The sequence below is a fragment of the Arthrobacter sp. AQ5-05 genome (assembly GCF_003287975.1).
GTDB lineage: Bacteria > Actinomycetota > Actinomycetes > Actinomycetales > Micrococcaceae > Paeniglutamicibacter.
Window position 1 is genome coordinate 345024 of record NZ_QMKQ01000002.1, and the last position, 57671, is coordinate 402694.

Sequence of the window (57671 nt, forward strand, 5' to 3'; positions counted from 1 at the left end):
GCATCCAGGACATGATCGCCGCGCAATCGGGCGCAGCTGCCTCCGAATCCCCGGCGAAGAAGAGCGCCGAGGCGACCAAGAAGTCGGATTCCGCGGAGTCCTCGGCCGACACGGGCACGGATTCGGGCACCAAGCGCAACTCCGAGCCCGGGAAGATCTCCGTGGTTCCCTCCGACGCGCCCACCGCGCAGCCCGATGGAACCGAGCTGACCGAGAAGTACCTGGTCACCCTGGAACAGATCGGCCGCACGGATTTGCTGGAGAAGATTGCCGCCAACAACAACGAGTGTTCGGTACCCTGACCCGCCCCCCTTTCCAGTCCAAAGGACCATGATGTATCGCCTGACAAACACCATCCGTGATTATGCCTGGGGATCCACCGGCGCCATTTCCGGTCTTTTGGGAACCGCTCCCAGTGGCAAGCCCGAGGCCGAGATGTGGCTCGGAGCCCACCCGTCGGCTCCTTCCCTGGCAGCCGACGGCTCAAACGGCGGCGAGGCCACCGGCCTGGACCGGTTGATTTCCGCGGACCCCCAGGGATTGCTTGGCCCGGAGGTCGCGCAGGCGTACGGCCAGCTGCCGTTCCTGATGAAGCTGCTGGCCGCGGGCAAGCCGCTGTCCATCCAGGTCCATCCCTCCGCACAACAGGCGGCCGCCGGCTTCGAGGCCGAGAACGCCGCGGGCCTTCCCGCCGACGCGCCGCACCGCAACTACCGGGACGGCTCGCACAAGCCGGAAATGATCTACGCACTTTCCGATTTCGCGGCCCTGAGCGGCTTCCGCTCCCCCGCCGAGGCAGCCGATCTCTTTGGTTCCCTGGGCGCGGTGCTGGAGGGGCAGAACGCTGCAACCTGCGCACGGATCGTGGAGCTGCTCTCCAACCCGATCGAGGCCGAGGCGCTGAGCTCGACCTGCGAGTACCTGCTGGGCGGGACCCCGGAGCCGGGTCTGCTGGTGCCCGCGGCCGTAGCCGCCGTGAACGCGAACCCCATGCTGGCCGAACACGTCTCGCTGGCGGAGCTGGGAAGAATCAATGAGCACTACCCGAACGACATCGGGGTGCTGGTCTCGCTGCTGCTGAACCTGGTGGTGCTGGCCCCCGGGCAAGCCATCTACCTGGATGCCGGGAATGTGCACGCGTACCTGCGCGGGCTGGGTGTGGAAGTCATGGCCAACTCGGACAACGTGCTGCGTGGCGGGCTGACGCCCAAGCACATCGACGTGCCCGAGCTGCTGCGCATCACGCGCTTCGAGGCCCTAGGCGTCCCGCTGCTCGAGCCCGAGACGACCATGTACGGCCAGCAGGTGTTCACCCCGCCCTTCGCCGAGTTCCAGCTCCAGCACATCGAACTGGACGCGGTCGCCGACTCCGCCGACATGGGCGGCGGGGACGTGCCGGTGGCGGCTAACGGCCCGGTCATCGTGCTGTGCGTCGAGGGCGAGGTGCTCGTCGACACCCCGCGCGGGGATGAGCTGCTGCGCCGCGGCGACTCGCTGTTCATCGGCGCCAACGAGGCCCCTGCCATGGCCCGGCGCAGCGCGAACTCCGCGGGCCGTGCGTTCGCCGTGACCCCGCAGCCGGTGCAATAGGCGCCCAAGGAACCAAACGCCGCGGGGCCCGACAGGAATGAACGTCCTGTCGGGCCCCGCGGCGTTAAGCGGGAAGGCCGCCGTGCATCTTAGCGGGTATAGGCTTCCCACTTGTCGGACTGGTGCTCGCCCTCGACGAAGCGGATGGTGCCCGACTTCGAGCGCATGACGATCGACTGGGTGTGGATGCGGCCGTTCTTGTAGCGCACCCCGCGCAGCAGGTCGCCGTCGGTGATGCCGGTGACAGCGAAGTAGCAGTTGTCGCTTGTGACCAGGTCGTTGGTGGTCAGCACGCGGTCCAGGTCGTGGCCGGCGTCGATGGCCTTCTGCTTCTCGTCGTCGTCGGTGGGCCACAGGCGGCCCTGGATGATCCCGCCCAGGGACTTGATGGCGCACGCGGTGACGATGCCCTCGGGGGTTCCGCCGATGCCCATCAGCGCGTCCACGCCGGTTCCCTCGCGGGTCGCGGCAATGGCTCCGGCGACGTCGCCGTCCATGATGAACTTGGTGCGTGCACCGGCGGCGCGGATCTCATCGACCAGCCCCGCGTGGCGCGGGCGATCCAGGATGCACACGGTGATCTGGGAGACCTTCTTGCCCTTGGCCTTGGCGATCAGGTGCAGGTTCTGCTTGACCGGCAGGCGCAGGTCGACCAGCTCGGCGGCCTCGGGGCCGGTGACGAGCTTTTCCATGTAGAAGACCGCGGAGGGGTCGAACATCGAGCCGCGGTCGGCCACGGCCAGCACCGAGAGGGCGTTGTTGATGCCCAGGGCGGCCAGGCGGGTGCCGTCGATCGGGTCAACCGCAACGTCGCATTCGGCGCCGGTTCCGTCGCCCACGCGTTCGCCGTTGAACAGCATGGGGGCTTCATCCTTCTCGCCTTCGCCGATGACGACGACGCCGTTGAAGGAGACGGTGGACAGCAGCGAGCGCATGGCGTCGACGGCAGCGCCGTCGGCGGCGTTCTTGTCGCCGAACCCAACCCAGGGGCTCGAGGCGATGGCAGCGGCCTCGGTCGCGCGCACCAGCTCAAGGGCAAGGTTGCGGTCCGGTTCGGCGTCGCCGACCGAAAGTCGTGGGGACAGGTGGGCAAAATTCGTGGCTTCAGTCACGGTCTTCCTCGTCTTTGAGATCTGTTCGTTTGCCGGGGGCCAACACCGTCCATCATATCTCCCGAGGTCAATTACGCCCTTTCGGCACCCGCTTGCGTTACGTGCCTCCTCGGGGCCGCGGCCGGTGCCGGGCCTGTTTAGATTCTGCCGGTGCAATGGGCGAGAATAGAGGGGTGAGTGAACACCCCGAAAGCCCCGCCGTGCCCGCAAACACCCCAGAGGCCTCAGAGATCCCGGCCGCGGTGGACACCGCCGTGCCGTTGGACGCTGCCGGCCAGGTGCCTGATTCGGGCCTGGAACCGGTCCAGAAGCCGCTGCTGACCCCCTCACAGGCCAAGCGCGCCAACCAGACGCTCAAGGGCATGATCATCTCCGTGGTGCTCACCGTGGCCGTGGCGATCCCCGTGATCCTGATCAACCCGCCGAACAAGGCCGACACCTACCGCGCCCCGGTGGACATCGCCGCGGTCGCCTCGCAGGCCGCTCCCGATGCCGATTTCACCCCGTGGGCCCCGAAGCTGCCCGAGGGCGACTACGTGAACTTTGCGCGCTGGATCACCAAGAACGTCGACGGGATCAAGTACTGGGAATTCGGTGTCGTCACCAGGGACGACAAGTTCGTGTGGGTCCGCCAGACCGCCAAGACCAACCCGTCCTGGCTGGCCGCGGTGACCCAGGGCGCCACCCCCGCGGGCACCCACGCCGTGGACGGGATCGAATGGGAGCTGCGCAAGCGGGACAAGACGCAGGTGTTGATCGCCACACGCGGCCAATCCACCATCGTGCTCTCCAGCGACAGCGGCACCGAACCCCTGGAGAAGCTCGCCCGCCTGGCCCAGCGCGAGATCCCGGCCAACTAGACGGTCCGTTGCCCCGCCTTTCCGGATGTGGTGTTCGGCGGCCACCAGGGCAAATATGAGACCTTCCCCACGGCCGGGATCCCCGGCGCGCCGCGGGGAAGCGTTTCCACGGCGCTTCACGAAACGCATGGATTTCATCCCGACACCGGTGTTGCGTCTATGCTGACAAACATGAACCGACCCGAAGCCGAGGCACCTGCCGACCACGTGCAATTGACCCCCGCCCAGGCATGGCGGAAATTGCGTGAAGGCAATTCCCGTTTCGTTGCCGGGCACACCGACCACCCGAACCAGGATGCGTTGCGCCGCCAGTTCCTGGTCGACAAGCAGCATCCCTTCGCCGTGATCTTCGGCTGCTCGGATTCGCGCCTCGCGGCGGAAATCATCTTCGACCTCGGCTTGGGCGACGTCTTCGTGGTGCGCACCGCCGGGCACGTGATCGACTCCGCTGCACTGGGCTCGCTGGAGTACTCGGTGGACCTGCTCAACGTGCCGCTCATCGTGGTGCTGGGGCACGACTCCTGCGGTGCCGTCACCGCCACCATCAATTCGGTCGAGAGCGGGGAAATGCCCCCGGGCTTCATCCGCGATCTGGTCGAGCACATCACCCCCTCCGTGATCACCGCCCGGCGCAACGGCATCCGCGACGTGAACACCACCGTGGTGGAGCACGTGCAGCAGACCACCCACCGCCTGGTGGAGCAGTCCCGCATCATTTCCTCCGCCATCGACGAGGGCCGCACCGCGGTCATCGGGGTGACCTACCGCCTGGCCGAGGGCAAGGCGGAAATGGTTTCCGGCTTCGGCGTGCTCTAGGCACCGCCATCCTGGAACCGGCCGGCCCCGCGGGGCCGGCCGGTTTTTTCGTGCGTGCGCGGTGCCCCAAGCGGACATTTATTTCCGTGTTCGCCGTTCGCACGAACTGTGCGCCCGGCCACTGCCGAAGCGGGGTCTTCGGGCGTACCGTGGGTGACATGGACACTTCTGCTGACTTCCGCATCGAACACGACACCATGGGCGAGGTCCGGGTCCCCGCCGCCGCCCTCTACCGGGCGCAGACCCAAAGGGCCGTGGAGAACTTCCCGATTTCCGGCAAGAAACTCGAGCCCGCGCACATCCGGGCCCTGGCCCAGGTGAAGAAGGCCGCCGCGGCCGCCAACCTGGAACTCGGAGTGCTGGATGCCGAGCGCGCACACGCCATCACGGCGGCGGCCGACGAGGTCGCCGCGAACAAGTACGACGCGCATTTCCCCATCGACGTGTTCCAGACCGGCTCGGGAACCTCGAGCAACATGAACATGAACGAGGTCCTCGCCGAGCTGGCGACCCGCGCTCTCACTGCGGCCGGCTCGAAGACGATCGTGCACCCCAACGACCACGTCAATGCGTCCCAGTCCTCCAACGACGTCTTCCCCACCTCGGTGCACGTCGCGGCAACCGCCGGGCTGCTGGGCGACGTCATCCCGGGCCTCGAGGTCCTTGCGGCCTCGCTGGAGGCCAAGGCCGTGGAATTCAGGGACGTGGTCAAGTCCGGGCGCACCCACCTGATGGATGCGACCCCGGTGACCCTGGGCCAGGAATTCGGCGGCTATGCGGCGCAGATGCGCTACGGCGTCGAGCGCATCCTGTCCTCGCTGCCGCGGGTGGCAGAGGTGCCGTTGGGCGGCACGGCCGTGGGCACCGGCATCAACACCCCCGAGGGGTTCCCCGAGCGTGTCATCGAATTGCTCGCCGCTGACACCGGGCTGCCGCTGACCGAGGCCCGGAACCACTTCGAGGCCCAGGCCAACCGCGACGGGCTCATCGAGGCCTCGGCCCAGCTGCGCAACATCGCGATCTCGCTGATGAAGATCAACAACGATTTGCGCTGGATGGGCTCGGGCCCCAACACCGGGCTGGGCGAGATCTCCATCCCCGACCTGCAGCCCGGTTCCTCGATCATGCCGGGCAAGGTCAACCCGGTGATCTCCGAGGCCGCGATCATGGTCGCGGCCCAGGTGATCGGCAACGACACCGCGATCGCCTGGTCCGGGACCAACGGCGCGTTCGAGCTGAACGTGGGCATCCCGGTGATGGCCTCGAACCTGCTCGAGTCCATCCGCCTGCTGGGCAACACCACCCGGGTCATGGCGGAGAAAATGGTCGACGGGATCACCGCGAACGTGGAGCGTGCCCGCTTCCTGGCCGAGGCCTCCCCCTCCATCGTGACCCCGTTGAACAAGCTCATCGGCTACGAGAACGCCGCGAAGATCGCCAAGAAGGCCATTGCCGATGCGCTGACCGTGCGCGAGGCCACCGTAGCGCTGGGCTTCGTGGAACGCGGCGAGGTGACCGAGGCACAGCTCGATGCGCTGCTGGATGTCACCACCATGACCGGCAAACACTGAGGCGCACGCCCCCACCGGGCGCGGCGGCCCGTCGGGGAAGGTTCCATTTCCCTTCCCCGGCGGGCCGCCGTTTGCATGTCCCGGTGCCACGGCCGAGGGACCGGGGAAGGCGGCCCGGTGGGCAATCCCACTCAAGTTGCACTCGACAACCAATAGTGTAAGACTGCACTCTATGGAGGATAGTGCAAATGAGGTTCCCGCCGAGCCGGCCACCCCGCCGACCCTCAGCGCCCGCATGCTCAAGACCCGCCTGTCCATCTCGCGGAACGCACGCGAGCTGACGGCCGAGCACGGCTTTGCCGGATTCACCGTCGAGGAACTCTGCGCCCGCGTCGGGATCTCCCGGCGCACCTTCTTCAACTACTACGCCACCAAGCTCGACGCCGTCTTCGGGCATGCAGAGGACGGGGTCTCCGCCGAGGCGCTCGAACGGTTCATGGGCTCGAGGCCCGCCGGAACCACGGGGATCTCCCCCACGCTGCTGGCCGACCTGGTGACACTGGTGCTCGAGCAACTGCGCCTCGACGACGCCGAGATCCGCGGAGTCCACGGCTTCTTTGCGATCCTGCACCGCGAACCGGAACTGCTGGCACGCATGATGAAGGTCGGCCCCGAACGCCAGGCCGAATTCACCGCACTGGTGGCCAAGCGCGAAGGCGTCGAGGCCGGCCACAGCGGCATCGGCATGCTGGTGCACGCCCTGCAATTCGCCACCCACCGGGCCATCGAGCGCTACCTGGCATCTCCCGAAGGACCATCCCTGGAGGAAGAATTCCTCTCGGTCATGCACCAGACCCGGGAGCTGTTCGGCCAGCACCTGTTGCACGAGGCCCCAATTCCCGCACCCTGACCCGGCGGTCCGTCCCCGCCACGCATCTTTTCCACCACACGCAAGGAATTCCCCCTTATGGCCACCACCACCGCGTCCCGGAAATCCCCGGACCCGGCGCCGTTGCTGCTGACGCAGCGGCGCATCTGGATCATCTTCTCCGCGCTGATCGCCGGCATGATGCTCTCCTCACTGGACCAGACCATCGTCTCCACCGCCATGCCCACCATCGTGGGACAGCTCGGCGGCGTCGAGCACCAGGCGTGGATCACCACCGCCTACCTGCTGGCCACCACCATCGTGATGCCGATCTACGGCAAGTTCGGCGACGTGCTGGGCCGGCGCAACCTGTTCCTGATCGCCATCGCGCTGTTCACCCTGGCCTCAGTGGGAGCGGCGTTCGCCGGGACCTTCTGGATGTTCGTCTTCTTCCGCGCCATGCAGGGGCTGGGCGGCGGCGGGCTGATGATCCTCTCGCAGGCCATCATCGCCGACATCGTCCCGGCCTCCGAGCGCGGGAAGTACATGGGCCCGCTGGGCGCCATCTTCGGCCTCTCCGCGGTCGCCGGTCCGCTGCTGGGCGGCTTCTTCGTCGACCACCTCACCTGGCAGTGGGCGTTCTACATCAACATCCCCATCGGCATCGGCGCCTTCCTGATCGCCTGGTTCGCACTGACCATCCCGAACAAGAAGTCCACCAAGAAGATCGACGTCCTCGGCGTGCTGCTGCTCTCGATCGCCACCACCTGCCTGATCTTCTTCACCGACTTCGGCGGCTCCAAGAACCACGGCTGGGCAGCGACCGAGACCTGGGCCTGGGGCGTGGGCATGCTCGCGGCCATCGTGCTCTTCGTGGTCACCGAGGCACGGGCCGAGGACCCGATCATCCCGCTGTCGCTGTTCAAGAACCGCGTCTTCGTCAACGCCACGGCCATCGGCTTCACCCTGGGCCTGGGCATGTTCGCGGCCATCGCGTTCGTCCCGACGTTCCTGCAGATGTCCTCGGGCACCTCCGCGGCGGTCTCCGGCCTGCTGATGCTGCCGATGATGCTGGGCCTGATGGGCACCAGCATCTACTCCGGCATCGCGATCACCAGGTCCGGCAAGTACCGGGGCTACCCGATCGCCGGCGCGCTGGTCACCGCCGTCGCCATGCTTGCCTTCACCACGCTGAGCGCAACCACCCCGCTGTGGCTGATCTGCGTGTACCTGTTCGTCTTCGGCGCCGGGCTCGGATTGATCATGCAGGTGATTGTGCTGGTGGTGCAGAACGCCGTGGATCCATCCATGGTCGGCACCGCGACCTCCACGAACAACTATTTCCGCGAGGTCGGCGCGTCCCTGGGCGTGGCGATCTTCGGGGCGATGTTCACCAACAGGCTCTCCGAGAAGCTCACCGACGTGTTCACCGGCGCCGGAGCGAGTGCCTCCGATGCCGGCAGCGCCACCGCGACGCTGGACCCGCAGACCATGGCGCAGCTGCCCGGGGCCGTGCGCGAGGGCATCGTGAACGCGTACGCGGACTCGCTGGCACCGGTGTTCTGGTACCTGATCCCGTTCATCCTCATCGCCTTCGTGCTGGCCCTGTTCCTCAAGCAGGTCAAGCTCTCGGACACCGCGGGCATGGTGGCCCGCGGCGAGGCCATCGGCGGGGAGGAAGCCAAGGAGCTCGAGGACGCCGCACGGTTCGGCGACAAGGTCGCCGCCGGCACCACCGGGGCCCCGGAAGCAGCAGGGCGCGAACCGGAGTCCAACCCTTAGGGAGCTTTCCCCCCACCAAACGTTGGTGCCCCGCAAGACCGTGTTCCCTTCCCCTGCCGGGGGTGGACGCCGGGTCCTGCGGGGCACCTGTGCGTTGAGCTGCCCGACGGATCAGGCCCGGCCGGTGATGAAGTGGCCTGATTCCTTCGGCTCGAGGGTCCAGTCAATGGCGCGTTGGTGCTTGGGCGGCACCCCGGGCAGCGCCTCGAGTCCGAACCAGCCGACCTCGAGGTTCTCGTCGTCGTTGACCTTCGCATCCCCGCCCAGGTATTCCCCGGCCAGGATGATGTCCAGGTATTGGGCGCGGTCCCCGTTGGGATAGAGGGCCTCGTCGGTGGTGGCCACCCCGACCAGGCGGGTGATGGCGCAGTGCACCGCGGTCTCCTCGAAGACCTCGCGCACCGCCGCGACGGCCGGCTCCTCCCCGGGCTCCAGGATTCCGGCCGGAAGCGTCCATTTCCCGTTGTCGGCCCGGCGGACCAGCAACACCCGACGCTCGTGGATCACCACGGCCTTGATCCCGGGCAGCCACAGCGGGTCGTTGCCGATCTTTTCACGCATCTTCAGGATGAATTCGGGGGTGGGCATGTAGGGCCTCGGGCACCTTTCGTGGATTCTTGTCTTGGCTGGGTCTTGGCTATCCGGCCACGGCCAGGGCAACGGCGGCGCCCACCAGCATGAACGGGCCAAAGGCCACCGAGGAACGCAACGTGACCTTGCGGGCCAGCAGCAACGCAATCGACCACAGGGCACCGACGATGAAGGCGAACGCCGTGGCCCACAACAGGTGGGTGTAGGAGAGGAAACCGAGGTAGAGCCCCAGCACCGCGGCGAGCTTCACGTCCCCCAGGCCCATCCCCGCCGGAGCAATCAGGTGCAGCACCAGGTAGCCGACAAAGAGGATCATCGCGCCCAGCACCATCCGCAGCAGGATCATCGGTTCCCCGGCCAACAGCGCGGCCGCACCCAGCAGCACCAGGGCTGCAATGAACCACGGGCCCAGGATCCGGTTGGGCAACAGGTGGGACCGGAAGTCGATGACGGTCAGGCGCACGGCGTTGTACAGGTACAACGCCAAGGCCAGGGCGGCCAGGATTCCGGCCACCGTGGCCAGCGCCGGCGGAGAGGCAAACCAGTGCAAAATGAGTTGCGGCATGGGCCAAACCTTACGCGGTGAGGTGCCCCGGTGTCAGCGGCGGCACGCTGGCCACCGGGCCGGAGCATCCGGTGACTGGCCTCGCTACACTGAAGTCATGGAACAGCTCAATGGTGCGGCCGTCTTCCCGGATCCGGACCGGGCACCCAGCAAGGAACTCATGGGGCATTTCCGCCGCCTGGCCCGTTCCTCCCCCTGGCTGTGGAACACCGTCCAGCTCACCATCGGCGTCACCGATGCCGGGCAGCATGCGCTCGCCTTTGCCGCCCCGAACCTGCCCAAGCACCTCACGGTGCTGGTCAGGCGCCCCGACGCCATCCGCGTCGAGGACGACTCCGGCGCGGTGCTCTTCCGCACCGAGCACATCAACGACTCCCGCGATGCCCGTTTCGTGGCGGCCACCCGCAAGAGCTGGTTGCTGCCCCCGCAGCTGCTGGCCCCGGTCTACGGGGACGACGGGTTGGTCTCCCGGCGCCCGGAGGCCGACTACGTCAACGAGTTGATGCCGGTGGGTCTGTGGAGCGCGTTCCTGGATCCGGTGGAGGTCGCCGGCTTTGCCCCGGGTCCGGCCGACATGGCCTTCCCGCATCCCAGCACCATCCATTCCTTGCGGTCCATCGGGGACGATTCGGGACGCGAATGCCTCGAGGCAGTGCTTTCCCGCGGCCACTCCTACGCACCTTTGATGCCCGAGGCTCCCCTGCTGGGCGAGGGATTGACCCGGATCCGGCTGGACCGGGCCACCGGCATCTGCGTGCTGCGCCAGGTGCTGGACGGGCCCGACGCCGGGGTCGAGCACCGGATCGCGATCACCGCCGTGGACGAATACATGATCGACGGGCTGTTCACCCAGCCGCTGTCCTCGCTCTCCGACGTGCGCCGGGCCCCGCTGTGGCCGATCCCCGGGTTGGCCGACTATCCCGGGCCCGAAGCGCCGGACCACGCACGGCACCGGGGCGGGCCCGCAGCCTGAACCGCGCGCCCGCACCCGGGGATTCCGGCCCCTAGTGGATCCGGTCCTCGAGCAACTCGGTGACCAATGCGGCGATCTCGGAGCGCTCGGAGCGGGTCAGGGTGACGTGCCCGAAGAGGTGGTGCCCCTTGAGCTGTTCGACCACCGCAGCGACGCCGTCATGCCGGCCCACCCGCAGGTTGTCGCGCTGGGCCACGTCGTGGGTGAGGATCACCTTGGAGTTCTGCCCGATCCGCGAGAGCACCGTGAGCAGCACGTTGCGCTCCAGTGACTGGGCCTCGTCCACGATCACGAAGGCGTCATGCAGGGACCGCCCGCGGATATGGGTCAGCGGCAGCACCTCGAGCATGCCCCGGCTCATGACCTCGTCGACGGCGTTCTTGGACACCACCGAGCCCAGGGTGTCGAACACCGCCTGGGCCCACGGGTTCATCTTCTCCGCCTCGGCGCCGGGCAGGTAGCCCAGCTCCTGTCCGCCGACCGGGTAGAGCGGCCTGAAGACCATGATCTTGCGGTGCTCGCGGCGTTCCATGACCGCTTCGAGCCCCGCGCACAGCGCGAGCGCCGACTTGCCGGTGCCGGCCCGCCCGCCGAGCGAGACGATGCCGATCTCCTTGTCCAGCAGCAGGTCAAGGGCAAGCCGCTGCTCGGCGGAGCGCCCGCGCAGCCCGAAGGCCTCGCGGTCCCCGCGCACCAGGCGCACCAGGTGGTTGCGGTCCACCCTGCCCAGGGCCGAGCCGCGGGGGGAATGCAGGATCAGCCCGGTGTTCACCGGTTGCTCGGCGGCCTCCTCGAGTTCCAGGGATGCCTCGGCGTAGAGCGCCGACATGTTTTCCTCGGACACGTTCATTTCATGGACGCCGGTCCAGCCCGAGTCCGCGATGAGTTCGTTGCGGTATTCCTCGGCGATCAGCCCCATGGCCGAGGCCTTGATGCGCATGGGCATGTCCTTGGAGACCAGGGTGACATCCAGCCCCTCGTCCAGCAGCGACTTGGCCACGGCCAGGATCCTGGTGTCGTTGTCCGAGTTCCGGAAGCCCACCGGCAGCACGTCCGGGGCAATGTGGTTCAGCTCGATGCGCAGGGTTCCGCCCTGTTTGCCCACCACCATGTCGTTGGCCAGCCCGCCGTGCCTGGACCCCAGGTCCTCCAGGGTCCGCAGCGCCTCGCGGGCGAAGAACCCCAGGGTCGGGTCGTTGCGCTTGTGCTCGAGCTCGCTGACCACCGTCAGCGGCAGGACCACGTGGTGCTCGGCAAAGCGCAGCATGGCGTGCGGGTCCGCGATCAGCACCGAGGTGTCCAGGACGAAGGTGCGTGCACCCTCCTGGGCGGCCGGTTCGACAATGCCCGCATCGGATGCGGCGGGTGAGGTGGTTGGGTATTCCTGGTTCGCTGCCAAGTCTCGCTCCTCGCGGGGAGATACTCCCCGAATCGGCGGGCGATGACGGCCTCATCACCCGTTATTCCCCAACATACGCCCACCTCAACGCGTACTTCTAGGGTGCGTGGCGAGTCGTGATGAAGACGAGATTAAGGTTCCGGGACTCCGGGGTGTCCGGGAGGTTGCCGCGCCGGGCGCGGCGGCCTCAGGAACCGAAGCGGCGCTGGCGGTCGGCGAAGTCGCGCAGGGCGCGCAGGAAGTCCACGCGCCGGAAGTCAGGCCACAGGGCCTCGCAGAAATAGAACTCCGAATAGGCGCTCTGCCAGGTCAGGAACCCGGAGAGGCGCTGTTCGCCCGAGGTGCGGATGACCAGGTCCGGATCCGGCTGTCCCTTGGTGTACAGGTGGGTGGCCAGCTGGTCCGGATCCAGGCCCTCGGCGATCTGCGCCGCATTCTGGCCGTTGGCGTGCCCCTGGAGCAGCAGCGCCTTGACCGCATCGACGATTTCCTGCCTGCCGCCGTAGCCGACGGCCACGTTGACGTGGATGCCGGTGACAGCGGCGGTGGAGGCCTCCAGCTCGCGCAGCTTGTTGGCCAGGTAGTCCGGCAGCAAGTCGAGGTTCCCAACGGGCTTGACGCGCACGGTCTTGGTTTCGCCCAGCCGGTCCAGGGTGTTGGCGATGATGCCCATGAGGTCATCGAGTTCCTGGCTGGAGCGGTTCATGTTGTCGGTGGAGAGCATGTAGAGCGTGACCAGGTTGATGTCCAGCTCCTGGCACCAGCCCAGGAATTCCAGGATCTTGTCCGCGCCGGCCTGGTGCCCGCTGGCGGTGGTCTGGCCCGAAAGCTTGGCCCAGCGGCGGTTCCCGTCCACGAGCACGCCAATATGCGCGGGCAGCTTTTCCGGGGTCAAGAGACCCCGCAGCTGCCGCTCATAGAGCCGGTAGGCGAATCCCGGTAGTTCCACGGCGATACTCCTGCTTTGGATAGGGGGGGTGCATGCGGGCGGCCCCCAAGGACCGCATCCGTTGGTTAACGCTACCGGGTTCCACCGCCGGCGGGGCATCATGACTCGGGCATTGTCCCGGGCAATACCCCACATCGACCTCGCCGGGGCGCAGGGAACCCGGGGTGTCTTGCAGCAGGAAAACAGTAAACCCACCACTTGCCAAGTTAGGCTGGGGGCATGACCCAACGCTCCGGAAACCGCTCCCGGCCACCGGTTCCGGCCCAGCCGGACAAACCATTGCTGCGCGGCTGGATCCACGCGGCCACCGCCCCGCTGGCCCTGGCCGCGGGCATCGTGTTGGTGGTCCTGGCCCCGGCCGGAGCGGGGAAGATCACCAGTGCCGTCTTCGCGTCCACCGGTGTGCTGCTCTTCGGGGTCTCGGCGTTTTACCACCGCGGGAACTGGTCGCCGCGAACCACCCGGTTGCTCAAGCGGATCGACCACACCAACATCATGTTGCTGATCGCCGGCTCCTACACGCCCCTTGCCTGGGCATTGCTGCCACCGAGGTCCGCCACGATCCTGTTGGTCTCGATCTGGATCGGCGCTCTGGCAGGGGTGGGTTTCCGGGTCTTCTACACCGATGCCCCGCGCTGGCTCTACACCCCGGTGTATGTGCTGCTGGGTCTGGCTTCACTGCTGTTCATCGGGGACTTCTTTGCCGCGAGCCCGGCCGCGGCAATCCTGATCTGCACCGGAGGGGTCTTCTACATCGTCGGGGCGGTGTTCTACGCGAGCAAGGCCCCGAACCCGATTCCGGGAATCCTGGGGTTCCACGAACTCTTCCATGCGTGCACGCTCGTCGGCTTTGCCTGCCATTTCACCGCGATCACCATGGCGGTGCTGGGCACCGCCTAACCACCCCGCATGCTGCGCGAAAGGCCGGGCACGAGCAGGGCTGCCAGCGAAGGCAGACCGCTGACCGGCGCATGGCAAATGCCGCCGCGACAGACATAGAGCCGCAGCTGCCCCTTCGGCCCGGCGGGGTATGCCGCACTCGGGGTCCCGGGCCCGCCGCCCTCACCCCGCTGGGACACCCCCGCGAGCACCCCAAGCCGCACGGCGGACCGGCGCTCGGCCTCCGTTCCGCCGGCCACGGCCAGCTCGGTGCTCGACCCGTGGAGGAACCGGGCAACCACGCCCAGGGCACTGCCGACCGCCTGCGGTGCCCGTTCGGCGAGCGCCGGGACGAACCCCAGCAGCATGCGCACCACAGCCAGGTCGGCCTCGCTGCGCACAAACCCGGGATCTTTTTCCGCGGCGTCCAGCTGCAGGCGGCCGGCCCTGTTCAACAGGGCCGCGGCCAGCAGCGAGGTGGCCGCCGGCACCGCATCATCCAGCGCCTCGGCACTGCTGGCGCCCCCACGCACGGCCCGCACCCGCGGGTCGTTGGCGGCGCTGTCGCGCGGTTGTCCATCCTGCAGGAAGATCTCCTGCGCGGATGCCAGCACCTCGTCGGCCCGCGCAAACCACTGATGCTCCCCCGTGGCAACGCCCAGGGACTGGAATCCCAGGGCTACCCCCACGTAGTCCTCGAGCACGGCGTCGATGGCCGTGTTCGCCCGGCCCTGGTGGCTGATGCGGTGGAGCACTCCCCCGGCGCTCGCGGTCGCTGGAGCCCAGTGCACCGCATGGAGGAAGCTGGCTGCCCCCGTGGCGAGCTCCAGCATGCGCGGTTCGCGCAGCAGCACCGCGGCCTCGGCCAGCGAGGCGATGACCAGGCCGTTCCACCCGGCAACGACCTTGTCGTCGCGGCCCGGCTGCACGCGCTTGGCACGCTCGGCCTCCAAGGCCGCAAAGGCCCTGGCCAGTTCCGGCCACTCGAACAGGCTCGGGGTTCGCGAAAGCGCAATGGTCATGGGCGCATCCTGCGGCGGGAGGCTTGCCGCCCGGGCATCCTCGGCGGGAAGCCTGGCTCCCTCCCACAGCTGCCAGAAGACGTTGCCCTTGCCCGGAAGCGCATCGGGACGCGGCCCCGCCCGGTTGCCGCTTGGCTCACCCAGGATCCCGGCGACCTCGGCCCGGGTGAAGACGTAGGTGGCGCCCTCGTGGTGGGTTCCGTCGGGCATTACGGTGTCGGCGTCGATCGAGGAGGCGAAGCCGCCACCGGGAAGCAACATCCGGGCCTCGAGCCACCTGGATATGCCCATGGCCGAGACCCGGCACAGCTTGGCCACCTCGGGATCGGGCAACTGCACGGCTGCGCGGGCATAGAGGCCCAGGAGCTGGGCATTGTCGTACAGCATCTTCTCGAAGTGCGGGATCTTCCACCCGGGGTCCACGCAGTAGCGGGCAAAGCCACCGCCAAGGTGGTCGGCCAGGGCGCTGCGGGCCATGGTTTCCAGGGTGTCCGAGGCCAGCGCCGTGGCCTGGCCGGCCGCCGATCCCAGGCCCAGCCCGGCGCGCAAGAGGAAATCCAGCACTGGGCTGGGCGGGAACTTGGGTGCCGGCGCAAACCCGCCGGTGGGATCCTGCAAGGCAGCCAGCTTGTTCACGGCCGCGGACACGACCGGCGCCAGCACGGAGCCGTTGTTGCCGGTGGGCAGCGGCAGGGCGCGGGAGAACATCTTGGCCTGTCCCCCGGCCGCGGATCCCAGGTGCTCGGCAAGGGTCGTCGCCTGCAGTTCGAGGGCGTCCCGCCGGTTCACCCAGGCATCGGTGACGGCCTCGAGGACCTGTCCGAAGGAGGGCATGCCGGGGCGCGGGGCGGGCGGGAAGTAGGTTCCGGCGTGGATGGCACGGCCGTCCGGGAGCGTGAACACGCTCATGGGCCAGCCGCCGGCCCCCGTGAGGGTTTGCGTGGCGGCCATGTAGGCCTCGTCGACGGCGGGGTGTTCCTCGCGGTCGACCTTGATCGGAACGAAGTGTTCGTTGAGGTAGGCGGCGACCCCGGGATCGTCAAAGGATTCGGCGGCCATCACGTGGCACCAGTGGCAGGCGGCGTAGCCGATGGACAAGAAGACTGGGATGTCGCGCGTCTTGGCCTCGGCAAAGGCCTCGTCGCCGTAGGGCCACCAGTCCACCGGCTGGTGGGCATGCTGGCGCAGGTAGGCGGAGGCACTGGAGGCGATTCGTTGTCCCATGCCTCCAGTCTCCCCCACGATCATTCGACACGTCGTGGGCCGCGAAACCATGCGCATGCCGGATAACTGGTTGCGCAACCCGGAGGTTCTGAATTGAGAGCATGTGGAGCGCCGACATTGAGCTGATCGCCGGTGGCTCGCTTCGCTGGACGTCGATTCCCGGGAGCAGGCCATTGCCGCCATCCAGCTCGAGGAGGACCGTGGCCCACAACCGGGCCGTCCCGTCGTGGACGGCGCGACCCATTCTCGACATGAGAACATGAAGGAATTGCGGCCGGGCTCATCAGGTGGATCTGGGCTACGCGTTCTTTTCGCCTTCGACCCCAAGCGACAAGCGATCATATCCATCGCAGGCGACAAGGCCGGAAACCGGGATCACCGGTACAAGAAAAACATCCCCGTGGCTGACGACTTGTTCGACGGCCACCTACGCTCATTGAAAGGAAAATGACCGTCATGCCAATGTCACTAAGGGATTTCCTCGCAGAGCACCCCGTGGACTTGGAACGGGTCGAAGCACACAAGGAACGGATGCTTGCCGCGGTCCGCACCCACCGGCTCCGTGAACCGCGTGAAGCTGCAGGACTGGCGCAGGAGCAAGTCGCCACCCGGATCGGCGTCCCACAGCGCCAGGTATCCAAGATCCGGCACGGAAATCAGGAGGACTCCAAAGTCGGGACCATTCGCGGCTACATGGAAGCCGTCGGGGGAAACCTCACGATGGGGTTCGTGGCCGGCGACGCCCGCATCCAGCTCGCCTGACGCCACCTCCAGAAGCCACTTCATGGACAGGGCATTCGGGACCTGCATGGCAACGACGCCAGGCATGTTCGTCGCCCCCGCTGGTGCCACTGCCGTATTCGCCGTGCCTTCATGTTGCACCCGAACGCCACACGTGCGGCAGTTCCATATCGCACCCTCCGATGACGGAGGCCGCAAGGCGGCACGCGCTGCCGGGTGGCCCCGATCCCCATGGACCGGGCAAGCACGCGCCCCGCGGACAGTCGGCGCCCGCTGCCGGGTGGCTGGCCGGTTCCCTAGCCTCTCAGCCTCAGCGCATAAGCCGCGTCGATCCCTTTGGCATCGAAATCCGACTCGTCGAATACCTCGCCCTCGGATAGCCCCAACATGTCTCGCACGTGCTCAAAGTCTTCGTGGCTTGGATCGTTGCTGACGTCAATGGCGTGGTACCAGCCCGGGATTCCGCCGATGTCATCGACCGGGGCCTGCAAGCGCCCGCCGGTGCAACGCACCGCCTGCCCCGTGGGCGAGTCGAAGATCTTCTCCACGACGATCTTGTGCCGCCAACTGTCGCCAAAATCGTAGTTGTAGAAGAACTTGTCCCTTGGCGCGCCCACCAGCTGGCCCACGGTGTAGTCCCATTCATCGAGTGTTTCTTCAAGTTCCATGCGGGGATCGGAGAACCTCTGGCTGTCGCCATACAAACCGGCTGCTGGGAGTTCGAAATCGTGCAGATGGCTGTTCAGCCAACCGAAGGCGACTTGCAGCGCCACGTGCAGATCGGCCAGGGAAATCGTGGACGGCACCACCAATCGGCGCCATACGGGAGGTTGCGTGTATTCCAGATCCACACGCAACTGAAGGCTTTTGCCTGCCGGCACCCGGGCAGGCAATTCGAATGGGTCGATTTCCGCCGCATCGACCAATTCCGGCATGTTCGCTGCCGCTTCCGGGGCAAAGGACGCCTTGATCATCTCCAACATCTTGGCGGGGTCGACGTCGGACACCTGCTCGTCCATGACATACATCGAGAACATGTCGTAGCTCTCGGCTAAGGCGGGGTCCGCGCGGTAGTGCGTATCGATCCGGACCACGCCTAGCTCCGCAAGTTCCTCGAGCATGTAGCCCACAGCCGCGAAGGAAGAATCCGCGGCCGCATCGCTCGCAGTGAAGACCGTGGGACGGGAGGAATACAGCGCGGCATCCAGGGTCTGCATCAGGCTCCCGCGCAGCGCAACGCCGTTCATTCGATCGTGCTCCACGATCCAGTCGCCATAGGACATCATGAAGGTCCCAATGAAGTCGGAGACAATTTCGCGGCTTTCCTTCGTAACCTGGCCACCCAGGAAATCTTGGGCATCCGGGCCCTGCCTGGCCCGGGTCTCGTCCCCCTCGATCAGCTCGAGTTCAAGCAGGGAATCCCAGATCAGGCTGAGCCGCTTGACGGCCTTCAGGGAACCGGCATACGGTTTTATGGCGTCTCGCTCATCCGCGCCAAGGCCCGGAAGTGTGGCTTCGGTTGACTGCTTCGAGGTGCGGATCGCCACTCCGACAACGGCCGCCGCTTCAACGAGGTCCTTCTTGCGCAGGCCGCCCGAGGCCGTCAGATCGCGCCCCGCAGCAACCCATTCCAGGAGCTTTCGGGCATACCGGAGAAGCGGCATTGCATTGAAGACCTCGAAGGCCTCGGCATCGTTGACAGCAGGTAGCTCCTCGTGGTCGTTCTCGCCCGCGGACCCGCTTTCAACAACGGCATGCACCTTCGCATAGGCCTGTTCGGAACCGGTCCAGCGTTCCTGCTCCCGGAGGAAATGCAGATACGCGTCAAATGTGCCCACGTAGATTTCTTCGCTCATCAGTCCGCCGTCCGCCTGGATTTCCTCGGCCAGCACCACGGCAATCTTTTCCGGGGCAAACTCCGTGACAGTTGCCTCGCCCGTCAATTCCGCGTACCTGTCAACCAGGTGGTGCACGCGTTCGAACACCGCGAAGGCATTGTCGCGATCGACCCGGGAGGAATTGATGAGCCAGTCCATGAAGGGCCCGGCCAAGGCATCGATCCCTGCCCGTGCCCGAACCCGTGGAATCGAAATGATCTCCCGCTTGACGGCCCGCTTGGGCTTGGCCTGCTTCTTGCTGGTTTTGCTCTTCGCCATTCCGGCTCCACCGTTGATTCGTTTGCTCCCGCGACACCCTTGTTCGCGCACGCAATCAGCTGATAATGAATACGAAAAAGATTACACGGCATCCAGCGTCGAGCCCCGAGGTCGTCTCCGGGTGCGAGTCGTGCTGATCGGGGACACGGAAGAACGCCACACTGGAACCAAGGCCCATGGCGAAGTTGACGTGAACAAACACAGGCACGGCCCCGGTGGAAAAGTCCTCCGGGGCCGCGCCTTGAAGGATCGGGCGCGACTTAGCGCGCGGGGGTATCGCCCGGTTCGTCGGGCTGGATTTCCTTGCCCTTGTCCACCAGCTCCTGCTGGCGGGCTTCGGCTTCGCCGCGGTACCGGACCTTGCGGATTCGGCGGGTCATGTCACGGATCAGGAAGATGGTGACGATGACGACCGCTGCGGTGGCCACAAAGCCAACGAAGCCCGGGCCGATGTTCTGGGCGGCGTCCCCCACGGGCGCGCCGGGTACCGGGGACGGACTAACGGAGGCTGCATACAGCAGGAACGAATACACGCGTGGGGCTCTTTCTGAAAAAGTTGGCGGCCGGATTCACCGGTACACCACCTATCTTAGACCGGCAAACAGGTCGGTCTCTGGGAGTGTGGTGGGAACCGATGATTTGATCAGGGTGAAATCCTCCCAAGGCCAAGCCTTGGCATAGATCGCCTCGGGCACGGCAAAGAAGAATCCGGTCGGATCGATCTGGGTCCGGTGCGCCAGCAGCGCCTGGTCCCGCTGCTTGAAGAAGCCGGCGCAGTTCACCTGAGTGGTGGTCTTGTGCGGCGAGACCCACCCGAAGAACTGCTCTTCGGGGTGTTCCTCCCAGGCGGCAACGCGCTCGGCATAGGGCGATTCGATGCCGGCGTCGACCATCGCGTAGTGCAGGGTCCGGAAACGCTCAGGGGCAAAGGCGCGGTCGTAGTAAAGCTTCGAGGTTTCCCAGGGCTCGCCCAGCTCCGGGGAGCTGTCGGCCTTGGCGGCTTCCGCGAAGGCATGCACCGCGACCTTGTGCGCCTGGATGTGGTCGGGGTGGGGGTATCCGCCGTTTTCGTCGTACGCAATGATCACGTGCGGCTTGAACTCGCGGATCAGCTTGATCAGCGGGGCGGACGCGCGGTCCAGCGGCTGCAGCGCGAAGGAGCCGAAGTCGAGTTCCGGCAGCGGATCGCCCTCGGGCAGTCCCGAGTCGGTGAATCCGATCCAACGGTGTTCGATGCCCAGCACCGCGGCGGCCTCTGCCATCTCGCTGCGCCGCACGCCGGTCAGGTCGCGGTGCGCGTGGGCGAGCTCGCCCACGGCGGCATTGAGGATGTCCCCGCGTTCCCCGCCGGTGCAGGTTGCCACCATTACCCTTGCCCCGGCGGCAACGTATGCCGCCATGGTGGCCGAGCCCTTGGACGCCTCGTCGTCGGGGTGTGCATGGACCGCCAACAAACGCAGGCCCGATGAATCAGCGATATGCTCCACGTTTCGTTCTTCCACCTAAGTGACTCCAACTTCCTCATGCTCGGTGAAGGGTTCCCCTTGCCAAGGCTTAGACTGGTAGGGATGATTTCCCGGCCGCGACGCCCACGAATCGAAAGAGGCGCCATTGTCCAGCTTAACGAATAGGTACGGTTCGCCCAAGCGCGGCCTGGCCAAGAGAACCCGCAAGGCGCTGATCATCCTCGGTCTGGCCGTTGGCATCCTGGCTGCGTTCTACCTGGCCACCGCCACCAATTCGAAGGTGGACTTCAAGGACAACTCCTTCATGGTCCACTTCCCCACCAGCGCCACCGCAATCGTGGACATCTCCAAGGATGCCGGCGACACGGTCCAGTGCGAGATCCGGGCAATGAACGAGTCCTACGCCATTGTTGGCTGGAAGACGCTGGTCGTGGGCCCCACCGAGGGCAAGGGCATGACGACCACCAGGTTCGATGTGAAGCTCCGTACCGAGTCGCTGGCCACCACCGCAGGGGTCGAGGAATGCAGGCTGGTCAAGGCCTCCTGACCACCGCGGGAACACCGCATCCGGGGCGTCGCTGATTGTTTGGCCTGCACGACGCGCCACTACGCCAAAAGCTCAAACTCTTGGGTAAATAGCTGTTTGGCGGCTAATATCTTTCTAATACGTTATTGCCCCGCTACAGACCGTGACGGACAAAGTTCTTCACCTGCTGTGCGGGGTCTTTGCTTGCAAGATGTTCGTCGCATCATCGGGCGGGACCGTCTCGGCATGTTGTTCCCCCAGGGAGTAGCGGCCCTGATTACACAAGGAGTACCACGTGACCACGACCAATCACGAACCAGTTGTTTGGCTGACCCAAGAGGCCTATGACCGCCTTGCCGCCGAGCTCGAGCGCCTCTCGGGCCCGGGCCGCGCAGAGATCGTTGACCGCATTGAGCAGGCACGTTCCGAGGGCGACCTCAAGGAAAACGGTGGCTACCACGCGGCCAAGGAAGAACAGGGCAAGGCCGAGGCACGCATCACGTACCTCAAGGACCTGCTGCGTCGTGCCCACGTGGGCGAAGCTCCCGCCGATGACGGAATCGTCGAGCCGGGCATGCTGGTCGAGGCAATCATCGCCGGCGACAAGACCACCTTCCTCTTCGGCAGCCGCGAGGTAGCCGGGGATTCGGATCTGGAAGTCTACTCGGAGAAGTCCCCGATCGGCTCGGCCGTCCACGGCGCCAAGTCCGGTGACACCCTCACCTACTCCGCACCGAACGGCAAGGAAATCACCGTCGAGATCGTTTCCTGCAAGCCTTACAGCGCTTAGTGCATTTCCCCGCGCGATGGCGCGGGACCCGGCCTGGTGGCCGCCGATCCCTCACCCGGATCCCGCCCTTGCCCCGTTGGGGGCGAAGGCCGGGGGTGGAGGCATCGGCGGCCATCTGTCTTTAACGCAGGCTCCTGGCCCCGCGAAAAATGCCCTCCTTGTTCCTGCCCATGGGCAGGAACAAGGAGGGCGTTGTCGTAAGTTTTCGGGGATCAGCCCATGATCATGGGCTGGAAGCCCTCGGCACGCAGGTTGTTCAACACCATCTCCGAGTGCACATGTCCCTTGGTCTCCATGTCGATGGTGATCGCCACGTCCCCCATGGACAGCGAGCCGCCCACGCGGGTGTGGTCCAGGCGGGTGACGTTGGCATCGGACTCGGCGATGACCCGGGAGATGGTTGCCAGCTCGCCGGGACGGTCATCGAGCATCATGCGCACGGTCAGGTAGCGCCCGGCCGCCGAGAGGCCGCGCTGGATGACCTTGAGCATCAGCAGCGGGTCGATGTTGCCGCCGGAAAGCACCACCGCGGTCTTGGCGGGGGTGATCCCGAGTTCCTCCAGCTTGCCCTCGAGCAGCGCTGCCACGCCCACGGCACCGGCCGGCTCGACCACCAGCTTCGAGCGTTCCAGGAGGAACACCAAGGCGCGGGCCAGCCCGTCCTCGGAGACCGTGACCACGTCGTCGACGAGTTCGCGAATGATCTGGAAGGGCAGCTGGCCCGGGCGTCCCACGGCGATACCGTCGGCGATGGTGCGCACGGTGTCCAGCGGGACCAGCGCGTCGGCGGCCAGCGAGGGAGGGTAGGCCGCTGCGTTCTCGGCCTGCACCCCGATGATCTTGATTTCCCGGCCCAGTTCCTTGGCACGAGTCTTGATGGCCACCGCGACCCCGGCCAGCAGTCCGCCGCCGCCCACACCCATTAGCACGGTGTCGACGTCCGGGAGCTGCTCGAGGATTTCCAGGCCGATGGTTCCCTGCCCGGCGATGATGTCGGGGTTGTCGAAGGGGTGCACGAAGACCGCACCGGTCGCTGTCGCGTAGCGCTCGGCCTCGGCCAGCGCCTCGTCCACGTTGTGCCCGTGCAGAATGACCTCGGCCCCGTGGTCGCGGGTGGCGGTGAGCTTGGGCAGTGCCACGCCCAGCGGCATGTAGATGCGGGCCTTGATCCCCAGTCGGCGGGCGGCCTGCGCCACGCCCTGGGCGTGGTTGCCCGCCGAGGCCGCCACGACGCCGCGGGCGCGTTCCTCGGCGGTGAGCTTGGCCATGCGCACGTAGGCGCCGCGGACCTTGAAGGAACCGGCACGCTGCAGGTTCTCGCACTTCAGGTAGACCTCGGAACCGATGTCCAGGGACAGCGCGCGCGAGTGCTCCATCGGGGTGCGGACGGCCACGCCTTCAAGAAGGTCGCGGGCCTCTTCGATGTCGGACAGGCTCACCGGGAGTTGGGTCTTCTGGATCATGGGAGCGGCTTTCTTCTGGGCGTGTTCACACGCTGTGCAATCGGGATTGGAAGTCTTTCGGGGCCAGGACCTTGGACCGGGGGTAGGCGGTGCGGGTGCGGATCAGGAACCGGGGTGTGGTTCTTCTCCGTCAAGGTCGGCGGGAGCCGGTTCCGCGGAGCGGACCGGCTTGGTAATTCGTGAACCGTTCACGGCCGCCATGGCCGCGGTCTCGGGGCCAAAGAGCGGATCGTGCTCCCAGCCCCGGTCGGAAATGTACTTCACCACGGTGTTGGCCACGGCCAGCACCGGGACGGCGAAAAGGGCGCCGGCAATGCCGGCGACGATGGAGCCGCCGGCCACGGCCATGACGACGGCCAGCGGGTGCAGGCTCACGGCCTTGCCCATGACCAATGGCTGCAGGATGTGGGATTCGGCCTGTTGGATGAAGAGCACCACCAGCAACATGATCAGCGCGTTGACCCAGCCGTTGGCCACCAGGGCCAGCAGCACGGCCACGGCCCCGGTGACCAGTGCACCGATGACGGGGATGAACGAGCCGATGAAGACGAGCACACCCAGCGGAAGTGCCAGCGGCACCCCGAGGATCAGGGCACCCACGCCGATGCCCACGGCGTCGATGAAGGCGACAAAGAGCTGGACGCGGACGTAGCTGACCATCGAGCCCCAGCCGCGGTGGCCGGCACCATGGGCTGCGGCCCGGGCACGGCGCGGCAGCAGGTTGATGAAGAAGCGGCCGATGCGCGGTCCGTCCAGCAGCAGGAAGATCAGCGAGAAGAGCACCAGCAGCATGCCCGTCACCAGGTGCCCAAGGGTGGTGCCCCAGGACAACGCACCGGAGAGGATGGACGAGGAGTTGTTCTTGAGCGTGTTCAGTGCGTCTTGGAAAAGCGTGTCGAGGTCCTGGTTGCTCAACCCCAGCGGGCCGGTGGAGAGCCAGTGCTGGATCTGGCTGATGCCGGTCAGGGCCTGGGCCCACAGGGAAGCGAAGCCGTTGGCCAGCCGCTGCCCAACGACGGAAAGACCTCCGACGATCACTGCCAGGAAACCGACCATGGTCACCCCGACGGAAAGCCCCTTGGGGAAACGCAGGGTGCGGGTCAGGAACTTCACCACGGGGCTGAGCAGCCCGGCCAGCAGGGCCGCGATCATCAGTGGGATCACCAGCAGGGACACGTGGGAGAGCAGCCAGACGGCGATGCCCACGGCCAGCACGATGACGATCAACCGCCAGGACCAGGACGCGGCGATCCGCACACCGTAGGGCAGGTCCTCGGCCTCGGCATGGGCGGCGTAGATGCTCGCCGGGTTCTCGTCGGCCTCGGGCGCGGCGGCCATCCGTTGCCTGGTGATCTGGGTGCTGTGCTGCACCGCTTCGGTGGCCGCGGCCAGGCGCCGCAGGGGGCGCGGCAGCTTCATGCCTTGGCTCCCAGGAAAAGGGGCCCGAGGGTCGCGAACCTGCGCGCCGTCTTCCCGGTCGAACCCTTGCTGCCTGTCAATGCCATGAACATACGTTATCCCTTGAAAGTTGCCGGTGCGGCATAGATGACGCACATATTGCAGAAAAACCGCGGGGCAGTACCCAAATCATGGGTACTGCCCCGCGGTCACACAGCAGATTGACTAGTCGTCGCCACGCAGGATGGCCAGAATGCGCAGAATCTCGACGTACAGCCAGACCAGCGTCACGGTCAGGCCGAATGCGGCGGTCCAGGCGGCCTTGGCCGGTGCACCCTGGCGCACGCCCTCGGAGATGTTGGTGAAGTCGAGCACAAGTGCGTAGGTGGCCAGCAGCACGGCGAGCACGCCGATGCCGACGCCAAGCATGCCGCTGCGCATGCCGAACATGCCATCAACGGCGCCGAACATCATCAGGCCGAAGTTCAGCAGCGAGAACACGCCGTAGCCGATCATCGCGATCATGAACATGCGGGTCATCTTCGGGGTCGCGCGGTACTTGCCCGAACGGTAGAGCACCAGGGTCACGGCGAAGACCGAGAACGTGGCAAGCACGGCCTGCATGGCGATGCCCGGGTACATGTTCTCGAAGACGCCCGACAGGCCACCGAGGAACAGGCCTTCGAAGCCCGCGTACAGCAGGATCAGCACCGGCGAGGGCTGGCGCTTGAAGGAGTTGGCCAGGCCCAGGCCCAGACCGACGAGTGCGCCGACGAGCATCAGGGCCGGCAGCTGCCAACCGATGGCCGCACCGATGAGGACCATGCCCAGGCTCAACATCGTCTTGTTGATGACGTCGGCGTAGGTCATGCGGCCGGTTTCCTGCGGTGACGCGGAAGGCTGCGAGTACATTTCCTGCAGGGCCTGTGCGCTCATCGGCTGAGCATAGGTGGTGGACGCGGCACCCGTGGCGCCGGCCGCACGGGTCTGCTCGCGGTAGTTCTTGGACTTGAAGACCGGGTTTCCGCCCAGGGCCATGGTTTTTCTCCTCGGTAGGGTTGTTGGTAAATAGCCTACGTTGGTTCAACGCTCGGCACAGACCAATAAATCCCCAAATCAAGACCTTTTTGGGTTTAAGCTGGCGGTTCATGGTTTTAGGAGCCGGGGCGAGGCAGGAATCCATCGTTCCCCGGCCCCCAGTCCGGTGACGCGTTGTTCAAGTTCGGCCAGCCTCTGGGGCCGCCGGGTCCCGGACAGGGGCAGGCTAGACGCGATTGGACCCAACGAGATAGGAGCTCCTTTGAAGCAGCTTGCCCTGATCATCGTGTTGCTGCTTGCCGCACTCGGGCTTGCCGGATGCAGCAGTGGATCGGAAATTGCGGGAGTCCCGCCCGAGGTGGCTCGACAGGCTTGGGCCGACGAGAAGATCGACCAATGGATCGGGGAAAGCGGCGCCAACGGCATTGACGAACTTCCCGAACCTTTCAGCCACGTCGAATCGTGGGAATCCCCGGAGACGGGTGTGCTGGTTGTTCGGGCCGGAACGCAGGACGTGCACCAGATCGCCCAGGAGTTGCTGCGAAGCGTTCGGGCCACCGGCGGCGGGATTGTCTCGGTCAAGGTCGTGAATGATGCGGGCGACAGCGCGCAGTATCCCGAGATCATCTAGCCGGACCGAGCGGCAGAGACTACCTGCGGGCAAGAAGGCTCAACCACCAAAGGACGTATGCATCTTTTGCCATGGTCAAGTGCATCAGATAGTGCTGCACAAGTATGCGGCGTGTCTTTGAAGCATGGAAGCACTTACAACGTCCCGACTTTCCTTGCCACTAAGCGCTGAAGATGCCCGTGATTTGGAAGCCATGCGCCGCTCGCCAGAATTCCTGAGGGAGGAATCCCTTTCCGAAAACCCAAGCAAGGCTGCTACTGCGCAGGCCATATTCCAACAGGGGATGCGGGTGGTTAAACAGCGTGAATATGCAAAGCTCTACGCCGAAATGGCAGCCGAGGAAACCCAGCTTGCCGAGTCATCCGCAAATCGCCAAAGGCTTTTACGCCGCGGCCGTGACACTGTGCCCGACTAGAGCCCATGGAGCTCAAACGCGGAAGCGTCTATTTAGCTAATCTCGGAGCAGAGACCGCGGATCCGAAGTTCTGGATCGTGGTTTCTTCGAACTTGAGAAACAACGCGTTCAAGGACGCCTTGGCAATCAGGGTCACCATGACTGACAAGTACACGGATTTGCCGTCCGTGGAGAAACTTCCGGACGGAGAGTGCATTCACGGCTACGTTCGTGCCGATACATTGACGACCATTTACGAAGACGAGCCAATTAAGTCCGTGGGCGGTCTGGGTGTGACCGCGATGAAGCGTGTGGAATCGGCGCTTCGTGGCGCATTAGACCTCTGAGGTGTCTCCACTCGCGACTCGTGCACCGGACGGCGCGGTGATCAGAAATACCTTGCAAGGACGCTTAGGCGGAGCTCGGCGGCAATGACCCTGAACGTGTATGCAGAATTGCTCGGCAACTACGTGGGGCGCCGCATGGCAGCCGAGAATCGCGGAGATTCATTTCCAGCCGTGGACAAAACAGTAGTTTTGGGCAAACGAAAGGCCCCTGCTTCCTTGTAAACACAGGGAAGCAGGGGCCTTTTCGTTGGTACCCCCAGTGGGACTCGAACCCACAATCCTTTCGGCAGCTGATTTTAAGTCAGCCGTGTATACCAATTCCACCATGGGGGCCTACCCGACCAAGCGTACAAGAACGTTCCCGCTCCGGGGAAACGAGGCATGTGCCTGGCATGGGAAGAGGCGGTGGCACCGTCGTACGCGAATCCCGGGCCGCGGGCCTATCACTGTGGGCCCGGGATCCGCGGCACGGTGCCACCGCCCCCGCTCGTTGCCGCTAGGCGCGCGGCTTCGGGGTTGCTGCCTCAACGAAAGTGGAGCGCGGGTTTTCGAGGTTGTTCAGCTGCAGGGTGTCGCGGGTGAAGAAGATCGCCACCATCCAGTCGCCCAGGACGCGGAACTTGCGCTCGAAGGTCGGCATGGCCATGCCGTGGTAGCCACGGTGTGCCATCCACGCCGGCCAGCCCTTGAGCTTGATGCCCATGACCTTGGCGACGCCCTTGTTCGCACCGAAGCCGGCAACCGCGCCGAGGTTCTTGTGCTTGTAGTTCTTGACCTGGCCCACGCCGTAGCGGGTGGAGTAGAGGTTGTGTGCCAGCAACTTGGCCTGGCGAACTGCGTGCTGTGCGTTCGGCACGCAGGTGCCATCCGGCAGGCCGCCGGTCACGTCGGGCACTGCCGACACGTCGCCGGCTGCCCAGGCACCCTCGATGGCAACGCCGTCTTCGCCGGTGATGCGCAGGTCGGTGCCGGTCATGACGCGGCCTCGGGGCTCGATCGGGAAGTCGGTGGAGCGAACCATCGGGTTGGCCATGACGCCGGCGGTCCAGATCAGCGTGTCGGACTCGAAGGTCTCGGCAGCGGACTTGTCCGGCATGTTGATCAGTGCCAGCTTGCCCTCGGTGGCGTCGGCCAGCGAGGTGTTCAGCAGGACCTCGATGCCGCGGCTGCGCAGGTGGTCGACAACCCACAGCGCCTGGTCCTCGGTGACCTCGGGCATGATGCGGCCCATGGCCTCGACGAGCACGAAGCGCAGCTCGTCCTTGCCGATGCGGCCGTTCAGGGCTGCTGCGTGGCGGGCCATGTCCTCGATCTCGGCGATGGTCTCGATGCCGGCGAAGCCGCCACCGACCACGACGAAGCTCAGGGCGCGCTTGCGCTCGGAGGCATCGGTCATCAACGAGGCCGACTCGATGCGCTCAAGGACCTTGTTGCGCAGGGCAACGGCTTCCTCGATGGACTTCAGGCCGATGCCCTCATCCGCAAGTCCCGGGATCGGGAAGGTGCGGGTGACCGCGCCGGCGGCCAGGACCACGTCGCGGTACTCGAGCTCAAACGGCTCGCCGACAACCGGCACGATGACGGCCTTGTTGTTCTTGTGGTCGATGGCCGACACGCGGCCATTGATCAGTTCGGCGTGCTTGAGGTGCTGGCGGTGCGACACCACGACGTGGCGCGGCTCGATCTGGCCACCTGCAACCTCGGGGAGGAACGGCTGGTAGGTCATGTACGGCAGCGGGTCCACGACGGTGACGATGCCGCCGTGGTCCTTGACCTTCTTCTGCAGCTTCATTGCGACGTAAAGTCCAACGTAGCCGCCGCCAACTACAAGAATGCGCGGGCGATCGGAAAATTGTTGAGTGATAGGCATGTACACATCATATCCCCAAAAACACCCTTTGTGAAAGTCTTCACTAATACCCCGAGGGGTGGCAAAGACCACTCTTCGGACCGCCTCGTCAGGAGCCTTCGCCGGATTCCGGAAGCTCGTCGAAGATGTCCTTGCGACCGGTGCGGTCACCCAGTTTCAACGCCGAAACCGGTGCGCTCTTGGTCGATTCGGCGATGGCAACCCGGCGCTTGGTGCGCGTGTAGTGCAGGGTCCCGCCCAGCATGGTCAGCAGCAGCAACCCGCCGAAGCCCAGCACCAGCAACGGCGGCAGGAATCCGGAGCCGCCGCTCGGCGGCAACGGGGCGGGAGCGGCGATGGGCTTGATGTCGGACTTCTCCGTGGAGATGCCCGGGTCCTCGGTGGGACCTGCATTGACCTGCGCGCCGCGGCGATGCACCCGGATCCATTCGGTGATGGTGTTCATCGGGTTGGCCTCGACCTGGGGGACCTCGGCGGTGAGCGCCGCATGGGCATCGAGGATGCCGTGGCCGTAGAGGTTGTCGACGCCGGGCTTGCCCGCGTCGCGCGCGGTCGCCAGGATCCGGTTGATGACCTGCGGGGCCTTCATGTCCGGGTACTTGGAACGGATCATCGCCGCCACCCCGGCAACCAGGGGGGCTGCGCCGGAGGTCCCTGACCAATCCGCGTACCCACCGCCGGGCAGCCCGCCGACCAGCGGGTCTGCCGGGGCGGCCACGCCGATGCTGATGCCCTCTGTGGAGGAATCGACGCTGGCCTTGCCCTTGCGGTCGATGCCGGCCACGGTGAGCACCCCGGGGATCGTGGCCGGGGCCCCGACCTGCGCCATGCCGCCGGCACGGTTCCCGGCCGCCGCGACAATGACCACGTCCTTGTCCTCGGCGTACTTGAACGCGGTGTCCCAGCTTGGCGGCCAATCCGGCTGGGTGGAGCCCAGCGAGATGTTGATGACCTTCGCCCCGTGGTCCACGGCCCACTTCACGGCCGCTGGCACCTGGTCCTCGACGGAAATCCCGGCGGGATTCTCCGTGCCCATCCACAGCGAAAGCGAGAGCAGATTGGCCTCCGGGGCCACGCCCAGCATGCCGTCGGGCCCGGCTGCGGGCTTCGGGATCTCGATCGGCTCGGGTTTCGGGGGCGGATCCTCTTTGGCTTCCTTGGCGGAGGCGACGGCCCGTTCATAGGCGATCTTCTGTGCTTCGGCATCCGCCTTGGCTGCGGCGATCGCCGCGCCGTTGTTTCCGCGCCCGGCCAGCAGCGTGGCCACCAGGGTCCCGTGCTCCGGCAGCGTGCCCAGCGGCTTGGAGCCGTCCGGGATGCCGGCGCCGGAGATGTCCTTGCCCCCGGTGACCACCCCGAGCAGGTCCGGGTGCGAGGTGTCGATGCCCGTGTCAATGACCGCGACGGTGACCCCGGCACCCTTGGAGACTTCCCAGGCCTTGGTGATGCCGGAGGACTTGAGCCACCATTCCCCGTCGCGGGCCGGATCGGCGTGTGCCGCGGGGGCCACGGCCAGTGCGGCCGTGAGGCCAAGCACCAGGGTCAGTGCCGTGGCGGCGATGCGGCGCAGTCGTTGGCTCAAGTGTTCTCCTAGCGTGGGGCGTGGGGGACGTATTGGGGTATCGGGCTGCGGTGTTTAGTTCCCCGAGCCAAGTCCCAGGGCGATTCCGTCCAGAATATCGTGCTCCGAGGCCGTCGCGGTGGTGATCCTGCCCGCGCTTGCACCGGCGACCCGTTCCAGGATGCACCCGTAGATCAGCGCACCGGCCGCAATCACATCCACCCTCCCGGGGTGCATGTAGCCAAGTGAGGCGCGGGTTTCGCGGTCCGATCCAAGCATGAACGCAATGGCGGATTCGAGCTTGTCGATGCCCGGTTCGGCCCCGTGGATGAGGCTCGAGTCATAGTGATCCAGTCCCAGCGCGGCGGCGGTGAGCGTGGTGATGGTTCCGGCCACCCCCACGATGCGGTCCACCGTGGAAAAGTCGACGGTTTCCTGGACCTCGTCGAGCACCGCGTTGACCTGTGCGCGTGCAGCGGCAATGGTCTCAGCTGTAGGCATGTCGTGGCGCCAGAAGCGCTCGGTGAGCCTGACGCAGCCCATGTCCATGGACCGCGAGGCCACCGGCCCGTTCGCATCCCCCAGCACGAACTCGGTCGATCCCCCGCCCAGGTCGATCACCAGGATGCGGGTTCCCGGTGCGGCCGGTGCAACGGAGGTCGCCCCGGCAAAGGACAGCGCCGCCTCGGTGTCCCCGGGCACGACCTCCGGGTCCACGCCCAGGCGCGTGCGGACCCCGGCGACGAACTCGTCGCGGTTGGACGCATCGCGGGTGGCCGAGGTGGCCACGAAGCGGATGCGGGTGGCCCCGTGCTCGCGGATCATCGCGGCGTACTCGTCGATCGCGGCGAAGGTGCGTTCCAGTGCCTCGTGCGCGAATTCGCCGGTGGCGTCCACGTCCTGGCCCAGGCGCACCACGCGCATCTGGCGCAGCACATCCTCCAATGCCGGGCCCGCCGGGGTCTGGCGGGTGTCGGCGATGAGCAGGCGGATGGAGTTGGTGCCGCAGTCGATCGCGGCGACGCGACTCACGCGGTGGGCGCTTCGGTCGAACCGGCGGCCGGGTCGTTGGCCGCGGCCTCGCGGGCGGCGCGCGCAGCTGCCCGCTGGGCCTGCTTGATGGCCGGGTCCACGGACTGGGTCTTCACGTGGCGCGAGCGGTCCTGGCTGGGGGCTTGGCCTTCGGTGTCCCAGGCCCCTGCGCAATAGCACTTGTCCTTGGTCCACCACTCGGCAATGGCCTCCAGCGCGCGGTCGCCCAGCGGGTTCACGCCCGTGCCGGCGGCCAGCGAGTGGCCCACCAGCACGTGCAGGCACTTCACGCGGGTGGGCATGCCACCGGCGGAGACCCCCGCGATTTCCGGGACGGCCCCGGTGCCCGAGCGCTCGCCAATGGCGTCGCGCACGGCCAGGTATTGATCGTGGGCGCGCGTATAGGCGGCGGCCAGCCCGGCATCCTGGCCCAGCTCGGCGTTCATCTCATTCATCAACCCGGCGGCCTCGAGGCGCGAGACCGCGGCGGTGATCACCGGGTGCGTCAGGTAGTAGGTGGTCGGGAACGGGATCCCGGAGGAGAGCCTCGGTGCGGTGGTGGCCACCAGCGGGTTCCCGCAGACGCAGCGGGCGCCGATCTCCACCACGTCGCGCACCGGGCGGTTCAGTTGGCGGGACAGGGTCTCCAGGTCCGCGGCGCTGGGCACCCGGGCGGCAGCATCGAGTGCTTCGTGGTTTTGGTTCGCGGCGTCCACGGTTGGGAGCATCTCCTCGCGTTGGTGTGTCATGAAAAAGGTGTGTGTGCGGCCGTGCGGCTCAGTCGGTGGCGGCGCGCTGCGCCGAGTCGAAGAGCGCATCGACCCAGGGCAGGTCGGTGCGGACTTCCTTGGGGCTCTGGTTGGGCTCGCCGGGTGCTGTTTCCTCGGGCCGGGTGCCGAGGACCATGTAGTTGCGCTCCCCCGGCATGACCAAGTTTATCCGGTCGCGGGCCTGCTGCTTGATGTACAGCGGATCGTCCCAGCGGGCGATCTGGTCCTTGAGCGCCTCCTGCTCGGCCTGCTTGGCGGCAATCGAGGTGCGCAGCGCGGCAATCTCGTCGCGCTGGCGCGCATAGGTGCCGATGCTGGGCACCAGCAGCACCGCGAAGACCGACAGCGCAATGCTCAACGCCAGCAGGCGGCCGGAAAAGCTGCGCGCCGGAATGGGCTTCTTGGGCCCCGCGGGACCCTTGCGGGGTTCGGGCGGGGCGGCCTGGCCGTCCTTGCGCACGGCACCGGAGAGCAGGTTCCTGTCCTCGATGCGCCGCTGCGAGGCGCTGGCCTTGGCCTTGGGTTTTGCGGCGGGCTTGGAAGCGGGCTTGGGGCCGGTCCGCGGCTTCGGGGCCGTCTTGGATGCGGCGGGCTTCGGGGGAGCCGGAGCGGGCTTGCCCGCGGCGGTCACCCGGCCCAGCGGGACGACCTTGGGACGCGGGGCGGCAGCCGCCGGCTTGGGCGCCGTCCCTGCCTGGCGGGGTTCTTCGCGGTACGGGCGCGGGCGCTTTGGCGGTGCCTCGGAGGCATCGGCCTCGGGGCCCGGGGCCTGCCGCGGGTCGCTGTCGGCCCCGCGTGCCGGGCCCTTGGCCGAGGTCCCGGAGCGCGGCATGGGAGGACGTCGCGTGGCCATCGTGCTCCTTTGCCCTCTCGGTCCGGAGCCCTTTTCACATGGCCCCGGGTTCTTCGTCGTCTCAAGCTTTCGGGGGTTAACACAAAAACTCGTGGGGGAACCAAGAATAGTTCCCCCACGAGCCTACGTGTAATTACGGCTGGTTATGCACCGAAACGCGGGAAGGCTCCGGCACCGGCGTAAACCGCCGCGTCGCCGAGTTCTTCCTCGATGCGCAGCAGCTGGTTGTACTTCGCAACGCGCTCCGAGCGGGCCGGGGCACCGGTCTTGATCTGCCCTGCATTGGTGGCAACGCAGATGTCGGCGATGGTGGTGTCCTCGGTCTCGCCCGAGCGGTGCGAGGTGATCGTGGAGTAGCCGGCGCGCTGGGCCATCGAGATGGCATCCAGGGTCTCGGTCAGGGTGCCGATCTGGTTGACCTTCACCAGCAGCGAGTTGGCGGTGCCGGTCTCGATGCCGCGGGCCAGGCGCTCCGGGTTGGTGACGAACAAATCGTCGCCCACCAGCTGGACCTTGTCGCCGATGGCGTCGGTGAGGGTCTTCCAGCCTTCCCAGTCGTCCTCGTCCAGCGGGTCCTCGATGGACACCAGCGGGAAGTCGGCGACCAGCTGTGCGTAGTAGTCGCTCATTTCCTGGGCGGTGATCGACTTGCCTTCGAACTGGTAGGTGCCGTTCTCGAAGAACTCGGAGGAGGCAACGTCCAGGGCCAGGGCAATGTCGGTACCCGGGGTGTAACCGGAGCGGGTGATGGCCTCGGTGATCAGCTCGAGGGCCGCACGGTTCGAGGGCAGGTTCGGGGCGAAGCCGCCCTCGTCGCCCAGGCCGGTGGACAGGCCCTTTTCCTTGAGCACGGACTTGAGGTTGTGGTAGACCTCGACGCCCCAGCGCAGGCCCTCGGAGAAGGTCGATGCGCCGATCGGTGCGATCATGAACTCCTGGATGTCCACATCGGAGTCGGCGTGCGAGCCGCCGTTGAGGATGTTCATCAGCGGAACCGGCAGCACGTGGGCGTTCGGGCCGCCCAGGTACTTGTACAGCGGCAGGTTCGAGGACTCGGCCGCGGCGTTGGCCACGGCGAGCGAGACACCCAGGATGGCGTTGGCGCCCAGCTTGGACTTGTTGGACGTGCCGTCCAGGTCGATCATCGCGGCATCGAGTGCGCGCTGGTCGGTGGCGTCCATTCCCTCGACGGCGGCACCGATGTCATCGATGACGGCGTTGACGGCGCCAAGGACACCCTTGCCCTGGTAACGCTTGGGATCTTCGTCGCGGCGCTCTGCTGCTTCGAAGGCACCGGTGGAGGCGCCGGATGGAACCGCTGCGCGGCCCATCGAGCCGTCGGAGAGCAGGACCTCGACCTCAACGGTTGGGTTGCCGCGCGAATCGAGGATCTCGCGGGCGTGGATGGCTTCAATCAATGCCATGGGAAGGTACTCCTTCAAGGTGTGGATGTTGGTCGAACGTGTTCTGCATGATGCAGGCGCCGTTGCCTGCCCCTAGCCTAGCTTGGGCGAGAGCCAGTTCACGAAGTTGTGTCTGGCGTTTCGCCCTCCGCCAATGCAATGCGTTGCTGCACGACATTGCGCAGGGCTCGTTCGGCGTCGAGACCCCGGGATCGGGCCGCGTCGCACAGGGCGAGCAGCTGCTCGCCCAGTTCCTGTTCGTTCCCCGGAACGCCGAGGTGCAGCGAATCGGGTGGAGCGACGGAATCCTGGATTGTCTCTGCGCCCGCGCCAGGCGCGGCACCGGCATCGGTGATCGCCGCGTGCCTCTCGGTGCGGGAGAGGAAGGTTTGGGCATAGAGCAGGGCCGGCAGGTTTTTGGGCATGCCCGCGGTCGCCGACTCGTTCAGCGGCTTCTCGGCGCGCTTGGCACGGTCCCAGGACTCGATGATCTCGGCGATCGAGTCGGGGAAGCTGTCCTTGAGGCTGCCGTCGGGGTGGAAGATGTGGGTGTTGCGGCGCACCATCTTCGCGCCCAGGACCGCGGCGATGGAATCGAAGTCGAAGGACCGGCGCTCGGCGCCGATCGAGGCGTGCAGCACCACCTGCAGCAGGATGTCGCCGAGCTCGGCTTCCAGCTCGGCATCCGGTGCGTGGGTCTCGATGGCCTCGGTGAGCTCGTAGGACTCCTCGAGCAGGTACCGGACCAGGGATTCGTGGGTCAGCGCAGCGGTCCAGGCGCAATGGGCGCGCAGCCGGGAAATGATCTCGACGAGGCGGTCGACCTGCTCACTCACTGGTGGTTCTCTCCCCGTTGGTGCGAAGGGGTTGTGCGCGCGCCGTTGCCAAGAGCAGCTGGCTGGATGCATAACCCGTGGGCGTCGTTGCCCGCGTCCAACACTATCGGACACCGGTCGCGCCGGGCCGGCGGGCCGGATCCGATCTCGGTCACATCCCGCGGTGGATGCCCGGGCTTTTGCCTCTCGATGTGCAATCCCCATCATCGACTTCCTGCCGCGCCGGCCCTTCGGCGGCCGGGTCGATTCGGTGCTTTCCCGGACGGGCAGGGGGCCTTAAACACCGGGGCCGGTGCACCGGTGCCCCAAGACGGGCACAGATGCACCGGCGGCCGGTGCCGGGGAGGCGGAAGATCCGCTCCGCCGGGGAGGCGGACGGCTGGTTAGTCGTCGTCCTCGTCGTCGAAGTCCTCGAACTCGTCGTCGCCGTTCTGCGCATCGGACATCTGCTCGTAGGCCTCGTTGATGAAGTCCACCAGTGCCTCGCGTTCCTCCAGCGGGAGGAAGGCTGCCTCGGCTGCGTTCAGCGTGAGGTCCAGCAGGTCCTCGAGGTCGTAGTCGAAGGCCTCGACCAGCAGCTCGAACTCGTCCGAGATGGTGGTGCCGCTCATCAGCCGGTTGTCCGGGGAGATGGTGACGTTGAAGCCGGTCTGCACCAAAAGGTCCACCGGGTGCGACTCGATGCCGTCGCCGAATGCGGCGGTGGCTCCGGTCTGCAGGTTGGAGGACGGGCAGATCTCCAGGGCGATGCCGCGGTCGCGAACCCAGTTGGCGACCGGACCCAAGTTGACCAGGCCGGTGTCCTCGCCGACCTCCTCGCCGTCGTCGTCGAGCCCGCCGAACTGGATCTCGATGTCCTCGGCGATGCGCACGCCGTGGCCCAGGCGCTGGGCCCGGCCGGTGATCAGCGCGTCGCGGATGGAGTCAAGGCCCGCGGCCTCCCCTGCGTGCACGGTGGTGGGGAAGAAGTTCTCGGCCAGCAGGTCGAAGGCCTCCTTCATGCGCGAGGGCGGGAAACCGTCCTCGGCGCCGGCGATGTCGAAGCCCACGACACCGCGGGAGCGGTGGCGCAGGGCCAGCTCGGCGATCTCCACGCCGCGGTCGGCCTGGCGCATGGCGGTGACCAGCTGGCCGACCTGGATCGGGGTGCCGGCCTCGGTCAGCCGCTCGCTGGCTTCCTCGAGTCCTGCCTGCACGGCCTCGACGGCGTCGTCCAGGGACAGGCCTTCGCGCTGGTGCTGCTCGGGCGCCCAGCGCACCTCGGCGTAGACCACGCCGTCGGCGACCAGGTCCTCGACGAATTCGCCGGCGACTCGCTTGAGCGCGTCCTTGGTCTGCATCACGGCGATGGTGTGTTCAAAGGTTTCCAGGTAGCGCTCGAGCGAACCGGAGTCGGCCGAGGCCCGGAACCAGGCGCCCAGTTCCTCGGCGTTGGTGCTGGGGAGCTCGTGGCCCGCGGCGGCGGCCAGCTCGACGATGGTTTGCGGGCGCAATCCCCCGTCGAGGTGGTCATGCAGCGAGACCTTGGGAAGGGCCTTGAAGTCGAAGGAAGGGTCATAGGCAATGTGGATCATCTCGTCAGTCACCCGCCCAGCCTAGCGGGGCCCGGCGGCTTCCAACAGTGGATCGAGGTGGTGTTGGGTCAAATGTTCACGCAACGCCCACCGGGTGTTCAGTTGCCGTCCGAGGCCATTGCTTCGGGCTCGGGGTCCTGCCCGGGAACCCGCACCGGGCGCTGTGCCTCCACGCCGCGGCGGTCCCCGGCGGCGTCCGGGTTTTCGTGTTGTGTGCCGCGGCGGCCCAGCCGGACCAGGACGGCGTGCGAAAGCTTGTCGATCAGGTAGCCCATGACGATGGCCAGGCCCACGGAAAGCCCGATGCCCAGCAGCTGGTTGTCGTGGAACCAGGCCCCGGCCACCACGCCGATGGCCACCGAATAGCTGGCCCAGGTCAGGCAGCCGGCAACGTCCAGCAGGGTGAAGCGCCGGTGCGAAAAGCCCGTGGCCCCGGAGCTCAGGTTCACCACGACCCGGCCGATGGGAACGTAGCGGGCCGTGAAGATCAGCATGGCCCCGCGCACGTTCAGCTCGCGCCGGGCAAAGGCAAAGAGCTTTTGGGTGCGCGGACGGCGCATCCAGCCAAAGCGTTCGGTGCCGATGCGCCGTCCCAGCAGGTAGGCCATCTGGTCCCCGGCGATCGCACCGGCCGCGCCGGCGAGGATCAGCAGGTAGACGTTGGGGATCCCGGTGCTGGCCGCCACGACACCCAGTGCCACCAGCAGCGTCTCGGACGGAAGGACGGGCAGGAAGCCGTCGATGAAGCAAAAGAGGCAAACGACCGGCAGAATCCACCACGCGTTTGCAGCGTGCACGATGGCTTCGTTGATCAGATCCACTAGGAAACCGTCTTTCGATTATTTGGTGCGGACCTCGTCAAGTACCCCAAGGAAGAACGTGTCTTGAATCCAGGCTCCGCGTGGTTCCCATTCTCCCGCATGTTGCACGACGCGCGCATCATTCCGCAGGCTGAATCGCGCCGCGTTGCACCTGGTCCTTTCGGACCAGGTGCGACGCGGGACCCGGGCGGGGCCGCGGCGGAGTGCCGGTGGGCCCCACGGGGCGTCAGGAAGCGGTGATGCGCTCGTGGATCAGCACCATGTCCGGACGGCTTCCGGCCGGGGCAATGGTGGCGGCCTGCTCGAGGATTTCCCGGGCCCGGTCGAAGCGTTCGGGGGTGTCGGTGAGCATGGTGGCCAGCGGGGCCCCGCGGCGCACCAGGTCCCCGGGCTTGGCGTGCAGGCGCACGCCGGCACCGGCCTGCACCGGGTCCTGCCGGCGGGCGCGTCCGGCGCCCAGGCGCCAGGCGGCAACACCCACGTCCATGGCATCCAGGGAGGTCAGCACCCCGTCGGCCTGCGCGTAGATGGTCTCGGATTCCTTGGCCACCGGCAAGGCCGCGTCGTTGTCCCCGCCCTGGGCGGCGATCATCGCCCGCCATTTGTCCATGGCCCGCCCGTCCTTCAGGGCGGCGGCAACATCCACGTCCGTGACGCCGGCACCGGCGAGCATCTCGGTGGCCAGCGCGATCGTCAGTTCCACGACGTCGGCCGGTCCCCCGCCGGCAAGCACCTCGATGGATTCCTCCACCTCGATGGCGTTGCCGGCGGTGAGCCCCAGCGGGGTGTCCATGTTGGTCAGCAGCGCCACGGTGTGCACCCCGGCGTCGGTTCCCAGGTTCACCATGGTGCTCGCCAGTTCCCGGGCGTCTTCCAGGGTCTTCATGAATGCCCCGGAGCCGACCTTCACATCGAGGACCAGCGCGCCGGTGCCCTCGGCGATCTTCTTGCTCATGATCGAGGAGGCGATCAGCGGGATGGCCTCGACGGTGCCCGTGACATCGCGCAGCGCGTAGAGCTTCTTGTCCGCCGGGGCCAGGGAGGCTCCGGCGGCACAGATGACGGCGCCGACCTCGGAGAGCTGGCGCATCATTTCGGCGTTGGTCAAATCCGCACGCCAGCCGGCGATGGCCTCGAGCTTGTCCAGGGTGCCGCCGGTGTGCCCCAGTCCGCGGCCCGAGAGCTGCGGGACGGCCACGCCGAAGACCGCGACCAGCGGGGCCAGCGGCAGGGTGATCTTGTCCCCCACCCCGCCGGTGGAATGCTTGTCGGTGGTGGCCAGGGCCAGCCCGGCCGGAGTGCGCAGCGTGGAGAAGTCCATGCGGTCGCCCGAGTTGATCATGGCGGTGGTCCAGCGGGAGATTTCCGCCCGGTCCATGCCGTTGAGCAGGATCGCCATGTTCAGCGCCGCCATCTGTTCCTCGGCGATCACCCCGCGGGTGTAGGCGTCGATGGTCCAGTCGATCTGCTCGCCCGACAGCGTGCCGCGGTCGCGTTTGATGCGGATGATGTCAACGGCGTCAAAGTTCTCGGTGCTCATGAATGCTCCCTTGTCTGAAAACCTTGCCCCGCCCACCGTCAAGGGGCGGGCGGGGCAAGTGGTTTAGAGGTTGTGCGGCCCGAATGCGTCGGGCAGCACCTGGTCCATGGTTTGGATGCCGTGCGGTGTCATCAGCACCATGGCGGAGCCGCGGTGCTCGGAAAGCAGCTGCCGGCAGCGCCCGCAGGGCATCAGCGCCCTCCCGGAGGAATCCACGCAATAGAAGGCGTGCAGCTTCCCGCCGCCGGTGGCGAAGAGCTCGCCGACCATGTTGCATTCGGCGCACAGCGTCACCCCGTAGGCGGCGTTTTCCACGTTGCAGCCCGAGACGATCCGTCCGTCCTCGGTCAGCGCCGCGGCGCCGACCTTGAACTTCGAGTACGGCGCATAGGCCCGTTCCATGGCCGCGACCGCCGTGCGCCGCAGCGTTTCCCACTCGGGCTCGCCAACCTGCGGAAGGGCTAGGTGCGAATCATTCATGGCCGTTTCCTTCCCTAGCCCTTGACGTACGGTTCGCCGTCGGCGGCAGGTGCCCGGGACTTGCCGACCAACCCGGCCACGGCAAAGACCGTGACGACGTAGGGCAGCATCGCCATGAACTGGCTGGGCACCGGGGTTCCGATGATGGTGAGGATCGACTGCAGGTTGTCGGCGAAGCCGAAGAGCAGTGCGGCGAAGAAGGCGCCGATCGGGTTCCAGCGACCGAAGATCACCGCGGCCAGGGCGATGAAGCCGCGGCCGCCGGAGATTTCCTTGGTGAACGAGTCGATGGCGACCAGGGTGAAGAACGAACCGCCGATGCCGGCGATGGCCCCGCCGAGGACGACGTTGACGAAGCGGGTGGTGTTGACCTTGATGCCCAGGGTGTCGGCGGCCTTGGGGTGCTCGCCCACGGCGCGCACGCGCAGCCCCCAGCGGGTCTTGAACAGCCCGATCCACACCGCGGCAACCGCGATGTACATCAGGTAGCCCACGATGGACTGGCGGAAGAGGATCGGGCCGATGATCGGGATGGCCGAGAGCCCCGGGATGTCGATGACCGGCAGGCGGCCCGGGGAGTTGTAGAGCTCCGGGTCTTCCTGCATCACGGTGGTGAACAGGAATCCGGTGATGCCCGAGACCAGCACGTTGAGCACCACGCCGACGATGATCTGGTTGACCACGTACTTGATGGAGAAGATCGCCAGCACCACGGAGACCAGGGCACCTGCCACGGCTGCGGCAAGCAGGCCCAGCATCGGGCTTCCGGTGACCGAGGCGATGATCGCGGCGCTGAACGCGCCGCCCAGCAGCTGGCCCTCGATGGCGATGTTGACCACGCCGGCACGCTCGCACAGCACCCCGGAGAGGGAGCCGAAGACCAGCGGGACCGCCAGGGTGACCGAGCCGGCAATCAGGCCGGCCAGGGAGATCTGCGGGGTGCGGGCCCCGGAGACGACCCAGACCAGGAACGCGAAGATGAACAACGCGGCAAAGACCATGGGCACCCAGCCCGGGGTCGGGCGGTGCTCGCGGGCCAGGAAGATCGAGTAGCCGGCCAGCACGCACATCCCCAGGCCCAGCACGATTCCGGTGGCGATGCCCGGGACCACCAGGTCGGGCAGGGTGAAGACGTCGCCGCCGGTGGAGATCCCGAAGGTCGCACTCTGCTCGGATCCGGCGAAGCCGAAGAACACCAGTGAGAGCAGCCCGATCACCGAGAGCATGATCGGGGTCTTCCAGCTCACCGGGGCGAGCGGCCGGAGCTTGGCGGGCAGGGTTGGGGCCGGCGCGCTCATGCGCCACCTCCTTGGCTGGCAGGTGCAGCGGGCGCGGGTGCCGCGTGCTTGGGGGTCTTCGGGGGCTTGTTCTTGGACTTGCGGTTCAGCCCGAACATGGCACGCACCAAGGGAGGCGCGGCAATGAAGAGCACGATCAGCGACTGGACGACCAGCACGATGTCGATGGGGGTTCCGGTGGAGATCTGCATGGTCACCGCACCGGCGCGGAAGGCGCCAAAGAGCAGGCCGGCAAAGAAGGTGCCCCACGGGGTGGAGCGGCCCAGCAGGGCCACGGTGATCGCGTCGAAGCCCAGCGATGCGGCGATGCCGGCGGTGAGCACCTGTTCGGTGCCCGCCACCTGGGCCACGCCCGCGGCCCCGGCCAGCGCACCGGCGATGGCCATGACCAGGATGGTGGAGCGGGCCACGTTGACGCCCGCGGTGCGTGCGGCTGCCGGGTTGGCGCCCACGGCGCGGAACTCGAAGCCGATGGTGGAGCGGTTCAGGATCCAGGCCACCAGGATGGTCAAGCCGATTGCCATCACGAAGCCCAGGTGCAGGCGGGAGCCCGGCAACGCCGGGAAGACCGCGCTGGGATCCAGGATCGGGGAGATCGGGTTGGTCTCCCCCGGGCGCTGGAACGCCTTGGTGTTCAAGAGGAAGTCAAGGAAGTACAGGGCCACGTAGTTGAACATGATCGTGAGGATGACCTCGTGGGCGCCGGTGCGGGCCTTGAGCAGGCCCACCAGTCCGCCCCAGACGGCGCCGCCGATCACGCCCATGAAGATGACCACCAGCAGGTGGAGGCCGAAGGGCAGGTGCCAGGCGAACCCGGCGTAGGCGGCCATGATGGAGCCGATGATGATCTGCCCCTGGGCACCGATGTTGAACAGCCCGGCGCGGAAGGCCAGGGCGACGCCCAGGCCGGCGCAGATCAGCGGGGTGGAGACCGTCAGGGTTTCCAGGAACGGCGCGAAGCCCTGCCTGGAGTTGTAGATCGAGCCCTGGAAGAGCGAAACGTAGGAGTCGGTCCCGGCCGCCCACAGCGCGGAGAAGAAATCCGAGGGGCGGGAGAAGAGGTAGCCGGCGGTCGTGGCGACCTTGGCGTCGGTGGCGGCGATCAGCAGCCCGCCGAGCACCAGGGCGACGAACACGGCCAGCACCGAGACGAGCCCGGGGCCCTGGGTGATCTTCACCCAGATGCCGTGCTGCTGCTCGTTGATGGTGTTGGCGTGGGTCGGCGGCGGTGCGCCGGGGGAAAGTTCGCTCGGGCTCACGCGAAGTCTCCTTCCATATCGTCGGGGTTGTCCTGCTGGGAGACTTCGGCCTCGCTCGGCGAGACGCCGGCCATCATCAGGCCCAGCACGTCGCGCGGGGTGTCGGCGCCCACGATGCCGATCAGCCGGCCCTTGTAGAGCACCGCGATGCGGTCCGCCAGCTGCAGGACCTCGTCGAGTTCGGTGGACACGATCATCACCGGGGTGCCGCCGTCGCGTTCCTCGACGATGCGCCGGTGCAGGAACTCGATGGAGCCCACGTCCACGCCGCGGGTGGGCTGGGAAGCGATGAACAGGCGCAGCGGGCGGGAAAGCTCGCGGGCCATCACGACCTTTTGCTGGTTGCCGCCCGAGAGCGAGGAGGCGAGGTTCTCGGCCGAGGGGGTGCGCACGTCGAATTCGGCGACCCGGGACTCGGCGTTCTTCTTGACCTCGGCCGGGCGCATGGAGATGCCCTTGGCGAAAGGTGCCTTGTCGTAGAGGTCAAGGACGAGGTTCTCGGCAATGGTGAATTCCGGGACGAGTCCGTCGACGGTGCGGTCCTCGGGCACGAACCCGATCCCGGAGCCGAGCACCTGCTTGACGCTGCGGCCCAGCAGTTCCTTGCCCTCGAGGGTGATGGAGCCGGTGACCCGGTCCTGGATGCCCAGGATCGCCTCGGTGAGCTCGGTCTGCCCGTTGCCCTGGACCCCCGCGATGGCCAGGATCTCTCCGCGGTGGATCTCGAAGCTCAAGTCGTCCACCACGCGTTGGCCGGTGGAGGAGATGACCGAAAGGTTCTTGACCTTGAAGGTCGCCTCGCCGGGGTTCGCCGGTTCCTTGTCCATGGTGAGCTTGACCTCGCGGCCGACCATCATGGAGGCAAGTTCGGTGGTTTCGGCCTCGGGCGGGGCGTCCCCCACGACGCGGCCGCGGCGGATCACGGTGATGACGTCGGAGACGGCCTTGACCTCGCGCAGCTTGTGGGAGATGAAGACGATGGAGGTGCCGTTGGACTTGAGCTGGCGCATGATGTCCAGCAGTTCGTCGGTTTCCTGCGGGGTGAGCACGGCGGTGGGCTCGTCGAGGATCAGCACCTCGGCGTTGCGCACCAGTGCCTTGATGATTTCCACGCGCTGCTGCACGCCCACCGGAAGGTCCTCGACAACGGCGTCGGGATCGACGTCGAACCCGTACTTGTCGGAAATTTCGCGGATCTTCTTCCGGGTGACCTCGAGGTCGAGGATGCCGCCGGCCTTGGTGGCCTCGGCGCCCAGGGCGACGTTTTCGGCCACGGTGAAGACCGGGACCAGCATGAAGTGCTGGTGCACCATGCCGATGCCTGCGGCCATGGCGTCGCCGGGACCGCGGAAGACCACCGGCTTGCCGTCGACGAGGATGCGTCCGGCCGTGGGTTCGTAGAGGCCATAGAGCACGTTCATCAGCGTTGACTTGCCGGCTCCGTTTTCGCCGAGCAGGCAGTGGATCTGCCCTGCTTCGACGACGAGGTCGATGTCCTCATTGGCGTAGAACGATCCAAACGCCTTTGAGATTCCTTGGAGTTCGAGTTTCACGACACCACCATTCTTGGTTGTCAGATACCGGTTCGCCGCCCTGGCGGGCGTTGAACCGTTGTGCCCGAGCCGGCTGGTTCCCAGACTATGCAGGCCAAAGGCGCACCGCCAGCCCCGCGCCCCGGTTCCGTGGAAGGAATCGGGGCGCCGGGCCGGCAGCGCGCCGGTTGGTGCCTGGTCCGCGGACCCGCCGAAGCGGCTGCTAGGACTTGGGGCTGGACTGGGATTCGACCTTGATCGAACCGTCGATGATCCCTGCCTTCAGGGCGTCGAGCTCGGCCTTGGTCTCGGCGGAGACCTTCGAGTCGAAGTCGTGGAACGGTGCCAGGGCGACACCGGTGTTTTCCAGCGTGCCGACGTAGGCGGTGGCGTCGAACTTGCCGCCCTTGTCCTCGGTGACAACCTTGTCCACGGCGGTGTCCATGGTCTTGATGACCGAGGTCAGCATGATGTCCTTGTAGTCCGGGGCGGTGAGGAATCCGTCGGAGTCGACCCACACCAGAGAGGCGGACTTGCCTGCGGCGTTGGCAGCCTTGACGGCTGCCCCGGCACCCTTGCCGACCGGTCCGGCCACGGGCATGATGACGTCGGCGCCCTGGTCCAGGAAGTTCTTGGTGACCTGCTTGCCCTTGTCCTGCTTCTCGAAGTCGCCGGTGAAGGTGCCGTCCTGCTTGGTCTTGTCCCAGCCCAGCAGCTTCACGTTCTTGGACTTGTCGGCGTTGTACTTGTCCACGCCGTCGGCGAAGCCGTCCATGAAGATGGTCACGGTCGGGATCTTGATGCCGCCGAAGGTGGCGACGGTGCCGGTCTTCGACTGGGCTGCCGCGGCGTAGCCGGCCAGGTATGCGGCCTGGGCCGTGTCATAGATGATCGGCTTGATGTTCTTGATCGGCTCCGCGTACTCGAAGTCGACGATCGCGAAGTGCTTGTCCGGGTTGGCGGCAGCGGCGGCCTTGGTGGCGTCGCCGAGCAGGAAGCCCACGGTGACGGTGAGGTTGCAGTCCGCTGCCATCATGCCGTTGAGGTTGGTGGCGAAGTCGGAGTTGGCCTTGGACTCGGCGCTCTTGGGGGTGAAGCCCAGTTCCTTGCCGGCGTTGGTCAGGCCGCGGAAGGAGGATTCGTTGAAGGACTGGTCATCGAATCCGCCGGAGTCGGAAACGATGCACGCCAGGTAGTCCGAGGCGCCGGCCGAGCCGCTCGGGCCGGCCTCGGGGGCCGCGCCGCAGCCGGAAAGAACGAGTGCAGAAATGCCGAGCATGGCTGCGGCCATGCCGGTCTTGCGCGAGATGGTGCGCATGAGGGTTTCCTCCATTGAGTTACGAGCTACAAGTACCGTGGCCTCGAAACCCCCAGGAAACCCTGTCGATTCCGCGCCCGCGATTAAGGGGTGCACTGCCGCTAGCCACCTGTGGTGCCAGCGTGAAACCGGGGGCCCAAGCACCCGCTGCGCATCGCTTGCGCGGCGCCGGGGCGTTCGGAAGGGTCGGCTTCACATCCACATAGCCTAACTTGTAAAACGCTTGACGCGGGAAGGAAAATGTTACAACCAGATAACTCTGCGCGTGTTGGCTAGTCGTCCTCGCCGGCCCTGAGTTGGGCAATGGCCCGGATGGCAGCGGCGGCCATGACCGTCACGCCGACCTCGATGGCCGATTCGTCGGGGATGTAGTCCCCGCGATGCAGGTCGTAGTCCTCCCCGCCGGGGGTGCGGGTGCCCAGGCGCATCATGGCCCCGGGGACCTTGTTGGTCATCCAGGCGAAGTCCTCCCCGCCCATGGACTGCGGGGTCAGCACGATCGCAGCCGAACCGATCTCGGAACGGGCCGAGTCCTCGATGAGATCGGTTTCCTCTTCGGTGTTGATCACCGGGGGCACCCCGCGGATGTGCTCGAGCTTGACCTCGACCCCGTAGGGGCTGGCGACCTGGCGGACGACCTCGTCGAGCAGGTCCCCGGCGCCTTCCCAGGCCTCGCCGTCCAGGCAGCGCATGGTGCCGGCCAGGTAGCCGGTGGCCGGGATCGCGTTCGGCGCGCTGCCGGCGTGGATCTGGCCCCAGACCACCGAGACCGCCGAGCGCACGTCGATGCGCCGTCCCAGCACGGCCGGGACGTTGGTGGCGATCTGGCTCATCGCGAAGACCAGGTCCTCGGTCAGGTGCGGGCGGGAGGTGTGCCCGCCGCGGCCCAGCAGCTCGATCTTGATGGTGTCGGAGGCCGAGGTGATCGCCCCGATGCGGGTGCCGATCTTCCCGGCGTCGATGCGCGGTTCGCAGTGCAGGGCCAGGATGCGCGGGACCTCGTCCAGGACGCCCGCGGCAATCACGGCCAGCGCTCCCCCGGGCATCTTTTCCTCGGCGGGCTGGAAAATCACCCGGATGCGTGCGCCCAGCGGGGATTCGTCGTCGATGTCCTTGAGCACCTTGGCGACCCCGAGCATCACGGTGGTGTGGATGTCGTGGCCGCAGGAGTGCGCAACCCCGTCCACGACCGAGGCGTAGTCCAGGCCGGTTTCCTCCAGGATCGGCAGCGCGTCGATGTCGGCGCGCAGGCCCAGGGCGATCGGGCCGGCGCCGATGTCGACGTAGGCTCCGGTCTCTTCCAGCGCGACCGGGTCCAGGCCGGCGTCGCGCAGCCGCGCGAGGATGCGTTCGGTGGTCTGGTATTCCACGAACGAGAGCTCCGGGTTGGCATGGACCTCGCGGCGGAATTCCACCAGCTCGCCAACCAGGGGCTTGACCCATGGCTTGACGGAGGGCAATTTCAGGTCTTGATTCATACTCGTGCGCACCTGACCGACAATACGCGTTGGGACCTGCCCTTGTGCAGTCCGCTTCCAATTGTTGCCCTGTGCACCTTGGCGACCCTCCACTTCTTGACAAAGACCAAGGGGCCCGGTGCCCGCGGCGCGCCTTCAAAGCACGCCGCCGGCACCGGGCCCCTGTCCAAAGGATCCGGCTAGGCGTCTTCCTTGATCAGCTCGGCGCAACGCTCGCCGATCATCATCACCGTGATATTCGGGTTCACCGACACCAGCGCCGGCATCACCGACGCGTCGGCCACGCGCAGCCCCGAGACGCCCTTGACCCGCAGCTGCGGATCCAGCGGCGACATCTCATCGTGTGCCGCCCCCATGCGCACCGACCCGGCCGGGTGGTACACGGTGTTGTGGGTGCGGCTGATGTAGTCCGCGATCTGCTCGTCGGACTGCACGTCCTCGCCCGGGTAGAGCTCCACCCCGGCCCACGGCGCCATGGCCGGCTGCGAGACGATCTCGCGGGCCTTGCGGATCCCGGCGATCATGACGGCCATGTCGTGGCCCTGCGCATCGGTGAAGTAGCGCGGATCGACCCTGGGCTTGTCGCGGAAGTCGCGGCTGCGCAACCGCACCGTGCCGCGGGACTTGGCCCGGGTCACGTTGGGGGTCAGGCAGAAGGCGTTCTCCGCGCTCGGGTAGCCCTGGCGCAGCGTGTGCATGTCGAAGGGCACCGAGCCGTAGTGCATCATCAGATCCGGGCGGTCCAGCCCTTCGACGGTGTTGGAGAAGATCCCGATCTCCCACCACTGGGTGGATTCGGTGACCATGGGCTTGAGGGCCTCCCACTGGATCACGCCCTCGGGGTGGTCCTGCAGGTTCGAGCCCACGCCCGGGGAATCGGCCAGCACCTCGATGCCGTGCTCGGCCAGGTGCTGCGCCGGCCCGATGCCCGAGAGCATCAACAGCTTGGGCGTATCGATCGCACCGGCCGAGACGACGACCTCGCGGCGTGCGGCCAGGTGGCTGGTGCGGCCGAACCCGCCATCGACCACGAACACGCCCGTGCACTTCTTGGACCCGTCGAAGGACAGCTTGCTGGCCCGCAGCCCGGTGAGCAGCGTGAAGTTCTTCCGCTGCGCGATCGGGTGGATGTAGGAGACCGAGGAGGAGGACCGGGTGCCGTCTTCCAACCTGTTGATCTGGAAGAAGTTCGCCCCGTTGACGACCGTGGCATTGTTGTTGAACCTCGCCCGCGGGATCCCGGCCTGTTCGCAGGCATCGAGCACTGCCACGCCGCACGGGTCCTTCGGCGGCACGTTCATCAGCTTCACCGGGCCGGAGTCCCCGTGGTGCGGGGCATCGGCCCCGGCATTCTCGTTGGTTTCCAGCTGCTTGTAGAGGCGGAAACCCATCTGCGCGTTCCAGCCGGTCGCGCCGTGCTCCTTCTCCCAGGCGTCCAGGTCCTCGGCCGGGGCCCAGAACGCGATGCAGGAGTTGTGGCTCGAGCACCCGCCCATGACCTTGGCCCGGGAGTGGCGCATGAACGAGTTGCCGTTCTCCTGCTCCTCGATCGGGTAGTCCCAGTCGTAGCCGGATTCCAGCAGTTCCATCCAGCGGTCCAGCTGCAGCACCTCGGCAATGCCCCGGTCATCCGGGCCGGCCTCGACCAGGGCGACGGTGACGGCAGGGTCCTCGGACAGCCGGGCCGCGACGGCGGCGCCGGCGGAACCACCGCCGACGATGATGTAGTCGAATTCGGTGTCCTGCGTTGATGCGTTCTCAATGCCCACGTTTAGCTTCTCCAATTCCAATCAGTGCCTTTCCCTATGCCTTGACGGCAAACCAACCGGTGACCGACGGGTCGAGGTTCTGGTAGATGTGCTTTGCTTCCTGGTACTCGGCCAGGCCCGTGGGGCCCAGCTCGCGGCCCACACCGGAGGCGCCGAAGCCGCCCCATTCGGCCTGCGGCAGGTACGGGTGGAAGTCGTTGATCCACACGGTGCCGTGGCGCAGGGCCCCGGCCACGCGCTGGGCCCGCCCGGCATCCCGGGTCCACACGGCCCCGGCCAACCCGTAGTCGGTGTCGTTGCCGATGGCCACGGCCTGGTCCTCCGTGGTGAAGGTTTCCACGGTGATGGTCGGCCCGAAGGCCTCGTCCTGGGCCACGGACATGTTTCCGGTGACCCGGTCCAGCACGGTGGGCAGGTAGAAGTGCCCGGCCTCCAGGTTGGTTCCGTCTTGGTTGGTGGCCTTCCGGCCGCCGCAGCGCAGGCGCGCGCCCTCGGCGATGCCGGCCTGCACGTAGGCGTCGACCTTGGCCAGGTGCGCCGCGGAGATCAGCGGGCCGGTCTCGGCGGATTCGTCAAAGGGACCGCCCAGGCGGATGTCCTTGGCGCGGCGCACCAGCTCATCGACGAAGGCCTCGGCAATGGATTCCTCCACCACCAGCCGGGCCCCGGCGGAGCAGACCTGCCCGGAGTGCACGAAGGCGCCGTTGAGGGCATTGTCCACCGCGGCGTTGAAGTCGGCGTCGGCGAAGATGACGTTGGGGTTCTTCCCGCCCAGTTCCAGGGCGACCTTCTTCACGGTGCCTGCCGCCGCGGCGGCGATGACCCGCCCGGTGGCCAGTCCCCCGGTGAAGGAGACCATGTCCACGTCGCGGTGCGTGGACAGGGCCGGGCCCACCGCGGCCCCCGCCCCGGTGACCAGGTTGGCCACCCCGGCGGGCAGTCCCAGCTCCGCTAGCACGTCCATCATCAGGATGGAGGTGGAGGGGGTGAGCTCGGCGGGCTTGAGGATGAAGGAGCAGCCGGCCGCCAGGGCCGGGGCGATCTTCCAGGCCGCCTGCAGCAGCGGGTAGTTCCACGGGGTGATCATGGAGACCACGCCGACCGGTTCGTAGACGATCCGCGAGACCACGTTGGGGTCCCCGGCATCCACCACGCGCCCGGCTTCCTGCCCGGAGAGCTTGCCGAAGTAGCTGAAGCTGTCGGCGATGGCCTCGATGTCCAGGCGCGCCTCGTACATGCGCTTGCCGGTGTCCAATGCCTCGGCGCGCGCAAACTCCTCCTGGCGCTCCAGCAGCCGGGCGGCGACCCGCAGCAGGAAGTCCCCGCGTGCGGGGGCCGGGACCGAGGTCCACACGCCGGAGTCGAAGGAGGCGCGGGCCGCGGCGATGGCGCGCTCGGAGTCGACGCCCGTCCCCTCGGAGACCGTGGCCACGTGCTCGCCGGTGCCCGGGCAGGTGATCTCCCGGGTGCCGCCGGCCGCGGCCGGGGCCCAGGCCCCGTTGATGTAGATGCTGGTGCCCGGGCCGAACCCGTTGGCGCCCGGTGCTGGATCGTTGATGGCCTGGCTCATGCGTTTTCCTCTTCCTTCGCCGCGCCCGCATCGGGCCCGCTCTTGATCACGGGAATCATCCCGGTGTCGAAGTCGCTGTCCCAATCTGTCTTGGGCAGCGTGGTCTCGGCGATCTGGCTCAGACCGTCGGTGTTTGCCTGCGCACGCAGGAACGACAGGTGCACCTCGTACTGGTCAAGCACATCGGAGATGATCTGCTCGCGGGTGCAGCCCATGAGGTCGTATCCGTGGGAGCCCTCCTGGGAGAAGACCTCCATGCGGTAGTACTTCTCCCCCGTGGAGGAGTCACGCGCATAGGAGGGCACATTGAGCGCGACCGGATACACCTGGTACTTGAACGGGCGTTCTGTCCCGTGCGGGACCACCAGGTCCACGGACTTGATGCCCAGCTGGCCCACCGGGGCGATGTGCAGTTCCCCGACGACCCCGGAGCGGGCGAACTCGTTGTTCACTTCCTCCAGCGCCGGGGTCACGATCTCCTCCATGAAGCGCTGGGCAGCACGCTGGCCGGGGTAGGCCATGGTGCGGGCCAGTCGCTGGCGCCAGCCGCGCCGGTGGTCGATCCCGGTCGATCCGGTGCGCGAACCCAGCACGGTGTGCAGGGAGTTCTTGTAGCTTCCGGCCAGGGCGCGCTCCACGCGCAGCGCCTTGTAGAGCCCCAGCATGATGAACACCAGCACCACGGAGAACGGCAGGCCCATGATCACCGTGGCGTTTTGCAGGGTGGGCACCCCGCCGACCAGCAGCATCGCCAGGGTCAGCAGCCCGGTGGCCAGCGACCAGAAGACGCGCACCCACTTGGGGCCGTCGGATTCGGCGTCCTTGAGGTGCGAGGTGAAGTTGGCCATCACCAGGGCGCCGGAGTCGGCGCTGGTGACGTAGAAGAGCAGCCCGGTGAAGGTGGCGACGGCCGCGACCAGCGGGACGGCCGGGTATTGCTCGAGCAGCGAGTAGAAGGCCCGCTCGGGCTGGTTCATCGCGACGTCGCCGAACTCCGTGTTGCCTCCCGTGACCAGGGCCAGGGCGCTGTTGCCGAAGATGGAGATCCACAGCAGGATGAACGCGAACGGGACCACCAGCACGCCGGTGACGAACTGGCGGATGGTGCGCCCGCGGGAGATGCGGGCCAGGAACAGTCCGACGAACGGGGCCCAGGCGATCCACCAGGCCCAGAAGAACAGGGTCCAGCCATTGAGCCAGTCATCGGGGCGGTCGTAGGCCATGGTGTCCAGGGCCATGCCCGGGAAGCGCGAGAGCGTGTCCCCGATGTTCAGGATGATCCCGTCGAGCAGGAAGCGGGTCTTGCCGGCGAAGAGCACGAAGAGCATCAGGGCGACGCACAGGATCACGTTGAGTTCCGAGAGCCGGCGGATGCCCTTTTCCACGCCGGTGAGCACCGAGATGGTGGCCATGACCACGGCGATGGCGATCAGCGCGATCTGCACCGATTTGCCCTCGGGGATGCCGAACATGAAGTTCAGCCCGAAGTTCAGCTGGGCCACCCCGATGCCCAGCGAGGTGGCGATGCCGAAGATGGTGCCGAGCACCGCGGCGATGTCCACGCCGTGGCCCAACGGGCCGTGGATGCGCTTGCCCAGGATCGGGTAGAGCGCCGAGCGGATCGACAGCGGCAGGTTGTGGCGGTAGGCGAAGTAGCCCAGGGCCAGGCCGATCAGGGCGTAGAGCCCCCAGCCGAGGATGCCGTAGTGGAACAGCGTCCAGGCCAGCGCCTGGCGGGCGGCTTCCACGCTGGAGCCCTCGCCGGTGGGCGGGGCCAGGAACTGGGCGACGGGTTCGGAGACCGAGAAGAACATCAAATCGATGCCGATCCCGGCGGCGAACAGCATGGCCGTCCAGGTGAAGAGGTTGAAGGTGGGGCGGGAGTGGTCCGGGCCCAGCCGGGTCTTGCCGACCTTGGAGACGGCGATGGAGATGACGAACACCAGCACGGCCACCACGACCAGCGAGTACCACCAGCCGAAGGTGGTTCCGACCCAGCCGACCACCGCGGTGATCACGGCGTCGGCACCTTCCTGGTCGATCATGGCCCAGAGGGTGAAGGCCAGGATCGTGGCGGCGGAGCCGAAGAACACGACCTTGTTGATGCGGTTGGGCCCCGCGTCGGGCGGGATTGCACTTTCCGTGTTGTTTATGGGTATAGCCGGGTCATCTGAATACTTGACGGCACTCATGATTCGAGAGCCTAGCAATGACTTGTGCGCGTGCAGCCGCCCGGGCGCGTCTATCACACGCCCCGGGGTGAGATTACCCACACGCTCGGCGGGTGGTTCGGCGGGTGGTTCGGAGCCGGTATCCCGGGGTATTCCGGGCACAAAAATGCCCCGCCGGGACCGGCCGGGAACCGCCTCGCTGGCGCGTTCGATTCCGGGCGTGTCCCTCTGGGCGGGGCATCGAAGTCCCGGCGGCTGCCGGGCCCAGAATTACAGGACGTCCACGACGCCTTCCTCCTTGAGCTTTTCCACGGTGGCCTTCACGGACTGCGCGTGCTCCTTGGTGGTGACCAGCAGCGCGTCGGGGGTGTCGACGACGACCACGTCGTGGATTCCTATCAGGGCGATCACGCGCTTGGAGTCGGTGACCACCACGCCGGTGGCGTTGTCCGAGTACACGCGGGGGTTGCCGCCCACCACGGTGACGCCGGTCTTTTCGCTGGCGGGGTTCAGCCGGCCAATGGCCGCGAAGTCCCCCACGTCGTCCCAGTTGAAGACGCCGGGGATCACTGCCACGTCGCCGGCCGCAGCGGCCGGCTCGGCCACGGCGTAGTCGATGGCGGTCTTGGGCAGGGTCGGCCAGATGCGGTTGATGGCCTGAACCCGGTCCCCGGTTTCCCAGGCCTGGGCGATTTCCATCAGGCCCGCGTAGAGCACCGGTTCGCTGCGCTGCAGGTGCTTGAGCATCAGGGCCACCGGGGCGACGAACATGCCGGCGTTCCAGAGGTAGCCGCCGTCGGCCAGGTAGCGGCGGGCCGTGTCCTCGTTCGGCTTCTCCACGAACTCGACGACGTCGCGTGCCGTGGGTGCCCCGGAGACCTGGAGCTTTTCCCCGGCCCTGATGTAGCCGAAGCCGGTGGATGGCGTGGTGGGGCGGATGCCGATGGTGACGATCTTTCCGGTGGCAGCCGTGCATATGGCCTCGCGGACCGATTCCTGGAAGACCTCGACCGGGACAATGACCTGGTCGGCGGCGAAGGAACCCATGATGGTCTCGGGATTGCGCAGGTAGAGGATGGCGGCGGCCAGGCCGATGGCGGCCGCCGAATCCTTGGGGTCCGGTTCCAGGACCAGGTTCAGGTCGCTGATTTCCGGCAGTTGGGCCAGCACCGCAGCGCGGTGGGCGCGCCCGGTGACCACCATGATGTTCTCACCGGCCAGCGGGATGAGCCGTTCGTAGGTGGCGCGAATCAGGGTCGATCCGGAGCCGGTCAGGTCGTGGAGGAATTTCGGGGCCGCGGCGCGCGAGAGCGGCCAGAGTCGGGTGCCGACACCACCTGCGGGGATGACCCCGTGGAATCGTGCCATGAGTTCAGCGTTCATCCGACTAAGGCTAGTTGATGAAGCTGGTGATTGCCGCGCCCCGAACAAATGGAATAGGTCACTGGAATATATTGTATTTCGAAAATAGTACCGGCATTCGGGCATTCCAACCTTTCCCCCGGTGACCCTACTCACAGGTCACGGTGAAACAATGGGCACCCCCGTCCAACGTGGTCTAAGATCGGGCAAAGGAACGCTCGCACCAAGGCGTCAATTTATTGTGTGGAAGATACACATGCGCCCTTGTGAGTCATGGAGGTTAATTCAGTGTCGAAGGCTTCGTCAGGCACCCTCTACCGCGGCCATGAAGGCATGTGGTCTTGGGTAGGGCATCGCGTAACAGGTGTCGTTATTTTCTTATTCCTTTTGGTCCACGTGCTCGACACGTCCCTGGTCCGGGTTTCCCCCGGCGCCTATGACGCGGTCATGTCCACCTACAAGAACCCGCTGATGGCACTGGGCGAAACCGCTCTGGTCGCCGCCATCGTCTTCCACGCATTCAATGGCCTGCGCCTGATCCTGGTGGACTTCTGGAAGTCGGGAACCAAGTACCACCGCCAGATGCTCTGGGGCGTTTTGGCACTGTGGGTCATCACCATGGTGGCATTCTCGATTCGCCACCTGTCTATCGCCTTTGGAGGTCACTAACCCATGTCGGCAGATATCGCTGCACCACGCAGCCAACGGCTCGACCCGAAGTATGTCCGCGCGCGCAAGTCCCGCGGCAGCTTTGAAATGATCGCATGGCTCTTCATGCGCCTGTCCGGCGTCGCGCTGATCGTGCTGATCTTCGGGCACCTCTTCGCCAACCTGATGCTCGGCGAAGGCATCACCGGCATCAACTTCGGCTTCGTCGCCGGCAAGTGGGCCGACCCGGTCTGGATGTTCTGGGATCTTGCAATGCTCTGGCTTGCCATGCTCCACGGCACCAACGGCGTGCGAACCATCATCAATGACTACGCCGAGAAGCCCGTCACCCGCGTGTGGCTCAAGGGCATCCTCTACGTCGCGACCATCGTCATTGTCGTCCTGGGCACCCTGGTGATCTTCACCTTCGATCCGTGCATCCCCGGCAGCACCCTTTCGGTCTGCCAGTAATCTTCGGTTCCCGTTCGCCGAAGTAGAGAATTCAAGAAAAGAGAGCATCAGGTATGCAGGTACACAAGTACGACGTCGTGATCGTCGGAGCTGGCGGCGCAGGCATGCGCGCGGCCATCGAATCCGGCCAGCGCGCACGTACGGCCGTTCTCACCAAGCTTTACCCGACCCGTTCGCACACCGGTGCGGCGCAGGGTGGCATGTGTGCAGCACTGGCCAACGTAGAAGAAGACAACTGGGAATGGCACACCTTCGACACCATCAAGGGCGGCGACTACCTGGTTGACCAGGACGCAGCGGAGATCATGGCCAAGGAAGCCATCGACGCCGTGCTCGACCTGGAAAAGATGGGCCTGCCCTTCAACCGCACCCCCGAGGGCAAGATCGACCAGCGTCGCTTCGGCGGCCACACCCGCGACCACGGCAAGGCCGCCGTGCGCCGTGCCTGCTACGCAGCGGACCGCACCGGCCACATGATCCTGCAGACGCTGTACCAAAACTGCGTCAAGCACAATGTCGAGTTCTACAACGAGTACTACGTCCTTGACCTGTTGATGGTTGAAGAGGACGCCTTCCGCGAGGACGGCACCGCCTACAAGCAGAAGCGCGTTGCGGGCGTGGTCTCCTACGACTTGGCCACCGGCGAACTGCACGTCTTCCAGGCCAAGTCCGTGATCTTCGCATCCGGCGGCGCCGGCAAGGTCTTCAAGACCACCTCCAATGCCCACACCCTCACCGGTGACGGCATGGGCATTGCCTTCCGCAACGGCATCCCGCTGGAGGACATGGAGTTCTTCCAGTTCCACCCGACCGGCCTGGCCGGCCTGGGCATCCTGCTCACCGAGGGTGCACGTGGCGAAGGCGCCATCCTGCGCAACTCGGACGGCGAACGCTTCATGGAGCGCTACGCACCGACCATCAAGGACCTCGCCCCGCGTGACATCGTTGCCCGCGCCATGGCCAACGAGGTTCGCGAAGGCCGCGGTTGCGGTCCAAACAAGGACTACGTCCTGCTGGACCTGACCCACCTGGAGCCGGCGCACATCGAGGCCAAGCTCCCGGACATCACCGAATTCGCCCGCACCTACCTGGGTGTCGAGCCGTTCACCGATCCGGTCCCGGTCTACCCGACGGCGCACTACGCCATGGGCGGCATCCCGACCAACGTCCAGACCGAGGTCCTGCAGGACAACGACACGATCATCCCGGGCCTGTTCGCCGCCGGCGAGGTCGCCTGTGTCTCCGTCCACGGCTCCAACCGCCTGGGCACCAACTCGCTGCTGGACATCAACGTGTTCGGCAAGCGCGCCGGCATCTCGGCAGCCAAGTACGCACTGGGCGCCGAATTCGTGGACCTTCCGGAAGACCCGGAGAAGTTCACCACCACGCAGATCGAATCCATGCTCTCCTCCACCGGAACCGAGCGTGTGGCCCCGATCCGCAAGCAGCTGCAGGACACCATGGACGCCAACGTCCAGGTGTTCCGCGACGAGAAGTCCCTCACCGAGGCCCTGAAGGTCATCGAGGAACTGCGCGAGCGCTACAAGAGCGTTTCGGTCCAGGACAAGGGCAAGCGCTTCAACCTTGATCTGCTCGAAGCCATTGAGCTCGGCTTCCTGCTGGACATGGCAGAGGTCATGACGACCGCCGCCATGCACCGCAAGGAATCCCGCGGCGGCCACTACCGCGAGGACTACCCGGATCGCGACGACGAGAACTTCATGAAGCACTCGATGTCCTACAAGGACGATTCGGCATCCACCGAGGGCATTTCCGGCATCCGCATGGAAACCAAGCCCGTTGTCTTTACCCGTTACCAGCCGATGGAGCGTAAGTACTAATGAGCACGGAAGAACTTCCGGAACCAGCATCGAAGATCGAGCTGAAGCCCGGTGTTGGCGGCGGCGGAGAAATCCCGCAGTTCAACATCACCTTGCGTGTTCGCCGGTACCTGCCGGAGACCACCGCAGACGCCTACTGGGAAGACTTTGAGCTGACCATGTACGGCACCGACCGCGTGCTGGACGCCCTGCACAAGGTCAAGTGGGACCTCGACGGATCGCTCTCGTTCCGCCGTTCCTGCGCCCACGGCATTTGCGGCTCCGATGCCATGCGCATCAACGGCCGCAACCGCCTGGCCTGCAAGACCCTGCTCAAGGACCTGGACCACTCCAAGCCGATCACCGTTGAAGCCATCAAGGGCCTGCCCCTTGAAAAGGACCTCATCGTCGACATGGAACCGTTCTTCCAGTCCTACCGCGAGATCATGCCGTTCCTGATCAACAAGGGCCACGAGCCTTCGGCGGAGCGTTACCAGTCCGCCGAGGAGCACGCCAAGTTCGAGGACACCACCAAGTGCATCCTTTGCGCCGCGTGCACCTCGTCCTGCCCGGTGTTCTGGACCGATGGCCAGTACTTCGGCCCGGCGGCAATCGTCAACGCACACCGCTTCATCTTCGACTCGCGCGACGATGCAGGGGACATGCGCCTCGAGGTCCTGAACGACAAGGAAGGCGTGTGGCGCTGCCGCACCACCTTCAACTGCACCGAAGCATGCCCGCGTGGCATCCAGGTGACCAAGGCCATCGCCGAGGTCAAGCAGGCCATCCTGGCCCGCTCCATCTAGTTTCACGCCTGAGCCAATTGCGGTCCGGCTTCCCCTCGGGGAAGCCGGACCGCAGTGCGTTAAGGGCATTTCGGGGACTTGGCGGCTTCCGCTGGCCCGCTTGCCCCGATGGCGTGGGAAGGTGCCAAGGATCGAAACAGCACAAAGTGGGCATGATGCGACTTTCCGGGCAAGCCACCCGGGAGATCCGCCGGGGCGCAGGGAACGCGAACGCCTTCACCCCAAGCGTTTGACGCCCGCGCGTCAGCCGGTTCTGGCCAGACGCCGCTGGATGTCGGCGGAGCGCACCGCAACGATGGACGCCGCCAACAGGTAGACATTGCTGAGCAGGTTGAACC

Annotated in this window: 53 protein-coding genes and 1 tRNA gene (2 of these 54 cut by a window edge); 20 read left to right on the top strand and 34 right to left on the bottom strand. The window is 66.5% G+C overall.

Annotated features, from left to right (window positions below; translation table 11 throughout):
• Both DQ353_RS04085 and manA read left to right on the top strand, forming a co-directional pair.
• Positions 1-302 carry the 3' portion of an LCP family protein gene (locus DQ353_RS04085; RefSeq protein ID WP_286166594.1) on the top strand. 1327 nt of this gene lie to the left of the window's left edge, so 302 of the gene's 1629 nt are visible here — the last part of the coding sequence; its start codon lies off the left edge, out of view; the stop codon is at positions 300-302.
• A gap of 31 nt (positions 303-333) precedes the next feature.
• Entirely contained in the window at positions 334-1590 is a 1257-nt protein-coding gene (gene manA, locus DQ353_RS04090; RefSeq protein ID WP_113761497.1) for a mannose-6-phosphate isomerase, class I, read from the top strand.
• Between the two features lie 89 nt (positions 1591-1679).
• Here the strand turns inward: manA and glpX are convergent, their stop codons facing one another.
• Positions 1680-2702 (bottom strand): class II fructose-bisphosphatase, encoded by a 1023-nt coding sequence (gene glpX / locus DQ353_RS04095; RefSeq protein ID WP_113761498.1) that lies wholly within the window; start codon positions 2700-2702, stop codon positions 1680-1682.
• A 173-nt stretch (positions 2703-2875) separates the two neighbouring features.
• Here glpX and DQ353_RS04100 point away from each other — a divergent pair, with 173 nt between their 5' ends.
• From DQ353_RS04100 to DQ353_RS04120, 5 genes are all read left to right on the top strand, one after another.
• A complete protein-coding gene (locus tag DQ353_RS04100) occupies positions 2876-3562 on the top strand; it encodes a DUF4245 domain-containing protein (protein WP_181578234.1) in 687 nt (228 codons plus the stop codon).
• 171 nt (positions 3563-3733) lie between these two features.
• Positions 3734-4378 (top strand): carbonic anhydrase, encoded by a 645-nt coding sequence (locus DQ353_RS04105; RefSeq protein WP_113761588.1) that lies wholly within the window; start codon positions 3734-3736, stop codon positions 4376-4378.
• A 158-nt stretch (positions 4379-4536) separates the two neighbouring features.
• Positions 4537-5949 (top strand): class II fumarate hydratase, encoded by a 1413-nt coding sequence (locus tag DQ353_RS04110; RefSeq protein WP_113761500.1) that lies wholly within the window; start codon positions 4537-4539, stop codon positions 5947-5949.
• A gap of 172 nt (positions 5950-6121) precedes the next feature.
• A complete protein-coding gene (locus tag DQ353_RS04115) occupies positions 6122-6799 on the top strand; it encodes a TetR/AcrR family transcriptional regulator (RefSeq protein ID WP_113761501.1) in 678 nt (225 codons plus the stop codon).
• 57 nt (positions 6800-6856) lie between these two features.
• On the top strand, positions 6857-8539 hold the full coding sequence (locus DQ353_RS04120; protein ID WP_220093962.1) for an MDR family MFS transporter: 1683 nt from the start codon (positions 6857-6859) through the stop codon (positions 8537-8539).
• A gap of 111 nt (positions 8540-8650) precedes the next feature.
• Here DQ353_RS04120 and DQ353_RS04125 read toward each other — a convergent pair whose 3' ends face one another.
• Both DQ353_RS04125 and DQ353_RS04130 read right to left on the bottom strand, forming a co-directional pair.
• Positions 8651-9127, bottom strand: a complete 477-nt coding sequence (locus tag DQ353_RS04125) for an NUDIX hydrolase (RefSeq protein ID WP_113761502.1) — start codon at positions 9125-9127, stop codon at positions 8651-8653.
• Positions 9128-9176: 49 nt separating this feature from the next.
• A complete protein-coding gene (locus tag DQ353_RS04130; protein ID WP_113761503.1) occupies positions 9177-9695 on the bottom strand; it encodes a prepilin peptidase in 519 nt (172 codons plus the stop codon).
• A gap of 97 nt (positions 9696-9792) precedes the next feature.
• Between DQ353_RS04130 and DQ353_RS04135 the strand changes: the two genes are divergently transcribed.
• On the top strand, positions 9793-10668 hold the full coding sequence (locus tag DQ353_RS04135; protein ID WP_113761504.1) for a hypothetical protein: 876 nt from the start codon (positions 9793-9795) through the stop codon (positions 10666-10668).
• Positions 10669-10699: 31 nt separating this feature from the next.
• Here DQ353_RS04135 and phoH2 read toward each other — a convergent pair whose 3' ends face one another.
• Entirely contained in the window at positions 10700-12067 is a 1368-nt protein-coding gene (gene phoH2, locus DQ353_RS04140; protein ID WP_113761505.1) for an RNA 5'-3' helicase PhoH2, read from the bottom strand.
• A gap of 187 nt (positions 12068-12254) precedes the next feature.
• Positions 12255-13016: an isoprenyl transferase gene (locus DQ353_RS04145; RefSeq protein ID WP_113761506.1), complete on the bottom strand. Its 762-nt coding sequence runs from the start codon at positions 13014-13016 to the stop codon at positions 12255-12257.
• Between the two features lie 219 nt (positions 13017-13235).
• Between DQ353_RS04145 and trhA the strand changes: the two genes are divergently transcribed.
• Complete coding sequence (gene trhA, locus DQ353_RS04150) at positions 13236-13916, top strand: PAQR family membrane homeostasis protein TrhA (RefSeq protein WP_113761507.1); 681 nt, start codon at positions 13236-13238, stop codon at positions 13914-13916.
• Here the strand turns inward: trhA and DQ353_RS04155 are convergent.
• Positions 13913-16141: a thioredoxin domain-containing protein gene (locus tag DQ353_RS04155; protein ID WP_181578235.1), complete on the bottom strand. Its 2229-nt coding sequence runs from the start codon at positions 16139-16141 to the stop codon at positions 13913-13915. The two genes, trhA and DQ353_RS04155, sit on opposite strands and share 4 nt — an antisense overlap.
• Before the next feature lie 181 nt (positions 16142-16322).
• Between DQ353_RS04155 and DQ353_RS22520 the strand changes: the two genes are divergently transcribed.
• Together DQ353_RS22520 and DQ353_RS04165 are read left to right on the top strand one after the other, a co-directional pair.
• A complete protein-coding gene (locus DQ353_RS22520; RefSeq protein WP_353616661.1) occupies positions 16323-16592 on the top strand; it encodes a type II toxin-antitoxin system RelE/ParE family toxin in 270 nt (89 codons plus the stop codon).
• A gap of 5 nt (positions 16593-16597) precedes the next feature.
• Entirely contained in the window at positions 16598-16903 is a 306-nt protein-coding gene (locus tag DQ353_RS04165; RefSeq protein WP_113761589.1) for a helix-turn-helix domain-containing protein, read from the top strand.
• A gap of 275 nt (positions 16904-17178) precedes the next feature.
• Here the strand turns inward: DQ353_RS04165 and DQ353_RS04170 are convergent, their stop codons facing one another.
• The 3 genes from DQ353_RS04170 to mca form a co-directional block, all read right to left on the bottom strand.
• On the bottom strand, positions 17179-19038 hold the full coding sequence (locus DQ353_RS04170) for a plasmid pRiA4b ORF-3 family protein (RefSeq protein WP_113761509.1): 1860 nt from the start codon (positions 19036-19038) through the stop codon (positions 17179-17181).
• Between the two features lie 260 nt (positions 19039-19298).
• Complete coding sequence (locus DQ353_RS04175; RefSeq protein ID WP_113761510.1) at positions 19299-19571, bottom strand: hypothetical protein; 273 nt, start codon at positions 19569-19571, stop codon at positions 19299-19301.
• Between the two features lie 51 nt (positions 19572-19622).
• Positions 19623-20516, bottom strand: a complete 894-nt coding sequence (gene mca / locus DQ353_RS04180; protein ID WP_181578245.1) for a mycothiol conjugate amidase Mca — start codon at positions 20514-20516, stop codon at positions 19623-19625.
• 133 nt (positions 20517-20649) lie between these two features.
• On the opposite strand from mca, the gene DQ353_RS04185 reads away from it, so the two are divergent.
• Together DQ353_RS04185 and greA are read left to right on the top strand one after the other, a co-directional pair.
• On the top strand, positions 20650-21051 hold the full coding sequence (locus DQ353_RS04185; RefSeq protein WP_113761511.1) for a DUF4307 domain-containing protein: 402 nt from the start codon (positions 20650-20652) through the stop codon (positions 21049-21051).
• A gap of 274 nt (positions 21052-21325) precedes the next feature.
• Positions 21326-21820 carry a transcription elongation factor GreA gene (greA, locus tag DQ353_RS04190; protein ID WP_113761512.1) on the top strand — a complete coding sequence of 165 codons (495 nt, stop codon included), beginning with the start codon at positions 21326-21328 and terminating at the stop codon, positions 21818-21820.
• Positions 21821-22032: 212 nt separating this feature from the next.
• Here the strand turns inward: greA and ilvA are convergent, their stop codons facing one another.
• The 3 genes from ilvA to DQ353_RS04205 form a co-directional block, all read right to left on the bottom strand.
• Positions 22033-23283, bottom strand: coding sequence for a threonine ammonia-lyase (gene ilvA / locus DQ353_RS04195; RefSeq protein WP_113761513.1), 1251 nt, complete (start codon positions 23281-23283; stop codon positions 22033-22035).
• Between the two features lie 102 nt (positions 23284-23385).
• Entirely contained in the window at positions 23386-24702 is a 1317-nt protein-coding gene (locus DQ353_RS04200) for an AI-2E family transporter (protein WP_113761514.1), read from the bottom strand.
• A 204-nt stretch (positions 24703-24906) separates the two neighbouring features.
• Positions 24907-25719, bottom strand: coding sequence for a Bax inhibitor-1/YccA family protein (locus tag DQ353_RS04205; RefSeq protein ID WP_113761515.1), 813 nt, complete (start codon positions 25717-25719; stop codon positions 24907-24909).
• Between the two features lie 262 nt (positions 25720-25981).
• On the opposite strand from DQ353_RS04205, the gene DQ353_RS04210 reads away from it, so the two are divergent.
• From DQ353_RS04210 to DQ353_RS04220, 3 genes are all read left to right on the top strand, one after another.
• Entirely contained in the window at positions 25982-26350 is a 369-nt protein-coding gene (locus DQ353_RS04210) for a hypothetical protein (RefSeq protein ID WP_113761516.1), read from the top strand.
• 124 nt (positions 26351-26474) lie between these two features.
• Entirely contained in the window at positions 26475-26765 is a 291-nt protein-coding gene (locus DQ353_RS04215) for a hypothetical protein (RefSeq protein WP_146755194.1), read from the top strand.
• A 5-nt stretch (positions 26766-26770) separates the two neighbouring features.
• Positions 26771-27091 carry a type II toxin-antitoxin system PemK/MazF family toxin gene (locus DQ353_RS04220; protein WP_113761518.1) on the top strand — a complete coding sequence of 107 codons (321 nt, stop codon included), beginning with the start codon at positions 26771-26773 and terminating at the stop codon, positions 27089-27091.
• 248 nt (positions 27092-27339) lie between these two features.
• On the opposite strand, the gene DQ353_RS04225 is transcribed toward DQ353_RS04220, so the two are convergent.
• The 21 genes from DQ353_RS04225 to DQ353_RS04325 all read right to left on the bottom strand — a co-directional run bounded on the left by DQ353_RS04225 (position 27340) and on the right by DQ353_RS04325 (position 53609).
• Positions 27340-27424 (bottom strand) — tRNA-Leu (locus tag DQ353_RS04225).
• A gap of 163 nt (positions 27425-27587) precedes the next feature.
• Entirely contained in the window at positions 27588-28961 is a 1374-nt protein-coding gene (locus DQ353_RS04230) for an NAD(P)/FAD-dependent oxidoreductase (protein WP_113761519.1), read from the bottom strand.
• A gap of 88 nt (positions 28962-29049) precedes the next feature.
• Complete coding sequence (locus DQ353_RS04235; RefSeq protein WP_113761520.1) at positions 29050-30543, bottom strand: S8 family serine peptidase; 1494 nt, start codon at positions 30541-30543, stop codon at positions 29050-29052.
• A gap of 54 nt (positions 30544-30597) precedes the next feature.
• Positions 30598-31554 (bottom strand): Ppx/GppA phosphatase family protein, encoded by a 957-nt coding sequence (locus DQ353_RS04240; RefSeq protein WP_113761521.1) that lies wholly within the window; start codon positions 31552-31554, stop codon positions 30598-30600.
• Positions 31551-32282, bottom strand: coding sequence for a DUF501 domain-containing protein (locus tag DQ353_RS04245; RefSeq protein WP_113761522.1), 732 nt, complete (start codon positions 32280-32282; stop codon positions 31551-31553). Before DQ353_RS04245 ends, DQ353_RS04240 begins: the two co-directional genes overlap by 4 nt.
• Positions 32283-32331: 49 nt before the next feature.
• On the bottom strand, positions 32332-33177 hold the full coding sequence (locus DQ353_RS21970; protein ID WP_286166598.1) for an FtsB family cell division protein: 846 nt from the start codon (positions 33175-33177) through the stop codon (positions 32332-32334).
• A 143-nt stretch (positions 33178-33320) separates the two neighbouring features.
• Complete coding sequence (gene eno, locus DQ353_RS04255) at positions 33321-34601, bottom strand: phosphopyruvate hydratase (protein ID WP_113761523.1); 1281 nt, start codon at positions 34599-34601, stop codon at positions 33321-33323.
• 98 nt (positions 34602-34699) lie between these two features.
• Entirely contained in the window at positions 34700-35416 is a 717-nt protein-coding gene (locus DQ353_RS04260; RefSeq protein WP_113761524.1) for a MazG nucleotide pyrophosphohydrolase domain-containing protein, read from the bottom strand.
• A gap of 383 nt (positions 35417-35799) precedes the next feature.
• Positions 35800-36990 (bottom strand): adenosine deaminase, encoded by a 1191-nt coding sequence (locus DQ353_RS04265; RefSeq protein ID WP_113761592.1) that lies wholly within the window; start codon positions 36988-36990, stop codon positions 35800-35802.
• A gap of 98 nt (positions 36991-37088) precedes the next feature.
• The gene (locus tag DQ353_RS04270) at positions 37089-37811 is read right to left on the bottom strand and encodes a DedA family protein (RefSeq protein ID WP_113761525.1); all 723 of its coding nucleotides are present in this window, start codon (positions 37809-37811) and stop codon (positions 37089-37091) included.
• Positions 37812-38037: 226 nt separating this feature from the next.
• The gene (locus tag DQ353_RS04275) at positions 38038-39351 is read right to left on the bottom strand and encodes a thymidine phosphorylase (protein ID WP_113761526.1); all 1314 of its coding nucleotides are present in this window, start codon (positions 39349-39351) and stop codon (positions 38038-38040) included.
• 63 nt (positions 39352-39414) lie between these two features.
• Positions 39415-39831: a cytidine deaminase gene (locus DQ353_RS04280; protein ID WP_113761527.1), complete on the bottom strand. Its 417-nt coding sequence runs from the start codon at positions 39829-39831 to the stop codon at positions 39415-39417.
• A 14-nt stretch (positions 39832-39845) separates the two neighbouring features.
• Positions 39846-41129 carry an ABC transporter permease gene (locus DQ353_RS04285; protein ID WP_113761528.1) on the bottom strand — a complete coding sequence of 428 codons (1284 nt, stop codon included), beginning with the start codon at positions 41127-41129 and terminating at the stop codon, positions 39846-39848.
• Positions 41126-42334: an ABC transporter permease gene (locus DQ353_RS04290; RefSeq protein WP_286166602.1), complete on the bottom strand. Its 1209-nt coding sequence runs from the start codon at positions 42332-42334 to the stop codon at positions 41126-41128. The genes DQ353_RS04285 and DQ353_RS04290 overlap by 4 nt, the downstream gene beginning before the upstream one ends.
• A gap of 50 nt (positions 42335-42384) precedes the next feature.
• Positions 42385-43941: an ABC transporter ATP-binding protein gene (locus DQ353_RS04295; RefSeq protein ID WP_113761530.1), complete on the bottom strand. Its 1557-nt coding sequence runs from the start codon at positions 43939-43941 to the stop codon at positions 42385-42387.
• Between the two features lie 202 nt (positions 43942-44143).
• Positions 44144-45238, bottom strand: coding sequence for a BMP family lipoprotein (locus tag DQ353_RS04300; protein WP_113761531.1), 1095 nt, complete (start codon positions 45236-45238; stop codon positions 44144-44146).
• Positions 45239-45510: 272 nt separating this feature from the next.
• Entirely contained in the window at positions 45511-46716 is a 1206-nt protein-coding gene (locus DQ353_RS04305) for an amidohydrolase (protein ID WP_113761532.1), read from the bottom strand.
• Positions 46717-46895: 179 nt separating this feature from the next.
• Positions 46896-48500 (bottom strand): GMC family oxidoreductase, encoded by a 1605-nt coding sequence (locus tag DQ353_RS04310; RefSeq protein WP_502696374.1) that lies wholly within the window; start codon positions 48498-48500, stop codon positions 46896-46898.
• Positions 48501-48519: 19 nt separating this feature from the next.
• Complete coding sequence (locus DQ353_RS04315; protein ID WP_113761533.1) at positions 48520-50055, bottom strand: aldehyde dehydrogenase family protein; 1536 nt, start codon at positions 50053-50055, stop codon at positions 48520-48522.
• Positions 50052-52247, bottom strand: coding sequence for a choline BCCT transporter BetT (gene betT / locus DQ353_RS04320; RefSeq protein WP_113761534.1), 2196 nt, complete (start codon positions 52245-52247; stop codon positions 50052-50054). The genes DQ353_RS04315 and betT overlap by 4 nt, the downstream gene beginning before the upstream one ends.
• A 249-nt stretch (positions 52248-52496) precedes the next feature.
• Positions 52497-53609, bottom strand: a complete 1113-nt coding sequence (locus tag DQ353_RS04325) for a mannose-1-phosphate guanylyltransferase (RefSeq protein WP_113761535.1) — start codon at positions 53607-53609, stop codon at positions 52497-52499.
• Positions 53610-53861: 252 nt separating this feature from the next.
• Between DQ353_RS04325 and sdhC the strand changes: the two genes are divergently transcribed.
• Genes sdhC through DQ353_RS04345 form a run of 4 tightly spaced genes read left to right on the top strand, consistent with a single transcriptional unit; the run spans position 53862 to position 57333 of the window.
• Entirely contained in the window at positions 53862-54257 is a 396-nt protein-coding gene (gene sdhC, locus DQ353_RS04330) for a succinate dehydrogenase, cytochrome b556 subunit (RefSeq protein WP_083411388.1), read from the top strand.
• 3 nt (positions 54258-54260) lie between these two features.
• The gene (locus tag DQ353_RS04335; protein ID WP_113761536.1) at positions 54261-54707 is read left to right on the top strand and encodes a succinate dehydrogenase hydrophobic membrane anchor subunit; all 447 of its coding nucleotides are present in this window, start codon (positions 54261-54263) and stop codon (positions 54705-54707) included.
• 53 nt (positions 54708-54760) lie between these two features.
• Positions 54761-56548 carry a succinate dehydrogenase flavoprotein subunit gene (sdhA, locus tag DQ353_RS04340; protein ID WP_113761537.1) on the top strand — a complete coding sequence of 596 codons (1788 nt, stop codon included), beginning with the start codon at positions 54761-54763 and terminating at the stop codon, positions 56546-56548.
• Positions 56548-57333 carry a succinate dehydrogenase iron-sulfur subunit gene (locus DQ353_RS04345; RefSeq protein WP_113761538.1) on the top strand — a complete coding sequence of 262 codons (786 nt, stop codon included), beginning with the start codon at positions 56548-56550 and terminating at the stop codon, positions 57331-57333. Before sdhA ends, DQ353_RS04345 begins: the two co-directional genes overlap by 1 nt.
• A gap of 243 nt (positions 57334-57576) precedes the next feature.
• On the opposite strand, the gene DQ353_RS04350 is transcribed toward DQ353_RS04345, so the two are convergent.
• Positions 57577-57671, bottom strand: the final stretch of a protein-coding gene (locus DQ353_RS04350; protein ID WP_181578237.1) for a YihY/virulence factor BrkB family protein. Its footprint extends 1060 nt past the window's final position; 95 of the gene's 1155 nt are visible here — the last part of the coding sequence; the start codon falls outside the window, past its right edge; its stop codon occupies positions 57577-57579.

Excerpts from the sequence above, each read along its gene's own strand:
- manA (WP_113761497.1), top strand. The coding sequence starts at position 334 with ATGTATCGCCTGACAAACACCATCCGTGATTATGCCTGGGGATCCACC.
- DQ353_RS04105 (WP_113761588.1), top strand. The coding sequence starts at position 3,734 with ATGAACCGACCCGAAGCCGAGGCACCTGCCGACCACGTGCAATTGACC.
- DQ353_RS04110 (WP_113761500.1), top strand. The coding sequence starts at position 4,537 with ATGGACACTTCTGCTGACTTCCGCATCGAACACGACACCATGGGCGAG.
- DQ353_RS04115 (WP_113761501.1), top strand. The coding sequence starts at position 6,122 with ATGGAGGATAGTGCAAATGAGGTTCCCGCCGAGCCGGCCACCCCGCCG.
- DQ353_RS04120 (WP_220093962.1), top strand. The coding sequence starts at position 6,857 with ATGGCCACCACCACCGCGTCCCGGAAATCCCCGGACCCGGCGCCGTTG.
- DQ353_RS04125 (WP_113761502.1), bottom strand. The coding sequence starts at position 9,127 with ATGCCCACCCCCGAATTCATCCTGAAGATGCGTGAAAAGATCGGCAAC.
- DQ353_RS04130 (WP_113761503.1), bottom strand. The coding sequence starts at position 9,695 with ATGCCGCAACTCATTTTGCACTGGTTTGCCTCTCCGCCGGCGCTGGCC.
- DQ353_RS04135 (WP_113761504.1), top strand. The coding sequence starts at position 9,793 with ATGGAACAGCTCAATGGTGCGGCCGTCTTCCCGGATCCGGACCGGGCA.
- trhA (WP_113761507.1), top strand. The coding sequence starts at position 13,236 with ATGACCCAACGCTCCGGAAACCGCTCCCGGCCACCGGTTCCGGCCCAG.
- DQ353_RS04155 (WP_181578235.1), bottom strand. The coding sequence starts at position 16,141 with ATGGGACAACGAATCGCCTCCAGTGCCTCCGCCTACCTGCGCCAGCAT.
- DQ353_RS04165 (WP_113761589.1), top strand. The coding sequence starts at position 16,598 with ATGCCAATGTCACTAAGGGATTTCCTCGCAGAGCACCCCGTGGACTTG.
- DQ353_RS04170 (WP_113761509.1), bottom strand. The coding sequence starts at position 19,038 with ATGGCGAAGAGCAAAACCAGCAAGAAGCAGGCCAAGCCCAAGCGGGCC.
- ilvA (WP_113761513.1), bottom strand. The coding sequence starts at position 23,283 with ATGATCCAGAAGACCCAACTCCCGGTGAGCCTGTCCGACATCGAAGAG.
- DQ353_RS04200 (WP_113761514.1), bottom strand. The coding sequence starts at position 24,702 with ATGAAGCTGCCGCGCCCCCTGCGGCGCCTGGCCGCGGCCACCGAAGCG.
- DQ353_RS04205 (WP_113761515.1), bottom strand. The coding sequence starts at position 25,719 with ATGGCCCTGGGCGGAAACCCGGTCTTCAAGTCCAAGAACTACCGCGAG.
- DQ353_RS04215 (WP_146755194.1), top strand. The coding sequence starts at position 26,475 with ATGGAAGCACTTACAACGTCCCGACTTTCCTTGCCACTAAGCGCTGAA.
- DQ353_RS04220 (WP_113761518.1), top strand. The coding sequence starts at position 26,771 with ATGGAGCTCAAACGCGGAAGCGTCTATTTAGCTAATCTCGGAGCAGAG.
- DQ353_RS04230 (WP_113761519.1), bottom strand. The coding sequence starts at position 28,961 with ATGCCTATCACTCAACAATTTTCCGATCGCCCGCGCATTCTTGTAGTT.
- DQ353_RS04245 (WP_113761522.1), bottom strand. The coding sequence starts at position 32,282 with ATGCTCCCAACCGTGGACGCCGCGAACCAAAACCACGAAGCACTCGAT.
- DQ353_RS21970 (WP_286166598.1), bottom strand. The coding sequence starts at position 33,177 with ATGGCCACGCGACGTCCTCCCATGCCGCGCTCCGGGACCTCGGCCAAG.
- eno (WP_113761523.1), bottom strand. The coding sequence starts at position 34,601 with ATGGCATTGATTGAAGCCATCCACGCCCGCGAGATCCTCGATTCGCGC.
- DQ353_RS04265 (WP_113761592.1), bottom strand. The coding sequence starts at position 36,990 with ATGATCCACATTGCCTATGACCCTTCCTTCGACTTCAAGGCCCTTCCC.
- DQ353_RS04275 (WP_113761526.1), bottom strand. The coding sequence starts at position 39,351 with ATGAGCACCGAGAACTTTGACGCCGTTGACATCATCCGCATCAAACGC.
- DQ353_RS04280 (WP_113761527.1), bottom strand. The coding sequence starts at position 39,831 with ATGAATGATTCGCACCTAGCCCTTCCGCAGGTTGGCGAGCCCGAGTGG.
- DQ353_RS04285 (WP_113761528.1), bottom strand. The coding sequence starts at position 41,129 with ATGAGCGCGCCGGCCCCAACCCTGCCCGCCAAGCTCCGGCCGCTCGCC.
- DQ353_RS04300 (WP_113761531.1), bottom strand. The coding sequence starts at position 45,238 with ATGCGCACCATCTCGCGCAAGACCGGCATGGCCGCAGCCATGCTCGGC.
- DQ353_RS04305 (WP_113761532.1), bottom strand. The coding sequence starts at position 46,716 with ATGAATCAAGACCTGAAATTGCCCTCCGTCAAGCCATGGGTCAAGCCC.
- DQ353_RS04315 (WP_113761533.1), bottom strand. The coding sequence starts at position 50,055 with ATGAGCCAGGCCATCAACGATCCAGCACCGGGCGCCAACGGGTTCGGC.
- betT (WP_113761534.1), bottom strand. The coding sequence starts at position 52,247 with ATGAGTGCCGTCAAGTATTCAGATGACCCGGCTATACCCATAAACAAC.
- DQ353_RS04325 (WP_113761535.1), bottom strand. The coding sequence starts at position 53,609 with ATGAACGCTGAACTCATGGCACGATTCCACGGGGTCATCCCCGCAGGT.
- sdhC (WP_083411388.1), top strand. The coding sequence starts at position 53,862 with ATGGAGGTTAATTCAGTGTCGAAGGCTTCGTCAGGCACCCTCTACCGC.
- DQ353_RS04335 (WP_113761536.1), top strand. The coding sequence starts at position 54,261 with ATGTCGGCAGATATCGCTGCACCACGCAGCCAACGGCTCGACCCGAAG.
- sdhA (WP_113761537.1), top strand. The coding sequence starts at position 54,761 with ATGCAGGTACACAAGTACGACGTCGTGATCGTCGGAGCTGGCGGCGCA.
- DQ353_RS04345 (WP_113761538.1), top strand. The coding sequence starts at position 56,548 with ATGAGCACGGAAGAACTTCCGGAACCAGCATCGAAGATCGAGCTGAAG.